The sequence below is a fragment of the Mediterraneibacter sp. HA8405 genome, from assembly GCF_056148955.1.
Genome location: NZ_CM148758.1, coordinates 403,701 through 461,371, shown reverse-complemented (window position 1 = coordinate 461,371; position 57,671 = coordinate 403,701). Strand labels below are relative to the sequence as shown.

Below are 57,671 nucleotides of genomic sequence, written 5' to 3'. Positions count from 1 at the left end.
AGCCGCGCAAACTGTTCATCTTCCAGATAGGCGGGCGGGATTTCATAATCCGCTGGCGGGTTTTCATAGTATTTTGAAATATAGCCGGATTGCGGGAAAAGGTCGGGTCTGTTCCCAAGCGACGACATATACATAGCGTACATGGATAGCTGTTCCTCGCCCATAATGTAAACGGGAACATGGGAGAGGTTGAAGTTTTCCAAATCCACATTGAGAATGTAATAGTTATAGGCTACTTCAACGTCGTATTCGTTGCCCTCGCTGTCCGTCCGCGTTTCGGTGCGGTAGCGTACCTCGACTTCCTCCGTAACCGTCAAGATATACTGTTTATCAAAGAGCATTTCAAGGGTGCTTTGCGCTTCATCGAGAGTAAACACGCCCTCATGCCAAGCGGAGAGGATAGAGATTAGCACATACGGGTCATGCTCGATCTCGTCAGCCGTTACCCGGTATTCGTCATAGCCGGGGTATTCGCTTTCGATGTTATCCAGCATATCCTGTAACTCGGCTTCCATAGCGACATACGCGCTTTCTGCGCCTGTAATATCCGCGTCCTCGGAGAGATAGGACGACGCAATCAAGCCGCTTCCGCTGTTGCCGCCGAACAGGGAACAAGAGGACAAACCGCCGAAAAACAGAAGCACGATAAAGGCAATCCCGCCCACGATCAAACAGCCTTTCCAATGCCGGACGACAAAGAACGTCGCCCGTTTGGTTTCCTGCGCCGTTTTCTTTGCTGCCTTTGCGGTGGCTTCGGCGGTCTTTTTCACCTTGCCGCCCGTTTTCAACGCCTTTGCATACTGCTTTTTAATGCGCTGCTTTTGCCAAAAACGGGAAATCGGGTTAGAGTGCGCAAGGGCGGGGTTATCATGCAGCGCCTTTTGATAGAGAAAATCGGCGTTTGCCTTTGCTGCCTTTTTCTCGGCTGCTGCCGCCGCCCGGTAAGGTTTCAGCTTATGGCTGCGTATGCCGCGTTTTACTGCCCGCGTCGTCATGCCGCCCGCTTTCTCGCCCACAAGTTCTATCCTGTGTCCGCTTTCCACACCGACGTTTTCTTTCTCCACCTCATAGATTTTTCCATGTACGGCGGCGTCCAATTCCTGCGCCGGACGGGATAACGGGTTATGACGCAACTTGCCGTTTGGGGGCTTATCCGTTTTTTCAAAAGCAAGGCGCGTCTTTGCTTTGCCTTTGGCTTCGTCAAAAACGCGCTCTTTCTTGATTTTGGTCTGTTTGGGGATAGCTGCCCGCGCTTTGTCTAAACGGTCAGCCGCCGTATCGGATTTTTTGATTGCCTTTTGCAGGTCCGGCGTTGCCCGTTCCGCTTCGGAAAACTGCAAGCGGGAAGAATGGGTTTTAGGCTGCGCCGCGTCAAGGGCTTTTTTCTCCGCGCCTTTTGCTGCGTGTCGCTCAATCTCTGCGCCGATATGCTGCACAACCTTTTCCGCTGCCGCGCCTGCGGGGGCTGAATAGTTTTCCTCCTGCGGCCTTTCGCTGATACTGGACGTTTCGCCCGTCGTGAGGTTTTCCGCAACCGCACCGTCGCGGGTCATTTTCTGCGTTACCTTGTCCGGGGCTTTCCATTCCTTGCTCATGGGCTTTCACCTCCAATCCGCTGTTTCGCAAGGTTACAGTATTCGGGGTTGATCTCAATACCAATATAGCGGCGGTCAAGGCTTTTTGCCGCCGCTGCGGTGGTTCCGCTGCCTAAAAACGGGTCAAGGACAATCCCGCCGACGGGACAGCCCGCCAAAATGCACGTTTCCGCAAGTTTCGGCGGGAAAGCTGCGAAATGCCCGCCGCGATAGGAAGCTGTGTTGATCTGCCAAACGTTGCGGCGGCTGCGGACGGGGCATATCAACTCATCGGCGTATGCGCCCTTTTCGCGGGGGCGGTTGATTTTCTGCGGTTGGTTTTGCCCCGGAACAGTAACGTTATACTTGTTTCCTTTGCTAACTCCGCTTTTCAGCCGACCCGCCGTTGTGAGGGCTATCGGCTCGGCTACCGCTTGCCAATCGTAAAAATACTTCTTTGACTTGGTAAGCAGAAACACATATTCATAGCAGCGGGTCGGCCTGTCCCGCGTGCTTTCCGGCATGGGGTTCCCCTTATGCCAAATGATAGAACTGCGCAAATACCAACCGTCGCCCCGCAAGGCAAGGGCTACAAGCCACGGAATACCGATTAGGTCTTTCGGCTTGCAGCCGGGGGCGCGGTGGTTTACCGCCACTTGCTGCCCGTTCCTGCCTTTGGGGTATTTCGGGTCTTGGTGGTCGGCTTTGCTGCCTGTGCCGCAATAAGTGTCCGCGATATTCAGCCAACAAGTACCCTCCGGCGTAAGCACCCGCTTTACCTCATGGAAAACCGCCGTAATGCGGGAAACATATTCCTCCGGCGTTGCTTCCCGCCCGATCTGCCCGTCTGTGCCGTAATCGCGCAAAGCATAGTAGGGCGGGGACGTTACGCAACAATCCATACAGTTATCCGGCAAGGTTTGAAGTACCTGCAAGCTGTCGCCGCAATAGATTTTGTCCGTTTCTATCCTCATGCCGACATCTCGCCGGGTTTGGTCGTCATGACGCGATAGAGTTCTGTATTTTGCGGGAAACGGTCAATAAAGGGCAAAATCACGTTGCCGTAGAAAATAAGCCCCTCGCCCGCTTCGGAATGGGTTACATAGGTCATTTGCTGCTGCGAAATGTTAAGCTGCTTTGCAAGGATTTCCCTGTCGCCCTGGGCTTGGTTGAGCATATACACAAAGTCCGAGTTTTCAAAGATGTTCTCCACCTCGCGGGACGACAACAAATCTTTCACGTTTTGGGTGATACCTGTCGGAATACCGCCCCACTTTCTAAAACGCTTCCAAATCTCAACGCTGTACGCTGCGGTCTGTTCCTCTTTGAGCAGCAAATGAAACTCGTCGATGTAATACCGCGTCGCCTTGCCCTCGCTGCGGTTTACCGTTACTCTGTTCCATACTTGGTCTTGGACGATAAGCATACCGACTTTTTTAAGCTGCGTACCGAGTTCCTTAATATCAAAGCAGACAAGGCGGTTATGAATGTCAACGTTTGTCCTGTGGTTAAAAATGTTCAAGCTGCCGTTTACATAGAGTTCCAATGCCGCCGCGATACGCTGCGCTTCCTTTTCCGGCTGCTTCTTGATTTCGTCGTAGAGGTCGCCCAAAATCGGCATATTTTTAGGCTTCGGGTCGGCAAGGTAGTTGCGGTACACGCTGATAACAGCGCGGTCAATCAAGGTCTTTTCAACAGCTTCCAGCCCGTTTTTACCTCCCATAATCAACTCACAAAAGGAAAGGATAAAATCGCTCTTTAAGGCTATGGGCGTGTCGCCCTCGCTGTAATTGAGGTTAATATCCATAGGGTTAATGTACTGCGTGCTGTTCTGCGAAACCTTGATAACCTGTCCTTTCAAACGTCCGACAAGGGGATAATATTCGGCTTCGGGGTCGCAAATGATAATGTCGTCGGACGTGATAAGAAAAGCGTTTGTGATTTCGCGTTTTGCAGAAAAACTTTTGCCGCTGCCCGGTGTGCCGAGTATCAAGCCGTTGGGGTTTTTCAGCTTCTTTCGGTCGCACAAAATCATGTTGTTGGAAAGGGCGTTTAAGCCGTAATACAATGCTTCGCCGCTTTGGAACAGCTCTTGCACCGTAAAGGGAACGAAAACGGCGGTGCTGCTGGTCGTCAAGCCGCGCTGGATATGGATAAGGTTTTCCCCCAACGGGATAGAGGACATAAGCCCCTGTTCCTGCCGGTAGTCAAGGCGGGTCAAAATGCAGTTGTATTTCTGTGCGATTGCCGCCGCCCCAAATACTTCGTTATCCAATTTCTGCTTGGTATCTGCAAGGTTTAAGACAAGCAGCGTGAGCAGAAACATTCTTTCGTTGCGGCTCTGCAAATCGCGGAGTAGGTTTTTCGCTTCGCCGCCGTAGGTGGCAAGGTCGGACGGAATTATATCCATATCGTAGCCGCTGCGGATTGCCTTTTTCTGTTCCTCGATTTTCATACGGTCAAGGTCGGTGATTTTCCGCTTGATCGTCTTGATCGCTTCGTTGTGGTCGATACTCTGAATGTGCAGATTGACGACAATCCCGTTTTCCGCTTCCATGAAGTCGGCAAGCATACGGTCTGAAAGTTCCGGCGCGGCAATCTGCAAAAAGGAAACCGCGCCAAACTTCCCGCCCATTTGAAACATTCGCCCGTCGCCAAAACGGAAAGAGGACGGGGCAATAAAGTCTTTGACGGAAAGGCCGCTTACGGGTAGCCATTCCCACGCAAAGTTGAAGCGTTCCCCGTCCGGGTGGAAAAGCCCATGCAGCACTTCAAGCCGCTGCTTCCCGTCCAATACCCGCGCCGCCGCGCCGATCACCTTAAAATGGTTGAGGGTGTCCGTTTCGATACGGGCAAGCCGCGCCCGCGCCGATTTAATATCTTTTGCTTCAATGGTAAAGGTGAGAAACTTTGTCTTGATAAGCCCGTTGTTGCCGCGTTCAAGCTGTGTTTGCAGCATTTCGGTGTATTCGGCTCTGATACTGTCAAAGTCGTCATTCTGTGGGGCAATCGTGATACTGCTCTTGAAATCCTCCTTGTTCGCATGGCGGCTGATTAAGGAAAGCTGCACACTGATAGAAGCGTCAAAAGAGTTATACATATCGCAAAGGGCTTCAAAAATGGCGGTCTTGTCGTCCGGCTGCGCAAGCTGATAGTTAATATCTTCAAACTCAATGCACTTGGAATACCGCCCGTTTGCAAGGCGGCAAATCCCGTCCTTATACATTCGTTCAAACGGTATGCTGTCCTGCGCCGTATGGGGCTTCCCGTCGCCCTTTGACTGCCGGATAAGCGCGTCGATCTGTTTCTTTTCCTGCCGCGTAAGTTTACGCTTTTTGTTTTGGGTCTTTCCCTTTTCCTTTGACAATCGCCCGTACCTCCTTATCTAATCGCTCCTGCCGCGCAAGGGCGGTATAAAAATTGTTGGTCTGATAAGGTCGCTCTTTGGGGCGAAGAAACTTCACTTCCACAAATTGCCGTATAATCACTTCCAGCGGTTGCCCGTTCTTCTCGTACATAGCGAGTAGGAACATGGGCAGCATGGCAAGCACCATGCACAAAGCCGCCGTTGTCGTTCCCGCGCTGTCCTTTGTCAAAAAGAATAGCGGTAGCCCGATAGCCACCGCCGCGCCGAAACAGAGTAATTGTCTTTTGGTAAGGTTGAACATTACCTTGCTCTTGATTTTGGTTAAATCCTTTGGGACGGTTACATACGCCATTTCAAACCTCCTTTCCGGCAAACCGTATGTCGCTTTTGATTTCATTTCCCCATACGTCCCAACCAGGGGTATGCTGCCTTGCAAACAGTTCAATACGCGGTAGGTCGCCCATAAGGGCAAGTATCTTTTCCCGCGTTATATCCGGCTTTTTGCTGTGCTGCTCAACAGGGGAAATAATAAATTGATGTACCTTGTTTGATTGTCGCTTCGGGTGTCCTTTGGTAGCAAGCAAGCAGATTTCCGCATTTCCTCGCGTCCAAAAGCCCAAGCCATAAAACCAAGTGGGCGATTTCCGATTTTGCTTTAACCATACAAAGGCAACGGATTTATAGGTAAATCCCCAAGCCTTGATTAACTGCAACGCTTCTTTAAGCTGCGGGAACGTCGCCCATAGGAATAAAATACAGTCCTTATCCGCAATTTCTTTGACGGGTAAAGCGCAAAGTTCCTCAATACTCATAGTGGGATAGTGCTTTTCCGCTGCGCCCTGTACCTTGCTTCTCGCGTATCTCCAAGGGGGATCGGCGTAAATGATTTTGTATTTCTTCATCTGCACCCCCTTAATGCGCGCTGAATACGGATTTTGCAAGGCTTCCCGTTTTGAAAAGCGTAAAACACAAGAGGACGGTATAGCCCATGCAAGACCAGATCGCGCCGGATATGTCATCGGTTGCTGCGATTGTCTGTATCAAAACCGCATAAATACCGACGCACACAAGAATTAGAAAAGCCTGAAAACCGAGGGCAAGCAAGGATTTTAAGTAGTTCTGTCCCATGCCGCCCCATTCACGATTTACCATTGTCGCAACGGGGATAGGGGCGATACTCGTTACAAGGTATATTTCAATCATGCGCCCGTACACCACCAGCATGATACAGATAGACAACGCTTTCATGGTAAGCCCCACAAAGAGTGATTGAAACCATAGCCCCAAAAGCCCGCCGACGCTCATAGCGTCCAGCTTTGCTTCTATATCGGTGATAACGGTTGCAATATCTATGCTTGTGTCGGATATGATAACGCCCGCGCTGTCGTTGACGACGCTCTGTGTAATGTCAAATACGCCCATGACGATGTTCCAAGTATTTGTTACCAGCAGCACCGCAACAAAGGTTTTGAAAATCCACTTGAAGAAAATCCAAGTGTCGAGATCGTGCAGATTGTTTTTCTCAATTACAAGCTGGATTAGTTCGTAGCACATGACAAAGGTAATGATAACGCCCGCAATCGGCACAATGACGTTTTCCGATAGGCTGCGTATCATATTGAATATGCCCGCGTTCCACCCGGCGGGGGTTGTGCCGACTTGCGTTGCGATTTCTCCAACCTCTGTATTTACGCTGTCGAACAGCCCGGAGAGATTAGAGAGTATTCCGTCTGTCAAAATGCCGCGAAACCAATCTTCAATCATCTGCCATATCAAAAGCTAATCCCTCCTTTCCCGCGCCCTCCCGCGTGAAGCGGGAGAGCGCGGCGGGTAGTGTTAGTTTGTGGCATTATCCAAACAGGCCGGAGAGCAGCGGGACAAGGGTAAGGCCGATAAGGGCAACGCCGCCGCCCGCCATCAACTGTTTCATGCCCTGCGACTTCGCGCCGGGGTTATCGTTGCCGTACCCCTCCATGAGGTTAATGCCGCCCCAAATGCCAAGTCCTGCGCCAAGCGCGATTACCAAAGTCTGCAATACGTCAACTGCGCTGTTGAAAAAATCCATATAAACCTCGCTTTCTGCCGCTAAAACGGCTCAAAAAATGTTGTTGGAAATAAAAATGCCGCCGTTTTTATTCGGCGGCTGCGTCCTCGTCGGACAAATCTATTTCGTATATGTCAAAGGGTTCGTCGGGCTTTACGATTGCCGGACGGGTGGACATATACCGTTCAACGTCAAAAGCGTTTTTCTTGTCGAAGTCGGAAAGGTATTTGTAGTTCGGGTGCTGCGTTATATCGTACTTATCGCTGAAAAAGGGGCGCACGCCGCGCAACTGCAAAATACATTTTCCTCCGTCCATAACTGCGATTTCGTCCTGTGTCATCAACTCCTTTCCCAATTTCTGATAATTGAGGCCATGAGAAACCTGCGTGCCGCGATTTTCGGAAGTGTTGAAACTGTCGATTGTTTCACGTCCCAAGTTCTCCGAAATATCCTTTGCATTTTTCCCGCGCCCTCCCAAAAACAAGGTGCTGTCGGCATTGTCAAGTATGATTTCTGCCGCGTCCTTGTAAATGGCTTTTAGCTGGCTCTGCGATTGCAGAATGATAGAAGCCGAGATTTCCCGGCTGCGGATTGTGGCAATCAATTTTTCAAACTGCGGGATTTGTCCAATGTTTGCAAACTCGTCTAACAGGCAGCGAACATGAACCGGCAGCTTGCCGCCGTATTCGTCGTCGGCCTTGTCGCACAAGAGATTAAATAACTGCGATTGCAGCATAGCGATAACAAAATTAAACGTGCTGTCCGTATCGCTCATAATCAAAAACAAAGCTGTTTTTCTGTCGCCTAACGTGTCAAGTTCTAATTCGTCGTAGGACATAAGATCGCGCAATTCCTTTATATCAAAAGGAGCGAGCCTCGCACCGCAAGAAATGAGGATTGATTTTGCGGTTTTGCCCGCCGCCAATTTATATTTTCGGTACTGCTTCACCGCGAAATGGTCGGGGTCGCGTTCTTCCAAGTCGGCAAACAGCAAATCGACGGGGCTTTGATATTCCTCGTCGTCCTCGCGGGCTTCGCTGGCGTTGATAAGTTCCAACAGGGTAATAAAGTTCATTTCCTCGGCGGGGGCTTCGTACCAGATGTAGCCCACCAACGCGCAATACAAAAGCCGTTCTGCCTTTACCCAAAAATCCTCCGCGCTTTTTTCTCCCTCACCTTTGGTATTCGCTATCAACGTATTTACCAGCTTCAAAATATCTTTCTCGCTGCGGATATACACAAAGGGGTTGTAGTGCATAGATTTTTTGAAGTTAATCGTATTCAGTACCTTAATGCGGTAGCCCGCCCGTTGCAGCAGCTTCCCGCACTCAATCAAAACCGTACCTTTCGGGTCTGTCAAGACGTAAGAGGAATGAAGCTGCATTAAATTCGGCTTGACGAAAAACCTTGTTTTTCCGCTGCCGCTGCCGCCGATCACGACGACGTTCTTATTTCTTGCGTACTTCGGCTGCTTCGGGCGGCTGTTCATGGTAAGGCGTTCCGTCTGTGTCAAAATGATGTTGTTTTGAAACTCCGGGTCTATGTAGGGCTTAATATCTTCGGCGTTTCCCCATGAAGCGTTTTGTCAAGTGCTATTTTGAGTTATTGACGCACAATCAAAGTGAAAGCGCGAAAGTGCAAAGCGCAAAGGGTCTGCACTTTGCGTTTTCAGCTTGCGGGTTCGGGCGGCTGCTTCTTCTTGATGAAGTTGTACCATTGACCGCCGACGCGCCTTGCATCCAAAACACCGCCCATGTTGCGCTTGGCGTTCTGCACCGTCCTTTCAGATATTCCGGCTTCGGCTGCGGCCTTTACAATTTCCTCGCTGGCAAGCTCTTTCCCGTCTGCAAGCAGGTCAAGTATCAGCCGTTCCGCCTGTTCGGTCTTGGTGGCCGTGTTGCCGCCCGCGCCGGATAGCAGCTCGTCGGCGGTAATGTCATACTCGCCTATCCACGAAAAGCCCGTTTCCGGGTCAAGGCAAAAGGCAACGGGCTTGCCCTCCGGCGCAAGGGAAGATTTGTCATGGACGATAACGCGCACATTTGGCTCCCGCTTCACGCGCCCAATCAGCAGGACGCTCCTTGCTGCGGCGCGGAAGTCAATAGAACCTAAGCCCCGGTATGCGCTCTGTCCTCCGGCGGCTTTATTCAAGTGTCCGATAAGGATAACGGCGCACCCGGTACGCTCGGCAACATCGGCAAGGCGGCGGAACATGGGGCGCACCTCGTTTGCCCTGTTCATGTCGGTCTTTTCGCCCATGTACGCCTGTATGGGGTCAAGGATAATCAGCCGCGCCCCGGTCTGCCGGATAGCTCTCTCTATGCGCTCGTCGGAAAGGGAAAGCCCCTGCTTGCTCTCATCAATGACAAGAACACGGTCAAGGTCTGCTTCGGCTTCCATAAGGCGGGGCTTGATGGTGTCGCCCAAACCGTCCTCGGCGGTCTGGTAAATCACATTGAATGGCTCATGCGCTGCCATGTGGGGGAACGGCTTGCGGTTGGTACAAGCGGCGGCAAGGCGTAGGGCAAAGGTGGTCTTGCCCTCGCCGGGGTTGCCTTGCACAATGGTTACTTTCCCAAACGGGATATACGGCTCCCATAGCCATTCAACGGTCTGCGTGTCAACCTCGCTCATGCGGATAATCTCGACGGTTTCTTCCTGCGGCGGCTCTTTCAAGCCGTAAACAGCTTCCCGGATATACTTCCCGTCTGTGATTTCTGCCCGGTGCTGCAATACCTCGTTCCAATCCTTGAAAAGAGGGATAAGCCGGTGGACGGTATAGCCCTCCGGCATGAGCTTTACAAGGCGGCTGCAAGCGTCGTTCCCGGCTTCATCGCTGTCAAGGCAGAGGTAAACGGTCTTGATGTTCGGACGGTCAGAGAGAAAGCGGAGCAGGGCTTTTTCTCCCACGCCGCCCAATGACAGGTAGCTTTGCTTCTGCCATTCCTTTTTGAACAGGCAGAGGAAAGAGATCAGGTCAATGGGTGCTTCAAAGACAAACAATCTTTCGCCCTCGCCCCGGTAACAGAAGTTAAAGGCTTTGTCGCTGCCTTTCACATCAAGCCGGAAGTTTCCCGCCGTTCCTTTGCTGTGGGCGTAGCGCGGTATTCCGTCCTCGTCCCGCCCCACAAATACGGCGTTGTGGTGGGCTGCGTCCTCGTAAATATCGCCGCGGGCAAAGAAAAAGCCCGTCACATCTTCATCAATGCGGCGGGCTGTTGTGAGGTAGTTCCTCGCTGTTCGGTTGTCGCTGTTTGGGGGTGGTAGCCGGAAGTCGGATAGGGACGCGGGGCAAGGTCTGTCCGGCGGCGGTGCGGCTCCCTTTTCTCCTGTGAGAAGTTCTACGGCTTCGGTGAAGCTCTTGCCGAAAAACTCCATAACAAAATCAACGGGGCCGCCGCCCTTGCTCTGGCTGTGCCTGTACCACTTGTTTCCCCGGACGGTCAAGCTGTCGTGCCGTTTCCAGCGGTATTCATTCCCGGCGCGGGTAAGCTGCTCGCCCTGTGATTGCAGGAAAGAAACAAGGTCGGCTTGGTTCGCCCGGTCTATCTGTTCTTGGGTGTAATACAAAAAGCTCAACTCCTTTCATCGTTCTAAGTCGTGCCGCTTGGCGCGGGTCTGCTCCGGCTGGTCGGCTTTCAGCGCAATGTCAACACACTTGCGGATATTGTGCAGCTCGGCAACCTCGGCGCGGGTTTCTTTCAGCTTGGTATATTCCGCTGTTCTCTGCCCGCTGAGAGTGGCGTACTCTTTTTCCCATTCAGAGATAGGCAAGGTCTTTGTCCCTTTCGGCAGATTTGCATGGAGATAGCGGCTCGCTGCGTTCCATAGCGTAAGCTCGGCGCGGTGGGCTTCCTCGTACTTGTCGCGCTTGCTCGTCCAGCCATTTTTCAGCTTTTTCAGCTCGTCGTGAATGGGCTTGTACTCGGTGTAGTTCTTCCCGTATTCAATCAGCTTTTGCAATTCTTTCATGCGCTTCTCGGCGGTTTTCATGCCCTCCCGGATAGCGTCGGCTTGGTCGCTGACAGAGGAAAGGGCAGCGTCCAGCTCGTCAAGGGTGGAAATGCCATGCTCGGAAAGATAGTTGACCGCCTTTGCAACGGTTTTCAGTTCGTCGGCGGTGTGCTGCCTTTGCCAACTCTGCGAATACTTCCGGCTCTTTTCTCTCTGAACGCTTAAATACTTCATGATATTGTCAAGATTAGTTGACACATTTATTTCAAGGATATCACTGACTATGCTACCAGTTCCAAATCCTCATAATACTGTCTGCGTTTTATCATGGGAGGAAGCCCGCCATTGGCAGAGCAGATCCTCCGGTTATTCCAGTAGCTGAGGAAGTATCTCCAAATGAGCGCCTTTAATTCCTCTACCGTCATCTGCCTTGTGTCATAGCGGTCATAAAGGAGCTCTGTCTTCATTCTGGCCCACATACTCTCACAGCGTGCATTATCATGGCAGCGTCCTCCTGCACTGTTCATGCTTTGGTGGATGTGGTGCTCCCGGATGGTCTGGCGGTAAGACTCACTGGTATACTGTGTCCCACGGTCACTGTGGATGATCGCTCCTTCCAATGCGGGATATGCAGTCAGGGCATTTTCCAGTGTTTGGATACACAGATCTGCTTTCATGTTTGTCCCCATTGACAGACCGAGGACGCTAAGATCAAAGCAGTCGAAAATCGCAGATACATACAGTTTCCCATTGCGTGCCGGGATCTCCGTGACATCTGTAATACATTTTTCTAATGGGGCATCTGAATGGAAATCCCGCTTCAACAGATCATCCGATTTCATGGCTTCCCGGTCTGCCTTTGTAAGTCCATTCGGCTTTCTCTTTGGCCGATGGCTCAGGCCGATCTGATCCATAACCCGGTATACGGTCCGTTCACTGGGTATATGTACGCCCTCCGGCTGCTTCAGCAACAGCGCCTGATACATCCGGATCCGTCCATAAGTATCGTTACATTCATCCTCACTGATGATTTCTTTCATGGCATCCGCCAGATCCTGGTACTTCCATGGACGGTCTTTGTTTGCGAGATATTTATAGAAGCCCTGCCGGCTGATACCAAGCATCCGGCAATAAAATGAAATTTTTCCGGTAATCCTGCCGTCCTCTGTTTTCAAAGCGAGAAAGATCATTCTCTGGTTTTTGCTGACTTCCGACGGCTGGCGGCGAAAAAAGCGCTGGCTTCCTCCAGAAATTCATTTTCTTCCTTCAGGCGGCGGATTTCTTTATCCTGCTCCTTCACCCGCTTACGCAGCATGGTAATTTCTTCTGACAGGCTCATTGCACTGGCAGGGGTATGGGAACCTTCCCCAACATCCAGCTTACCAGCTCTTACAGCTTTCAGCCATGTATGGATGGTTCCTTCAGGGATTCCTAATTCTTTAGCAGCCTTAGCGCCGCCGATTTCTTTGGCAAGTTTCACTGCCTGTACTTTGTATTCATGGTCATATTTACGTGCCACTTTGAATACCTCCTTATTCTCTTGGTTTTATTATGAAATCCTTGAGAATAAGCTGTCAACTTTTTTTATACCACACCATCATCAGCAGATTTGCAAGGCCGGGGGATTGCGGGGGCTGCTCCGGGGCGGTTTCCCGCGCCTTGAACAGTTCGCCAATCCATTCTTTGAGCTTTCCAATCTGCGCCCGGATTTCCCGGATAAGGCGGTTTGCTTTTTGGATATTCCGGTTCAGCTCGCCTTTCTCGGTGGCTATGCCTTTCTTCTCCATTTGACAGGCCGCCACGCCCATGTGGACGGTGGGCAGCTCGTCAATGCCGCGCTCGGCGTTGCTGCGGTGGTCGATGCGCTCCGGGCTTCCGGCGCGTTCAAGGTAGGCGTTTGAAATATCCGCCCATGCCTTGCGCCATAAAAGCGCGTTGCCCTTGTCGTTCCAGCCGGTCAGGTCAACTTTGCGGGCCTTGTATTTGCCGCTTGGCAAGCGAATACGCTCGCCGTTTTCATCAAGGTCATATTCCTTTTTGGACTTCGCCGCCCATGCGCCGCGCTCGTCAAGGGGGCGCATGGTAAGCATGATGTGACAATGGGGATTGCCCTTGCCGGTGTCGTGAATGGCGTAATCAACGCACATTCCTCTGGAAACAAATTGAGAGGAACAGTATTCCCGGACAAGCCGGATCTGTTCCTCTCTGGATAACTCTATGGGAAGCGCCGCGTCAATCTCTCTGGCAAGCTGGGCGTTCCCGGCTTTCTCGTAAAGCTCCACGCTGTTCCACAAGGTTGAACGGTCAGAGAAAGAGGGCGGGGCATTGGGCGGCAGTAGGATTTCCGTATGGACAACACCGCCTTTGCGGGTGTAGTCGTGGGTCATTCCGTCCCACTCATTTGTCAACTTTTCGCCGCTTCGGTAGGCGGCTGCGGCAACGGCTGATTTGCCCTTGCCCCGGCTGACAATGCTGATATTACAATGGTAGATGGCTATGGGTATCACCTCCCGGATAGGATAATAAAACCCGCAAAAATGGTACAGACGCCAACGGCGGGTGTACTGTTTTTGTGGGTGTGCAGGGATAGCCGCGTAAGCGGCGCAAGGGGTGCAGCCCCTTGTTGCGGCAAAGCCGCCAATGTCGGTCAGAGAGGGAAGCAAGCGGCTTTCTCTCTGTGCCGACAAGCCCTCGGCAGAGCGCACGCACCCGTAAGGGTGTATAAGTGCGCCCTTTGTGCCAAAGGGATTATTCGCTTTTCCCGCCCTTGGTGCGTTTTTTCAGATAAGCCCGCGCTTCCTCGCTCGTCAAGGCAAGCCGGAGAAAGGCGGCGGCTTCCTCGTCGGTCATGGTCTTGGCTTCCGGCACAATGCTCTCAAAGACCGCACCCCGGACGATCAGCCGATGGCTGCGCGTCCTGCGTTCCTCTTGGGATAACTTTTGCCGCAACACCTTTTCCCGGTTTTCAAGCTGCCGGATTTTCTTCTTCCCGTCCTCAATCTCGGCTTGCAATTCCTCGCGGTTTTTTTCTCTCGGTTTCGTCATGGGTGGTCACTCCTTTCTACCTGTCGGCATAGAAAAAGGACAGTCGATTTCCTCGGCTGTCCTTTTGATTAGGGTGTTTGGTTTACTCCGTTCTGCTCAATAAATGGGAATATTAAATATCAATACGCCCTTTAATACATTCCTATTAAAACATCAGCTTCGATTGTCAAATGTGTGAGAGTACGCCAATCAACGCAATCTTTTTCAACGCAAAAGAGAAGCGGCGTCATTTCAATAAACGACATTCTTTGTTCTGATGACAACTGTACGGTGGCTGAAACCGTTTCTCTTGAAATGGTTTTAAGATATTTCTCAAAATATTCAACGACAGACTCATTTGAATAATCTGGATTTTTCAAGTGTGCTTGCACTTTAGTCCTGATTTCCCTCAAATGATTTTTCGTAGGAATTACTTTCACAACATATCCGTTAGGAGATAGCAATCGCTGAAATTCTTTGTAGTGTGCAGGCGAAAATATGTCTAAAATACAATCCATACTTCCGTCTTTCAAAGGGATTTTTGATAAGTCAGTAACAAACCACTTCACTGCTTTGCGCTTGTCTTTTTTTGATGCAATCTGTATTGCCTCCCTTGACAAGTCAAAGGCAAAGATGTTTCGTTCTGTTCTTTGCTGTATCTGCCTTGCATAGAAACCCTCGCCGCAACCAACATCTAAAATGTTTCTTATAGATGGCGTATCAGAAATAAACTGTATGATTTTCTCCAACACAACATCATACATGCCATACTCCAAAATTTGGTGCCGGTTGTCAAAAGACCGCTTGCTGTAGTTGGTTTTGGGCGATGATTTTAACAACAAATTTACATACCCATATCTTGAAATATCAAAGCAATGTCCATGTCTACAAATTAGGCTATTGCCTTGTATATCCATTGATTTTGTGCAAATTGGGCATTGAAAATAAACCTTGCTGTCTGCAAAGCGTGATAAATTATTATTCATTTGTTTTTCCTCCGTAATTACATCTCTGCTTCAATAAGCGAGTTATGCAATACGGATAACCGCAACATAACTCGCGGTTTTATCTTAATCTCATAAATGTAACCATTGTGTTGTCCTCCAATCAATTCCGCAGTATTACTCTGCTTTTAGAAAAAGTATAGCACAAAACTATGAACATTTCCACTCTATTTCAGCCTGTCGGCGGCGTTGCTCTCTCTGGCGTACCGCCGCGCCGCTTCCCGCCGTTCCTCGCTGTATGGGGCGGTCAGACGGAAAGAGAAGCGGCCTTTCTCAATGTCAAACTCCATGCAGCCCGTTTCCGGGTCTGCGTCGGTCTGGCGGCACACATCGGGGTGCTGCTCGGCATAGGCGGCAAGCCGCTTCTTCAAGTCGGTATTGTGGGTACGGATATGGATCAACGGGTCTTTCTCATCAAACCAGATGTCTGTGGTCTTTTTTTGCTTGGGAAGCCCTGTTCGCATAAACTCTCCTTTCTGCGCCCCTGTTACGCAATAGGGGCATTTTTCGGGTGTTTTCTCCGGCTCTTGACTTGGAGAAAACGGCGTTTTTGACGATAAAAACCGCCCGGACGGGGAATGTATCGTCGGGGCGGCTGTTATCGCAAAATTTCCGATTTTTCCGGCTCTTGACCGTCCTGCAAGCTGTCGGCAAGTATCACTTTGAGCAGCTTGTCGCGGAATGTTTCTGTGCCGCTGTGATTGAAAAACAATTCCGCAACGATGGTCTGTCCGTTCTTCTGTGTCGTGATGATACTGTCGGGGGTCTGTTCTGCCATAGGCGGCTCCTTTCTCCGGGCGCGAAAAAGGGATTTCCCGTAGCCCGGAAAATCCCTCTTAGTTGTCGGTATTCTGTTTTACTGTGCGGGTGCTGCGGCGGCGGCCTGCGCCTTTCTCCTTGCCCGGTATTCCCGCGCTTTCATGCGGTCATATTCCCGTTGCTTTTCAAGGTTTCGCGCCCGGTACTCCCTTGAATACTGCCGGTGGTAGGCGCGGCTCTTTTCCTTTTGGGCTTCTTCGATTTCCTCCCGCATTTGCCGGACTTCCTGCTCCGTAGGCTCTGCAAGCTGCGTCACTTCGTTCTCAAATCTGCCGATATAGTTAAAATATATCCCGATGTGCTGAACAGCCTGTTTTGCCCTTTTCTTGTCGCGCTCATGCACTTCAATCCGGCTGATAAACTCGTTGAGAATGGCGGGGGTCAGGTCAGTAAAGGCGGCATAGCGTTCCGTCAGCTTCAAAAACTTCTGCGCCCGCCCTCCCGCGTTCTCATAAGCGGATAGCTGCTCTTGGAGTGTGGCAAGCTCCGTTTTCAGTGTGTAGTATTCTTCCGAATATTTTTGCGACATTTGCTCATAGCGGTCTTGCGGGATAGTGCCGAGGGCGTTGTCCTCATAGAGCTTATTCAGCACCTTGTCAATCTGTTCAAGGCGTGTCGTGATTTGCGGGATACGTTTCTGCTGCTTCTTGGTCTGGTCGGTCTGCTGCATGGCAAGGTTCTTTTTCACTAAGGCTTCAAACTCCGCCCGGTTGCTGATAGAGTAGTCCTCGATTTTCTTCAGCACTTCCGCGACGGTCTGCATGAGCAAGTCCGCGTCGATGATGTGTGGGGAATGGCACTTGGGGTTTTTGGCTTTCCCCTTGTGATACTCGCTGCAATAGGCAACATGCCGCTTGCCGCCGTTCCTGTAATCTATGCGGATGTGCATTTTTGCGCCGCAATCCTTACAGAAAAGCAAGCCCGACAAAGGGTGGATTTCCCCGTCCCCGTTGGGGCGTCTGACGGGCGCGTTTTCCAAAATCCGCTGTGCGGTTTCAAAGTCGGCGCGGTCAATAATCGGCTCATGCACATTTTCGGTTATCTGCCATTGGCTCCGGTCTACATAGTGGTTCCGCTTGTCCCGGAAATGCTTTGTAGTCTTGAAGTTGACTACATCGCCGCAATACTCCTGCCGCGTGAGGATATGGGTCAAGGTGACTTTGTTCCACTTGTAGCGGTTATCCTCATTGAGCGCCTTGTTTTTACACGTTCCCCGTCCCCGGTCTTTCATGTAGAAAGTAGGGGTAGGGATTTGCTCCTGCGTCAGATATACGGCGATTTGGTTGCGGTTCTTCCCGCCGATAAACAGACGGAAAATAAGGCGCACAACCTCGGCGGCTTCCTCGTCGATTATCCAAAAATCCTTGTTGTCCGGGTCTTTCATATAGCCGTAGGGGGCTTCGGTGGCAATCGGCTTTCCGCTCATGCCCTTCGTTTTAATGCCGGTCTTTACTTTCTTGCTGATGTCCTTTGCGTACCACTCCGACATGATGTTGATAAAGGGCGCAAACTCCAATGTGTCGGGCTTCTCGCTGTCTATCCCGTTGTTGACCGCGATAAAGCGCACATTGTTCCGTCTGAATATCTCCATAGCGTTGCCAACTTGGAGATAGTCGCGCCCCCAGCGCGTCAGGTCTTTCATAATGCAGACACCGATTTTTCCGTTTTCTACATCGTCCATCATGCGGGAATAGGCAGAACGGTCAAAAAATCTGCCGCTTTCGTCATCGTCAATGTAGTGCCGGATATTGGTTAAGTGCTGTCCTCTGGCATAGTTCTCCAAAAAGATTTTTTGGTTCTGTATGCTGTTGCTCTCACCGCCGTCCCTGTCCTCGTCGCCCACGGAAAGGCGGGAGTAAAGGGCGGTAATTTTGCTATAATCAGTCATGTGCATAACCTCCTGTGCGTCCATGTAGGTGTCCTTTACACTTAAAATTATGCACTCCATCGGGCAGAGCCGTACTCCGCGCCCTTGCGGTATTTCTTCGCGTTTTTCCCTTTGACATAGACAATCAAGCGGATAATCACCGCGCCGACAATGCCGACAAGCAAATCCAGCGGGTAAATGCTCGGCAAGGCACTTTCAAAGGCTGCGGAAAATCCCTGCGTGATATTCAGTATCTTTGCGGAAATATCCGCGCCGGGGGCAAGCCGCACCGCCTGTCCGACTTTATCAAAGAGTGATATTGTCAAGATTAGTTGACACATTTATTTCAAGGATATCACTGACTATGCTACCAGTTCCAAATCCTCATAATACTGTCTGCGTTTTATCATGGGAGGAAGCCCGCCATTGGCAGAGCAGATCCTCCGGTTATTCCAGTAGCTGAGGAAGTATCTCCAAATGAGCGCCTTTAATTCCTCTACCGTCATCTGCCTTGTGTCATAGCGGTCATAAAGGAGCTCTGTCTTCATTCTGGCCCACATACTCTCACAGCGTGCATTATCATGGCAGCGTCCTCCTGCACTGTTCATGCTTTGGTGGATGTGGTGCTCCCGGATGGTCTGGCGGTAAGACTCACTGGTATACTGTGTCCCACGGTCACTGTGGATGATCGCTCCTTCCAATGCGGGATATGCAGTCAGGGCATTTTCCAGTGTTTGGATACACAGATCTGCTTTCATGTTTGTCCCCATTGACAGACCGAGGACGCTAAGATCAAAGCAGTCGAAAATCGCAGATACATACAGTTTCCCATTGCGTGCCGGGATCTCCGTGACATCTGTAATACATTTTTCTAATGGGGCATCTGAATGGAAATCCCGCTTCAACAGATCATCCGATTTCATGGCTTCCCGGTCTGCCTTTGTAAGTCCATTCGGCTTTCTCTTTGGCCGATGGCTCAGGCCGATCTGATCCATAACCCGGTATACGGTCCGTTCACTGGGTATATGTACGCCCTCCGGCTGCTTCAGCAACAGCGCCTGATACATCCGGATCCGTCCATAAGTATCGTTACATTCATCCTCACTGATGATTTCTTTCATGGCATCCGCCAGATCCTGGTACTTCCATGGACGGTCTTTGTTTGCGAGATATTTATAGAAGCCCTGCCGGCTGATACCAAGCATCCGGCAATAAAATGAAATTTTTCCGGTAATCCTGCCGTCCTCTGTTTTCAAAGCGAGAAAGATCATTCTCTGGTTTTTGCTGACTTCCGACGGCTGGCGGCGAAAAAAGCGCTGGCTTCCTCCAGAAATTCATTTTCTTCCTTCAGGCGGCGGATTTCTTTATCCTGCTCCTTCACCCGCTTACGCAGCATGGTAATTTCTTCTGACAGGCTCATTGCACTGGCAGGGGTATGGGAACCTTCCCCAACATCCAGCTTACCAGCTCTTACAGCTTTCAGCCATGTATGGATGGTTCCTTCAGGGATTCCTAATTCTTTAGCAGCCTTAGCGCCGCCGATTTCTTTGGCAAGTTTCACTGCCTGTACTTTGTATTCATGGTCATATTTACGTGCCACTTTGAATACCTCCTTATTCTCTTGGTTTTATTATGAAATCCTTGAGAATAAGCTGTCAACTTTTTTTATACCACACCAGAAATAGACAAAGAACACATAGGGGATATTCGGAAGTATTAGCTTTTTGTAGTTAATCTGCTTCATATCTCGCGCCCCCTGTCCATTTTCTTTACCTTGTCGCGGGCGGCGTTAAGCTGCTTTGCCTTGTCCTTTGCAGCGGCAAGGGCTTTGCGGATAGAGGGCTTTTTCTCCCTGTTCAGCTTCTTTGCGGAAAACTCTTGAAACGCTGCGGTCATAACGTCTGCGTCCCGGCCTTTGAAAAACACAAGGTAGCGGGTCTGCTCGCCCTTAACCTTTTTCAGCGAAAAATCTATGTTGTATTTCTTCGCCGTACTCTCAAAGGCTTTAATATTGCTGTCGGTGATCTCGATGTTGGAAACACCCGCGTTCTGCTTCATAAGCTGCCGCATGGTCTGTTTCCCATGCGCGGGCTTGCTTTTCTGCTCCAAAAACTTTTGGATTGCTTTCTGCAACGCCTGTTCGGTAAGCCGCGCCGCGCCTTTTCCCACTTTGACGTATAGGGCAATCGTTTTTTGGGTTACTTCCTCCTGCAAGGTATCAACTCCTTTCCCGGTAAAATGCGGCTATGCTCATTCGCCGCCGTATAAGTCGTGATTGACAAGGGCGGTATAGTAGCTGTCAATGGTACTCGGCGCGTTGAACAGCACCGCTTTTAGATACTGCTTGATGTTGCGCACTTTGGTTGTGTTCTCCCTCATGCAATCCAAAACAAACTCAATATGGCTGCTGTTCAGCTTCAAAAATTTGGATTTCACCAGTTCGGCGGGGTAGTCGTCCCCGGCAATACGGATTGTCTTTCGCGCTGTGCAGACGGTTTCCAGCATGAGGTCAACAATCTCATTTAGGCGGTCTTTGTCCATTTTGGGGTCTTGAATGAGAATGTCATACTCGATATTGTCCTTGATAATCTCCCTGTAAATCTCTACTGCGCTATTGCTTTTCGCTTCCGTTCTTTTCCTTTCCGGCGGCGAAGCCGCTTCGCCCTGCTCAAAGGGCAAGGGATTTAGGGAATGGAATGGAAAGGAATGGGTACTTGATAAATCAGTAATTGATTTTTCTTTACTTGATATATCTTTATTTAATTGCGTTGGATTTTCCAACGTAGGTTTTTCCTGCGTAGGTTTTTCCAACGTTGGATTTTCCAATGTTGGATTTTCCAACGCAGGTAAATCCAATATAGGCGGCTGTCCGACGCTGGTAGCTGCTTCCGGCTCTCGCGGCTGCGGCTGCTCGTATATGACGTAATCCGCGCCCCGCAAGCGTCCCTTTTCGTCGCGTTCCCGGCTGCGCACGATATATCCGGCTTTTTCGAGTTCCTTTACCGCTTCGCGGATTGCGTCGATCTTCTCCCGGTTGATATGGGATAAGCCCGCAAGGGTATAATCCCAATCCTCCGGCAAGGACAGCATTTGCGAAAGCAAGCCTTTTGCTTTTAAGGACAATTCCTTGTTTCGCAAGTGGTGGTTGCTCATAACGGTATATCCCGTATTTCGCTCCACTCTGAAAACTGCCATTTTTCCTCACTTCCTCTCTTGGTCTGCGTGGACAATTAGAAAGCCGTTTTCGGCTGTTTTGGTATTGCAATATGCCCTTTGCCGTTTTCGCGTCTGCAAAGCCGCATGACACAAGGGCTTTTGCCCGTCTATTTGTCCATGCTGGCGGGCGTTTTCCGCGTCCTTTTGCCGGGGCAATAGGGACACTCTTTGAAAACGCAAAACTCATATTTCCACCCGGGGCGGTAGAAACGGCAAGTGCCGCAATCTTCATCATCTCCGGCACAACCGGATTGATAGCGGTCAAATCCCGGCTTCTGCTGCATGAGCAGTTCAAATGCCCGCTGCTTGCCTTTTATGAAATACATTCCGGCTGTACCTCCTTTCCTGCGGGCATAAAAAAACGGCGTTACTTTCTCCCCAAAAGGGGTTAAGGTAACGCCGCTTGTGTGCGTATTCAGTTTTTAACACATTCCCTGTCTATCCGCTGTCCGCAAAACCATTGATTTTATTAGCTTTTTGCCGCTATCGCTATCACACCTCATTATTCTTCAGTCCAGGGGAACCAACGGGGGTTACTATATCGGCAGCCGGGAGTTTGAGCTGCCTGAGCTGAAACTTCTTGTAGATGCGGTTCAGGCGTCAAAGTTTATCAGCAGGAAGAAATCAGAGGAGCTGATCGGCAAGCTGGAAAGTCTGTGCAGTGAAAGTGATGCAAAACAGCTGCAGCGCAACGTATTTATATATAACCGCGTCAAGACGGGAAATGAGACTGTATATTATAATGTGGATCAGATACACACAGCCATTCTCAATGACAGACAGATCGCATTTCATTACGGAGAATGGACTGTTCAGAAGACTCTGAAATTAAAGAAGAACGGGGAATTATATAAAGCAAGCCCCTGGGCGCTGACATGGGATAATCAGAATTATTACCTGATTGCTTATGATGAGTCAGCGGATTTTATCAAACATTACCGGGTGGATAAAATGCAGGATCTGGATGTTCTGGAAGAGAAAAGGCTGGGCGGACAGAGGTTTCAGAACTTTGATCTGGCGGCATTCGCGAAAAAGACATTTTCCATGTTCGGAGGCAGAGAAGAAAAGGTTTCCCTTATCTGCAGCAATGATATGGCAGGGGTCATTATAGACCGGTTCGGCAGCGATATTATGCTGATTCCTTCAGACGGAGAGCATTTTAAGGTAAATGTGCCGGTAGCGGTGAGTCCGCAGTTTTTCGGCTGGACGGCAGGACTCGGAAAGAAAATCCGGATAGCCGGTCCTGAAGCCGTGAAAAAGCAGTATATCGGATACCTGAAAGAACTGCTGGCGTCCTACCCGGAAGAAAATATTTAAAATGATAAATAAAAAAGCGCAATAAAAATCCACTGTCTCGTCTTTCTTACGAACAGTGGATTTTCAGCTCATTACATCCATTGGCCTTACCTCCTTATTTATTTTTCTTATCTATCTGAAACTATTTATAAAAAATAGTGTTTTCTGATGTGATTCATTTACTTTCCCATTGGACTGTACCTCTTTTCTTTTGATGTAATTATAATAACTTACAAAAGCAGAAATGTCAATAGAAAATCAGAAAAAATATATGTAAAATATTAAATTACAGAATATTCTGAAAATATATAGGGCTGTAAATCAGGAAATTCATATTTAGAAGAAAGAGCGGCCGGACAACATATAAAAAAAACGCTAAAGTCTTGGCGGAGAAAGAAATATGATATTGACAACTTACTCCGGCGATGTTATTTTTTTGTTAAAACCATGTAAAATAAATGACAGGAGGAAGACAAAGAATATTGAGTGCAGATGCGGCATACTGCCGCAGGCAGAAATTTTTGTTTTTCCCTGTCTTTTTTTGCGTAAAGATAAGCTGTAATTTTACATGGCAACAAAAAAAGAATATATGCAAAGGAAGAGAAAGAGAGGCAGCTTTATGGATGTTTCATTTTCGGGATTTTTTCAGGAGGTATTATCAAATCCTGTTTTGACAATCACGGTATTGCTTACCCTGGGCGTTATTTTTGTAAACGGATGGACAGATGCGCCGAATGCGATTGCCACATGTATTGCGACACGGTGTATGAAGGTGCGCTCCGCGATCTGGATGAGCGCGGTATTTAATTTTCTGGGCGTGCTGGTTATGACCCATATCAACAGCTCCGTGGCATCTACCATCAGTAATATGGTGGATTTTGGAGGAGAGACAGATATGGCTCTGGTAGCCTTGTGTGCGGCGCTGTTTTCTATTGTGGTGTACAGTGTGGCGGCGTCTGTATTCGGTATTCCCACCAGTGAGAGCCACAGCCTGATTGCCGGCCTGTCGGGAGCGGCAATTGCCGTGCAGGGAGGTGTCGGCGGCATTAATTTCGATGAATGGGTCAAGGTTCTTTATGGACTGGTATTAAGTCTTGCTCTGGGATTTTTTACAGGATGGATTATCTGCAAGATCCTTTCTGTCATCTGCGCGGCAATGGATAAGCGTAAAACAGATGGATTTTTTAAAGGAGCTCAGATTTTCGGTGCTGCATTTATGAGTTTTATGCACGGCGCTCAGGACGGACAGAAGTTTATCGGAGTCCTGTTTCTGGGAATTGCCTTCTGCAACGGCCAGAGCAGTGTAAATGGCATGACGATCCCGGTATGGCTGATGCTGCTTTGCAGTGTGGTTATGGGCGTGGGAACAAGTGTAGGCGGAGAAAAGATTATTAAATCTGTAGGCATGGATATGGTCAAGCTGGAGAAGTTTCAGGGTTTTTCAGCGGATCTGGCAGGTGCGTTCTGTCTGCTGCTTTCCAGTACATTCGGTATTCCGGTGTCCACTACCCATACAAAGACAAGCGCGATCATGGGCGTGGGAGCAGTAAAGCGGATCTCGGCAATTAACTTTGGCATTGTAAAGGACATGATGCTGACCTGGATATTTACATTTCCAGGCTGCGGCCTGATCAGTTTTGTAATAGCAAAGTTGTTCCTGGCGATATTTTAAAAATATATTAATTGTACTATAAAATAAAAAAGGAGTCCTTTTGCAGGACGTACAGGAGGAATAAAAAATGGGAAAGAAACAGGATGCATATTATTTTAATACTTTTACGGCGTGTGCGGAGGATGCCTGCAGAGCGGCCCAGCTGTTGAAAAGCGTACTTGAAAATTTCAAGCCGGAAGAACTTGAAACGCAGCTTGAGAAACTTCATGAGATCGAGCACAGTGCAGATGAAAAAAAGCATGACATTATGGATCATCTGGCAAAGGAGTTTATTCCGCCGATTGAAAGAGAAGATATTGTATCTCTGAGCCAGAATATTGACAATGTTACAGACAAAGTAGAGGATATTCTGCTTCGCGTTTACATGAATAATGTCAGCCGGATCGGAGAGGACGCGCTGGCTATGATGGATGTAGTCGTACAGTGCTGTGAGGCGGTGCGGGAACTGCTGCAGGAGTTCGCGGATTTCAGACGATCAAAAAATCTGAAAAAAGTAATAATCCGTATTAATGATCTGGAGGAAGCTGAGGACAAGCTCTTTATGACGAGCATGAGGAAGCTTTATATAGAATCAAAAGATCCCATTCATATCATTGCCTGGAGAGAGATCTATATTTATCTCGAACGGTGCGCGGACGCCTGCGAACATGTGGCAGATGTGGTAGAAAGTATTATAATGAAGAATTCATAAAAGCATAACAGCACGCAGAGTATGCAGCTGTGGCCTGAGGAATTTTTTTCTCAGATCACAGCTGTATTCTTTTTATACAAAAGATATAACCATGCAGGAAATTCCGGTTGCAAAATGTCGGGAAATGGAACAGAATAGATGATATAGAGAAAACACAGAATATTCAGGTAAATCAGAAAGATCGGAAAGGAAGAAAAATGGAGAGTCAGTCTTCAGAGATTATTATTATCGGGGCGGCTATTATAGATATTCTTGTCTGCCCGGCAGATGAAGAAGTATTCCGGTCAGGCTCTTCTTCTGCGGAAGAGATCCGTATGTCTACGGGGGCGGATGCTCTTAATGAGGCAACGGTTCTGGCCAGGCTGGGGAAACGGGTGCGCCTTGAGACGGTTATAGGCAGCGACCGGGCGGGAGCTTTTATCCGGGATCACTGTCAGAATTCAGGAATTGAACTTCCGGAAGACTGTGAGAGAGAGGGACTCCCGACGGGGATTAATGTGGTTCTTATAGATAAAACGGGAGAAAGACATTTTCTTACCAATCCGAAAGGATCCCTGCGCAGCCTGACTCTGGCGGATATCCATATGCCGTTCTGTGAAGACGCCGGCATTGTGTGTTTCGCGAGTATTTTTGTTTTTCCACGAATCGGCGCGGAGGAACTTGAGATTATCTTCCGGCAGGCGAAAAAGCAGGGAAAAATCGTATGTGCAGACATGACGAAACGGAAAAAGAATGAAACAGTGAAAGATATTGCCGCTGCGCTGCAATATGTAGACTATCTGTTGCCGAATGCAGAAGAGGCCATGCTTCTGACCGGAGAAGAGACGGTAGAAGAAGCGGCGGATTCCCTGGCAGAAGCCGGAGCAGGCAATGTAGTAATCAAATGCGGTCAGAAGGGATGCTATTTGAAAAGTGCACAGAAGTCAGAATGGGTTCCTGCTGTAAGCGGGGTAAGATGCGTGGATACTACGGGAGCGGGAGACAGCTTCGCGGCAGGCTTTGTGTATGCTCTATCAGAAGGAAAAAGTCTGAGAGAGTGCGCGGAATATGCCAATCAGTGCGGCGCAAAGGCTGTAGGTTCGGTGGGGGCTGTTGAATGGACGGAACAGATATAAAAAATGGGAAGGAGCAGAAAATATGGCTGCTCCTTTTTATAGTTATAAATTGTTAATGCTTTCTGAATTTTTCTAAAACAAGATGAAGGATACGGACCGTTTCATCAGATGAGTAAAACATATTATCATATATATTATGACAGAAGTCAAAAAAAGTAAAAAGCAGACCAGGTTCTGATATATCCAGGTAAACCAGATTTGTTCCGGAATCGACAGGGAACATGAGGTATCCATTTTTCTGACTTACGAAAAGGAATAACTGGTTTTCTACATTCCCTATATTATGCTTAAGCATTCTGTATTTTTTTAGTCGGCAGCCATGTAAAAGCTGTCGCAGTAAGTAGATTCTGTCCGACATATCCAGAGGCATATAAGCATCAGCCGGATATTCTCCGATCTTTCCGGTTTCCATAAAATGAAGAATCCCATTTATTGAAAAAATATAAGTTATATTATTTGATTTTTGTTCAGCTGTCAGTTTTTGTGTATAATTTTTGAATTTTTCTATAAAAAGTGCCCGGTTCGGAATGTCGTGAATAATATACTTTTCCATAATGCGGTTTGTAATAAAAGGTGTCAGACAGGGCGTCATTTGAAAAGAATATGCCGTATTCTCTCCTGCCATGATGGCAGTAATATATTCCAGTTGGGCAAAAATATTATCGATTCGTTTCAAAAGAGGAGTTAACCGATTAATGTATTTATCAAAAATACTTTTAAATAAATTAATAGAAGCAGGATCAGATGTCAAATAGCCTTTCTGGATATCAGCGGATAAAAGACATGCATATTTTTCGGAAATTACAATATAGGGAAACATTCCGATACTGTCTGTTTTGGAGGTAATATTATCATAGTAATAACAACAGTTGTACATTGGGATGGTTCCATACAGCGGTAGAACCTGCCTGAGGCAGTTCAGGTTATAATTTCTATGGGAATGAGTTGTCATCGAATTATTATTTAAGCAGATAATATGATCAATCCGGGTATTAGCCGCACTGCTGCTTTCCGCTGCGAGAAACGCCATTATATATTCGAAATCCGGCTGAAACAAAAGGCGAAGGTGTCCGGTATCCTTAGTTAATTCCAAAAGAATAATATGGGACAGCGCATGATTTATTTCATTCCGCGAGTTCAGTACAATAGTGCCGCTGCTATTCAGTACGGATACGGATGTGGTATCCTGTTCTGAAAAAGAGGACTGCGTCGGGTTGAATTCCGAAAAAAATTTCAGTACATCTTTGCGGCGGTAATAATTATCATGACCGAGCAGAGAAATCTGGTAAGCTTCCTGAAGCTCTGCTTCTTCAGCCGGAAGGAGATGCAGAAATTTGCATATTTTATTAACCATTTCAGAAGAATTAGGTTTCCGTTTCCCATTGATTATTTTGTACATATTAGAGCGGTCCAGACCACAATATTGCGCTAGAGCATAGGTTTTTATATCTTTGCTGTGGATATAATAGGCCAGCAGTTCCGAAAATTCAGACATGAAAATCCCCCTCTAAAAATAAACTGTGAATAGAAGTATAGATAAAATGAAATAAACATTCTATAAAATCTGGAAAATTTTTTTGACCACAAATTGTGACACATATTGAGAGAGGTCAGGTTCCTTCCTAAAATACAGGCAACGACAAATTTTTTACTTTAGGAGGGACTATAGTTATGGGCAAAAAGCTTATGAGAAAAATGCTCGCTCTTCTTGCAGCTGTATGTATGCTTGCGTCAATGTCGCTGACTGCATTTGCTGTAGAAGGAGATACGGAGAGTACAGCGGCGGGCGTTACAGGTACTACAGAGGATCCGACAGACGGTATTCTTCAGGTTTGGCTTGCATATGAAGCCGACAATGGAAACAGAACTCTGCTTTCAGGCGGAACGTGTTTTCTGATTAACGAAGAGTATGTACTGTCAAACTATCATATCTTTGATCTTGATTCAGATGCCGGAAACGGAAAGACTCTGCGCGACGTGGCGGAACAGCTGCTGGGCATCGAAAATCTGGCGGACAATGACAAGCATCTGAAGATTTTTGTATATGCAAACAGAGATATGACAACAGAAGCGACAATCCATGAAAGCGTACAGAGCGCAACGATGGACTTTGTTGCACTGAAGCTTGCTTCAAAAATTTATGACAGAACACCTCTGGTACTTGGAGACAGTGACATTGCGTACCAGCAGGATGTGGTATACGCACTGGGCTTCCCGACAGATTCGATCGAGAATAAAGAGTTCAATACCAAGGCGGATGTTTCTGTTGTGGATGGAACAATCTCAAAAGTTACGACAAGAGAGAAAGCAGATGTGTTTGAACATACAGCGCCGTTGAATCACGGAAATTCCGGCGGTCCGCTGCTTAACCCGATTAACGAAGTAATTGGTATTAATACATTCAGTTACGGAAATGATGACGGACAGAAATATTATTCTGTACAGATTAATGCGATCAAGAGCGGTCTTGATACATTTGGCATTGCTTATGCGGACGGCACACATGACCGTGCGGTTATTGAAAGCGGAGACAGAGGTGTTTCCGGCGGATTGACTGAGACAGTAACAGTGGAAGATCTTCAGTCTTTGATATCATCTGCAAAAGGAATAACGGCAGATGGTTATACAACAGAGAGCTATAATACTCTGCAGGACGCGATTGTATCAGCAGAGACAGTTGCGGCAGGCAGCCCGACAGAGGAACAGATTCAGACAGCAATGGACGAGCTGTCAGCAGCAAGAAACGGTCTGGAATCTGAGGATATAGCTACTGTCGGCGATGTGGAAGAAGATACAAACTGGTTCCTTATCGGCGGTATTATTGCTATCGCAGTTATCGTTATTGTTGTTGTAATTATCATAATTGTTGTTGCATCCAGGAGCGGAAAGAAAAAAGCACAGGGGACAGTTCCGGGAGGCGACGGTGCAGTACCTCCGTATGTTGCTTCGGATGGTCCGGTTGGTCCGGCTCCGGGAGGAACACCTGGCGGATATTCAGGCGGTGCAGGATATTCGGCCGGCGGCGGTTATGCAGGAGGTATGGGATATGCTCCGGCGGCTGATGGAGCAGGCGAGACCACACTTCTCGACTCAGGAGCAGGCGAGACCACACTGTTAGGCGGCACAGGCAGCGCGGCATATCTGATCCGTAAGAAGAACGGGGAGAAGATCGCGATCACATCCCAGAACTTCGCAATCGGAAAAGAGAGAAGAAGAGTAAACTACTGTATCTCAGACAATACTTCAGTCAGCAGATACCATGCAGTTATTACGAAGAAAGGTTCGGACTATTATATCACGGACCAGAAATCAAGCAACTTCACATTTGTAAACGGCGTACAGCTCAGCCCCTACAATGAGACTCTGCTGACAGACCGTTCTACAATTAAGCTTTCAGATGAAGAGTTTGAATTTCATTTATCATAAATAGCTGCGCAGGAGACTGAGATGAGATTTGTAAGTATTGTACATAGTGACATAGGTATAAAAAAGAATACAAATCAGGATTCAGTCCTTATCAAAGAAGCGGTTACAGATTACGGCGAGGTGTTCCTCGCCGTGGTCTGTGACGGTATGGGAGGTCTTGCGAAAGGCGAGGTCGCCAGTGCTGCTTTGGTCAGGGCTTTTTCCGATTGGTTTGAAAACCGTTTCCCACTGTTTCTTTATAAGAGCAGAGCGGAGAATGGAATCAACCGTCTGGAGCTGGAAAATGATCTGAACCGGATGGTTGTTGAGGTAAATGCAAAGATTGCCGAGCATGGAAAACAGTTTCATGTAGCTATGGGGACAACAGTGGCAATGATTTTGTTTGTCGAGGGCAGATATTACATTATGAATATCGGAGATTCCAGGGTATACAGGCTGGAAAAAAATAAAATGATACAGCTGACAAAGGATCAGACCTTTGTCCAGAAAGAGATTGATCAGGGAAGGATGACCCCGGAACAGGCGAGAAATCATCCCCAGCGTAACGTACTCCTTCAGTGTGTAGGAGCCAGCGAAGTAATCATTCCCGAATTTGAATACGGAGAATATAAGGAAAATGAATTGTACATGGTGTGTTCAGACGGGTTCCGCCATCAGATTACAGAGGAAGAGTTCTGTAAAATCATCGATGTGGAAAAAATGAATACAGAAAAAGATATGCAGGATGCTGCAGTGTACTGTACGGAATTGAATAAATCACGGCAGGAGAAGGACAATATATCCGTCGTTCTCATCAAGACGTGTTAGAGGATAGAGTATGCTTGAAATAGGATCAATAGTAGACGGGAAATATAAAATATTGAATAAAGTCGGCCAGGGCGGCATGAGTGTTGTATACCTGGCCATGAATGAGAGAGCCAATAAACAGTGGGCGATCAAAGAAGTCCGGAAAGACGGCACCAAAGATTATGAGTTCGTAAAGCAGGGATTGATCGCAGAGACCGACATTCTGAAAAGACTGAATCATCCGCATCTTCCCAGTATTATCGATGTCATTGATTGTGAAGACACATTCCTCATTGTCATGGACTATATTGAGGGAAGGACGCTGGATTACTGGCTGAAAAAAGAAGGAGCCCAGCCTCAGGAAAGAGTAGTGGCGTGGGCAAAGCAGATCTGTGATGTGATGGGCTATCTTCATTCCAGAAAACCTCCCATTATATACAGAGATCTGAAACCTTCCAATGTTATGCTCAAACCGGACGGGCAGATAATGATCATTGACTTCGGAACGGCGCGAGAGTTTAAGGAATACAACTCTGAAGATACCAGATGTCTGGGAACACAGGGTTATGCAGCTCCGGAGCAGTACGGCGGTCATGGACAGACAGACGCCAGAACAGATATCTACAATCTGGGCGCGACGATGTATCATCTTCTGACAGGACACAATCCGAGTCTTCCGCCTTATGAGATGTATCCGATCCGGAAATGGAATCCGGCGCTGTCTTCGGGTCTGGAGGAGATTGTCCTTAAATGTACGCAGTACGATCCGAATAAACGTTATCAGTCCTGCGCGGAGCTGATGTATGCCTTAGAACATTATACAGAGCTGGATGCAGAGTATAAGAAAAAACAGAACCGGAAATGGAAGACATTTATTGCGTCCTGTTCTCTGACAGTAGTTTCGCTGGCAGCATGCGTGGGATTCCGGTTTGCTGAGAGTTCAGCCACAAGACACAGCTACGATTCGTATCTGAGGGTGGCGGCCACGGCGGCAAGTCAGGATGAAAAGGTGGAGTATTACCGCAGGGCGATTAATCTGGATCCTTCACGGGGAGACGCCTGGCTGAATCTTATTGATCAGTTTGTATATGGCGAAGATAATGGTGTGACAGACTCTTTTACCCAGGAAGAAGATATAACGATGAAAGAAATTCTTGGATATAAGGGCAGCGGCAATAAGAGCAATGAAGATTATCTGGAAGGAAATGAAGAAGCTTATGATGAATTCGCTTTCCAGATGGGACTGGCGTATTTTTACTATTACAACGGCGACGGAAATAAACAGCTGTCCCGGGCATGGTTTGAAATAGCGGGAGATGAAAACAGTACACTGCCTGAATCCAAGAAAACCCGCGCAGAATGTTTTGCGAAGATCGCCGGATATTATGCAAATCTGGATTCCAAGGATAAGGCCGGAGACAGGCAGATTACATACAAAGATTACTGGGACGATCTGGTAACTCTTACTGACGGAGACCTTACAGCCGTTGACAATGAGAGGACGGCGCTTGTTATGTACAATGAACTGGTTTACCAGATATACACAAATACAGTGAATTTCCGACAGGCGGGCGTGTCTGAGACAGAACTCAGAGATCAGCTGGATAAAGTGCGGGAAAGGCTGGAGGAAGGGTTTTTCTCGTCTGATGTGAGAGAGGATAAAACAAAGCTGCTCTCAGATATTGAGTCAGCGGAACGGCAGGTCACGACAGTATTTTCCGGTGAGACTACTTTAGAGACGGGAGGGGACGTAAATGCAGGAAACTGAACAGTTGATTTCGCTGTATCATACAGCCTTTATCGTCTTCCTTATCCTGACAATTGTATTTGCTCTTATAAGCGTTCTGATATTCTTTCAATTCAGGATCAAGGATGTATTTGATTTCAAAACAGGACGGGGCCAGAAACGTACCATCCGCCAGATGGAGGAGGAAAATGCGAAAACCGGGAAGCTTCGTCAGGAATACGCATCAGCGAATACCAGTTCTGATCTGTACCGGACTCCAAGCGGGGAGATACCTCCGGTCATCTATCCCAAGACGGAGCAGATGAACACCGGAACAGAACCTACAGAACAGACATATATGCCTTCGCGGCCAGCCCATATGCCCGATTCCAGAACTTCTCTGGACGGCAGAGACCAGACGGAAGCATTGGATAATCTTGCGGAGGGAAGCGAGGAAACAACACTTCTCCGAGAAAATGAAGGAAGCGAAGAGACAACTCTTCTTGGCGGAAACAGCGAACCCGCCTATTCTTCGGAAAGCGAGACAGTGGTTCTCAATCAGGATATGCTGGCGGCGGCAATGGCTAAATCGGTGGGAAGATTTGAGATTGTGAAAGAAAGTATGTGGATCCATACGGATGAGAGGATCTAGCCTTTAACAGAGAAGAATCCGGTTTAGAAATCCGTCTTTTGAAAAACGAAAAGAGAAAAGAGGAAAATTTATATATGAAATTTACAAGAATTATTTTTGCCGGTATACTGGCAGCTTTTGCAGTATCGGCCGCATCTGCCCTGCTTATCCCATTTGCTCTGGACAGTGAGGGAAACCTGAACGGGGCAGGATATGCGGCAGGCGTGATGTTCTGGGCAGGACTGATTATCGGGTGCGCCGGATATACAGGGATTCGGATCAGAGAAGATCAGAAAATCCGGGAAAAGCTCTGTAAAAGAAAATTGCCATCGGCACTGTGCTTTTTCAGCAATATTCCCGCAGCAGTTATGGATTGTCTGCTGATTGCGGGAATTATCGGTACAATATGCTGTACTGTAAATGAATCTGCAAATCAGATGGCGGCAGCAGTATTTCTGCTGTTTGCGCTGGCGGGGATCTACGCACATTTCCTGTTGAACGGGAAATTGTATCAACATATATGGAACAATAAATCAAATAAGAAAAAAACAGCTTAAAAGAAAGGAATGAGAAACATGAAGAGTAAAAGAAAAAGCTGTAAAGAAAGGATATGTGCTCTGCTGATTGCGCTGGCAATGGTGCTGACCGGGGTTATGCCGTCAGGAGCTCTGACAGCGAACGCGGCGCCGGGCGCTCTGACAGATGTGGAATTTACAGTTAGAGACGCTTCATCCAGGGATGAGTTAAGCAATCTGACAATTACAGTAAAAGACAAGGATAATCAGGAGGTGGGAAAACTTACCCTTCCGAATGAGGAGAATAAAAATACAATTTCACTGACAGAAGGTGAAACATACGCATATGAGATAGTGAAAAACGGCTACAATACCGTAGAGGATGAGTTTACAGTCAAATCATCTGACGAAGAAAATCAGATCCGCGTATGGATGACGATGTCGGCGATTGAAATTGAACTTTCGGGAAACCTTACATATGTGGGAGATACTGCAAAGGTATCTGTAAAAAATCCGGTTGCGGGAGCGCAGTACAGCTGGCGTTCTTCTAATCCGAATGTCGTGTCAGTAGATGCAAATGGAAATGTAGAAGCAGTCGGAAAAGGATCGGCTCAGATTACAGCGTCCTATAATGGAAAAACATCGAACAGAATTGAAGTATCCCCTGAAAAGAGAGACCTGAATATTGCACTCGAGGTTCAGATCAACCGGGACAAAAAGAATAATCCTGAGTCCGCGACCTTCAAAGTTACAGGACTTCCGACGGATGTAAATGACGGAAAAGTTACTTTCAGAGTAAATGGTAACGATGTAAATACTGCAGACGTGAAGTCTGATACAGTTGAGTGGACATATGCGGAATCGGAAAAGCTGATCGGCAAGGTGGTATTCGGAGCAGTTTACGCAGAAAATAAGAAATATAACGAAAGTACTGCGCCAAACGTGGAATTTGCCGGACTTGACTGGGATTATGACCTGATATTTGAAGATAGTACAAACAGTCAGGAGAATCCGAAATTAGTAACAAAGGATATTGAAAGCAAAGACAAAGAAGTTACTTTTAATATTAAAATTGACAGAGATTCATTGAAGAACAGAACTCTTTCTTATAAATCATCCAATGAGGACATTCTTCAGGTAGACAACGAAGGGAAAGTTACCGTAGTCGGAAACGGCGAGGCTTATATTACAGTAACAGCAGGAAGGCACGGCAATTATCTTGAGACAGAGAAAAATTATTATGTATATTCTCAGAAACCGGTTGATGTTTCAAAACTTAATTTGAGTGCAACACCGGTTACAGACAGGATTTATGACGGTACTACGAAAGTACAGATAACAGCAGTTCTGTCACAGGCTGATCTGGAAAGTCTGGGGATCTTTACAGGAGATCTGGATACGGCAAAGGGCCTGATATTTAAACTGACAGGCGATATTGCGTCGGCAGACGTACAGACGGTTCCGTATTCAGCGGTAACAGTAAAATCTGTGGATGATATTCTGGCGACAACAGCGGATGGCGATGAAGTTTCCGTAAAAGACCGGATCGAAGCGATTAATTATGAAGGAGCAGAATTTGCGGCGAGCGTAACAGTCGTGCAAAGAACGGTGTTCCTCGGCGCCAGAGATTATAAAGTAATTTACAGAAAAGAAAATGTCATTGACAAACTTTCTCAGAGCAAGAATATGGTATATGCCGTTGAAGCCGATGAGGATACAGGTATTGTAAACGGGGATTCGGTTGATATGACGGCATTCCGCGCAACATGCATATATGGCAGAGACTATGAGTATGTAGAGGAGGTTTACGATTCCGCAATTATTCCGAACATGGAAACTGTGGAAGATACGACAAATTATCATTTTGAAATCTCCCAGGAGCATGCAGGTACGCTTACAGTGCTCAGAGAAGAAATGACACTGGAAGAAATGCTTGACAGTATAACCTTCAGTGCAGAAGGCGGCACAGTATATTCTGATGAAGACGGAAATATGTGGGTCAGCGGCGGAACTTTGAAGGCGTCCTTTACCGACTCGGGAGTTGGAGAATACTATAATAAAATTATTCTTACAGTCAGAGAGGGATGGCGTGACAGAGAGTACAATCTCTGTGAGGAAGGGTATGAACTTCCGGAGGAAAATACAGAGATTGAAGCAGAACTGCGGCTGCAGAAAAATACCTTCCCGCCCAGTAAAACTCCGGACAGAGATTTTACTTTTACAGTAGATACGACAGAACCGGACTTCACATTTGGTGAATGGGCAGGTAAGACGCAGGTGTCCGATACATGGCTCGGGGCGATTACGTTTAATAATTATCAGAAAACAGAATACTCTATTGAGGGTGTTAAGTGGGATGATGATAAATCGGACAGATGGCAGGAAAGCATAACACAGAGTGGTGTAAAAGAATGGGAATACTACATATATAAAGTAGATACTGATGATCAGCTGACAGAAGAGAATCTGAAACAGGTTGCACAAACAGCAGTATGGACAGAAGGTTCCGGAGATTCTATTCCTGTTATTACTGGAGAAAACGGGGAACTTAAAACTGTACAGGGAAATTATATTGTTCTCGTAAAAATTAAAGATAATGTAGATAATACGGCAATATATTCATCCAATGGTGTTGTTCTTGATGTAACGGATCCATCCATTGCAATTACACAAGCAGATGGAACAGCGATTAATGAAAATACTTATTATAATGATGCAATTGATTATAAAGTAACGCTGACAGACGGAACGATTTCTTCCGGTCTGGATCGCGCGGTTGTGAAACTTTTTGACGGAGAAGAGGAGATCCGCGGTGAGAGACAGACGGTTGAGATTGATGACAGAAATGTGAATTCTATGTCTGAAGAAGGATATACACTTTCTGAAATCAAAGAGCGTTCCCAGTATACAATTACCGGAACAATCGACCGGCACAGCAATAATCTCAGACTTGAAGTTACAGTATATGACCAGGCAGGGAACAGTTTTACAGACGAGCAAAGTCTGAAGATTGATTTAAAAGCTCCGAAGATTAAAGTTTCCTACAACAATGATACGGATGTTAAAAATGAAAGATACTTTAATACCGACAGGGTTATGACTGTTAAATATGAAGAGAAAAACTTTGATAAAAGCGGCATAACGTTCGACGTCAAGGCAGGAGCAGACATAGACAGCATGATCCTTTCCGAGAATGTGTCGCTGAGTGAACTGTCTTCTACATTTGGAATTAAAGTAGGAGAAATTGAAGACAGCCAGTCAGAAAGAGATATCAGATCGTATGACGATGATCGTGTAAATACTCTGACTCTGACGTTTTCCAAGGATAAGGAGTATTATATTGCACCTCATTATAGTGATCTTGCCGGAAATACAGAAGACGGAGATGTGACATACAACATTGATAAAGATGTAAGCGAAGATGTGGCTGAGATTATAAAAAATGAATTTGTCATTGACAAGACTGATCCGGTCATTAATGTAACTTACATGAAAGAAGGCGGCAGCGTATTTGTCCCGAAGACAGAACTTTTTGAAGATGGAGACAGGGCATACAGCACAAAAGCTGTCACGGCAACGGTAACGATTGATGAAAAGAACTTCTATCTGGAGGAAAAAGGAGAAAAAGCTTTTGCAGCGGATCAGTTCAGTTTTGAAGGAACAAACGGGGTGGATTCTTCGGATCAGAACATCAAAGATGTAAAAGCAGAGGATTATCTGAAAGTTGCTGAAAAAACTGAGGATACAAACTGGAGTACGGTGGGATATGTAAGAACAAACGGTAATTTTATATTCAGTACAGACGCGAATTATACGTTTACATTTACCTATACGGATCTTGCCGGAAATACAGTTACCTATAACAGCGCTTACTTTACTGTGGACAAACCGGAGACAGACGCTCCGAAAGGAACCATAAGTCTTGATAAAGAAGGAAGCATCTGGGATAAGGTATGGAAAGCAATTACATTTAATATCTTCCGCAATGATTCCTATCAGGTTGATATTGACGGAACAGATGATATTTCCGGAGTAAAAAGCATCGAGTATTTCAAGACGCCGGATCCCATTTCTGAAGATACGAATATGGAAGGTCTGAACTGGAGAACGCTGGATGTGACAGGAGAAAAACCTGCCCGCGGCGGAAGCTTTACAGTTTCTCCGAATGAGCAGTTTGTTGTATATGAGAAGATTACAGACTATGCGGGCAATGTGACATACATTTATCCGACAAATGGAGCTGTAGCAGATGATACCCGTCCGGAGATCAATGTTACATGCACGAATCAGAATGCGGCACGTAACGGGATCTTCAATGAGGATGTACACTTTAGCGTAAGTGTAAAAGATCGTGTTGCAGGAGATACATACTCAGGAATTAAGAGGGTATGGTATACTGTGACAGCCGGTGGAAATGTTGCGAATGCAATTACGGAAGAGGATCCGGCAGGCAGACTGTTTACAGCAAAAAATGAAGCAGATCTGATACAGAATAATAAAGTGCGCAATGCTACATTTACAATCCCTGCGGCATCGTTTAACAGTAATGATGTAAAGGTACAGGTACATGCGGAGGATCTTTCCGGAAACATCTCTCACAGTGAAGTGATTCCGATTAAAATTGATATCACCGCTCCGACAATCAATGTTACCTACGACCTGAACAATCCGTCCAATGGCCGTTACTATAACGCAACCCGTACAGCAACGGTTACAGTGACAGAGCGTAACTTTGATCCATCGGCAGTTCGCTTCAATATTACGAATACAGACGGAACACAACCTTCCATCAGCGGATGGAGCCACAGCGCAGGAGCAGGCGTATCTGACAGCGCAACACATACCTGTACCGTAACATTTGCGGCGGACGGAGACTATACCTTTACGCTGAACACAACGGATCTGGCAGGAAATACCTCAAGTTATGGACGTGTAGATGAGTTTACAATCGACCAGACAGACCCGACCATCCAGGTATCATATGATAACAATAACGATGCGGAGCCGGGATACTTTAATGCATCACGTACCGCGACAGTAACGATTAACGAGCATAACTTTAACGCGGCAGATGTAAATGCCATGATCACAGCCTCACTTCAGGGAAGCGGAGCTTCCGCGCCGGGTCTGAGCGGATGGACAACAAGAGGCGACAGTCATACCGCAACAGTAACATTCTCGTCGGATGCGGACTACACATTTGATATCGACTACACTGACCTGGCAGGAAATGCCGCGGCGGATTATACGCAGGACAGCTTCACAGTCGACCAGACAGCGCCTGAGATTGAGTTCTTTGATATTACAGACAAGTCAGCCAATAAAGGCGAGGTTGCTCCCGGTGTCAGATACAGTGATATCAACTATACGGAAAGCGGAGTTGAGATTACATTGACAGGCGCGAATAACGGAGATGAGTCAGTAGACGGTATACGTTCCAGTATCCCGAACGGTCAGAGCATCAAGCTGGAGGACTTTGCCCATGAGAAAGAAGTGGATGATCTGTATACCATGACCGCGGTAGTTACCGACAGAGCGGGCAATGATACAGAACAGTCCGTAATGTTCTCGGTTAACAGATTCGGTTCCGTTTATGTAATGTCAACTGATACGCAGGAACTGCTTGACAAAGTCTATACAAATGAGGAACAGGATCTTGTAGTAACAGAGATCAATGTGGATTCACTTGTATTTAACGGTATTTCCAGCGGACGCGACGGAAATCTTACTACTCTGACAGAAGGAGAGGATTATACGGTAAGAGAAAGCGGAGCGGAAGATTCCTGGAAGCAGTATACTTACACAATTGATAAAGAGAACTTTGAAACAGAAGGAAATTACACCGTAACGATTGAGTCGGAAGACCAGGCTGAGAACCTGAGCAGTACTCAGGTTAAAAAGGTTCAGAGCCCGACGGATGAAACACAGCTGTATGAGCTGGAGTTTGCTGTTGATAAGACGGCTCCTACCGTGGTTCTTACCGGTATTGAGGACGGCGGTCAGTACCGCTCAAATGTAAGAGATGTTACGGTAAATACTTCAGATAATATCGCGATGGGTGATGTTAAAGTATATCTTGGAAATTCTGATGAGGCGACTACCTTCAGCGCTGAAGATATCCAGGCGGCGGACGGCGAGCTTACGTATACAATACCGAGTTCCAACACCAGACAGGATATCAGAGCGGTTGCTACAGACGCGGCAGGCAATACATCAGAGACGGAAATTAACAGAGTACTGGTGACATCCAACCTGTTCGTACAGTTCTACAGCAATACACCGCTGCTTGCGGGCTCCATTGCAGGCGTAGTGGTAATTGCGGCGGCTCTGTGGTACTTCCTGATCTTCAAGAGAAAGAAAGACGAGGAAAAACAGGCAAACAGGAGATAAGCAGTTAAGGAGCAGGCTGTCTGAATAGGAATATTTAGACAGTCTGCTTTTGCTATATGAACTTATAAAAAGAAACCGGAGGAAATGATATGCTGCGAAGCGGAGAAATAATCGGGGGAATGTATCAGATTATCCGGGAGATCGGAAAAGGCGGCACAGGAGTAATTTATCTCGGGTATCACCTGAGGCTCCGGAAACAGATTGTAATAAAAAAAATCAAGGACAACTGTGCCGGAAGAATCAACGTAAGGGCCGAGGCGGATATTCTGAAACGGCTGCACCATACTTATCTGCCGCAGGTTTATGATTTCCTTGCGGTAGGCACCGGAGTATATACAGTGATGGACTATATACCCGGCTATGATCTGCAGCATTATCTGGATAATGGCAGCCGTTTCCCTGAGAAAACTCTTCTTTTATGGCTGCATCAGCTCTGTCAGGTTCTGAGCTATCTGCACAGTCAGTCTCCTCCTATCCTGCACAGCGACATCAAGCCGGCGAATATTATGATTACGCCACAGGGGAATGTCTGTCTGATTGATTTTAATATTTCGCTGGATGGTGAGGAGACAACTCAGCTGCAGGGCCTCAGTCAGTATTACGCGGCGCCGGAACAGTATGAAAATGCCATGAGCATAATTCACGGCAGAGGCAGCAGGAGAGCGCTTGACGGGAGAATGGATATCTACAGTCTGTCGGCTGTATTTTATAAAATGATGACCGGATTGTATCCCAGCCCGGACAGAGGCGCCCCTTATCCGATTATGAACCTGGAGGTTCCCTATAGTGAGGGATTGAAAAGCATTATAAATAAAGGGATGGAGAAGGAGCCGGGTCAGAGGTTTCAGACAGCAGGACAGATGGAAAAAGCCCTGTCCCGGATAGAGAAGATGGATCCTCGGTATCGTCTGCTGGGGCGTCTGCAGGCGCTTCTGTGGGTTTTATATGGCCTGACAGCGGCAGGGAGTATTCTGCTTATATATGCCGGCTTCGGAATCTGGCAGAACGACCACTGGCAGAAAGCCTACAGTAGTTTTTATGAAGCGGTACAGAGCCAGGACGAGACGGAAATTGTAACCAGAGGAACCGAAATGCTTAATGATTTCATGATGCAGGGATATCTTGATTCTCATCCCGGAGAAAAGGCTGAAGTGCTCCATGCGCTTGGAGACAGTTATTACAGACAGGAACAGTATGAGGCGGCAGCGGAGTATTATGAGGATGCCCTGGATGAAGATGAAGATAACGCGCTGTATCTCCGGGATTATCTGGCAGGCATGGCAAGAGCCGGACAGTATGTGGATACATTGGCTGCCGCCTCAGAATATCCGGAGGCGGCACTGGGAGAAAGTGAGACCATGTTTGTAGAAGCTCAGATTGCCTGTGCCGGAGAAGACTGGGAACAGGCCCTGGATAAACTGGAGCAGGCTCTGGCACAGAATCCGGATGAGGAGCTGAGTGCAAGGATATACAGTCTGGAGGCAGATGTTTATACCAGCCTGGGAGATCCTGCTGCTGCTGCGGACGCCGCCGTACAGGCAGCGTCCGCGGATCCGGGAAGCGCAATGCTCAGGAAAGCGGGACAGACCTGTTTTGACGCGGGCAATGCTCAGTCCCAGGATCTGCTGAAGCGGAATTATTATGAGAGAGCTCTGGGGTATTACGAGACATTATGCGCGGCGCAATCACCGTCCTATGAAGATCAGCTGAACCATGCGCTGGTACTCCGGGCGCTGGGACGTTACCAGGACAGCCTGTATCAGCTGGAACAGATGAAGGCGCAGTATCCGGACGATTATGTGGTGCTGATGTGGATGTGCTTTAATTATCTGGATCAGTCTGCTTTGGAAGGCACATACGGTGAAGTTTCAGCAGACCTGAGTTTCTGCTATAACTCATGCCGTACCGCATATATGAATCAGGACACGGAAGACGAAAATATGGAGACGCTGATTGAAATTATGGATGAACTGGAGTGAGTGAAAGATGGCAGGGATTGTAATGATTGTTCTGGGAATTCTGCTGATTGCAGGAGCGACAGCCGGCATTCTGACAGGAAATCACATAATAAACGGAAAAAAGAAAAGGATACGGGAGGAAGTCTATCAGATTTATGACTAAAGAGGAGGGAAAAAGATGAAAAAAACAAAACCATGGAAAAAGATTACATTGATTTCTGCAGGTGCAGTACTGTTGCTGGCGGTGGTTATTGCCGGAATTCTGCTGATCAGCAGAGGATTAAAGCAGGAGACTTATAAGGAGTGTATAAAAACCGCGGAAAAATATGTGGCGGAAGAAAATTATGAAGACGCGATTGTAGAATACCAGAATGCGATAGAGGCCGTACCGGATGAGGACGACGCGTATCTCGGACTGGCGAAGGTATACCTTGTGCAGGGCAGAACATCACAGGCCAGGGTGACTCTGGAAATCGGTTATGAAAGAACCCAGTCAAAATCCATTATGGATATGATTAATGGAATAAATGATGGTTCTCTTCTGACGAATTCGCCACTGGAAGACAGTGAAAAGGAAACCCTGCAGCGAACCGGCCCGCTGTCATGGAATACGGCTTTTATTCAGAGACTGGAGAATTATACTTTTGAGGATTTCAGGGATGAGTACGGTGGTTTCCCGGATATTGTGTCAACTGCGCCGGGTGAAGTGAAAGTTGTACATAAGGATCTTGCTGCGACACTTTATTATGCAGATACGGCTGAGGATGACTCGATTGTTGATGACGAGAAAGATGAACCGGCGCAGGACAGTATGCCTGAGAAGGTGGAGCTGGATTCTGTCGGCCTGCTATTCAGCAATTTTGGCACTCCCGTCAGCCTTGCAGAATTACAGAGTCTGTCCAGCCTTCAGGTAGAACCGGTTAATTCAGGAGAACGGACTTATGTAGAGCTGACTACAGGATCAGTAATCATACATATCGAGACAGATGCGTCCGGAAATATTGTTTCGGAAAATCCGTGGAATGAGATCATTCTTCCGGATGCGAATAAAGACAGAAGCAGTAAAGGACAGCTTAACGGCGTAATAATTGACGCAGTGACCGGCGAGGGTGTTCCGGACGCAGAACTTACATTTGTTCTGGAGGAAGACAGTAGCGTGACAGAAACGCTTGTTACGGATTGGGACGGTTCATTTTCAGCTGAGCTGGAAGAAGGAATATACAATGTGACCATAACAGCAGAAGGATATCTGGAAGAGACGATTCAGTTCGAGATGGAAGAAGGACGAAATTACAGTGGCGAGCAGTTTACGATTTCTCCGGAACTGATGGCAGGTACAGCCCGTATTGTCCTGGAGTGGGGCGCGGAACCGCAGGATCTGGATTTCTATATGATGGGCGAAACAGATAATGGAGATGACGCGTTTGTAAGCTTCAGACACAGAACGGCTGATGCCGGAGGAAATACCATTGCCGAACTGGATGTAGATGACAGAGACGGATATGGACCGGAGACAATTACTGTTTATGATCTGAATGGTGTATATAGCTTCACTGTAGTGGACTATCGGGTTACATCTACTTTACAGCAGTACGGAGCAACTGTAAAAATTTATCTTCCGGATCAGAGCAGTCCGGAAATTATTGAACTGGATCCGGGAGCAGGCGTGGACAATTTCTGGGAGGTATTTGAACTGGATCATGGAGAGGTTATTGTACAGAACCGGGCCGGAGATGACAGCCGTCTGACGCCGGGAGCAAAATAATGGCATGACAGAAAATAACTTATAGAAAAGACGGATGTAAAAAATTTATGTTAATCGGAATTATAGTTGTAATATGCATAGCGGCGGCCTGCGTCGCCGCCTATGTAATACGTGCGGTAAAAAAGACAGAGCATCAGAAGTGTTATGACGCTGCATACAAAGTTGTGAAAGAAGAGTGTCTGAACAATGCGATACGAAGTCATAGTGAAAGGCAGAAAAACAGAAGGAAGCAGATGCTTTATCTGAAATGGAAAGACGGGGAAAAACAGGGATTTGTGTTCGATCCGGAGCAGCCGGTCCGGATCGGACGGGATCCTCAGAACAATGAGATCTGTATACGGGAAGGCGAAGTGTCTTCCCGTCACTGTGTACTGTATCTGTATCAGGGAAATATTTTTCTGAAAGACCTGAATTCCAGCAATGGGACCTGGATCCGTCAGGGCCTGTCCAGACGGCGTGTGCAGGGTGTGCGCCCGGTATATTCCGGTGACAAGATTATTGTCGGAAATATGACAATACAGGTAACTATATTTATATTTGACATGGGGTATATGTAAGGAGGGCGGCAGACCGATGATACTTATGGTGTATAACACGCAGATCTGCAAGGAATTTCTGCTTCCGAATGTCCACGACGCAGATTATACGATACATTTGCGCCGGGATATCTATCAGTTAAAACAGGATGTAGAGCTGAAACTGGAGAATTCGTCCGGCGGCTGGGAGCTCCTGAAAGGCGAGGACTATCAGATCGAGGCGGACGGGGCCTGCAGGGCGAGGCATCTTCTGCGTCATCAGAATATTGTTATTATCAGTACGCAGGCAGGAGACCGGTTTCAGATTATTGCGGTGGACTGTACGCTGAATTTTATGGTGATGGAAAAATATGATATCAGTTCCATGAAGGAAGTTTCTGTAGGTAAGAGCGAGGGAAGTCTGATCCGCTATCAGTTTATGGAACTGGTGTCCGGATCACACGCAGTATTTCAAAGGGAAAGAGACGGCTGGTATCTGAAGGATACCAGCCGGAACGGCGTGTTCTGCGGCAATCTCCGATTGCGGGGAAGCAGAAAACTTTCTTTTGGAGATACAATTGATATTTTCGGCCTTCATCTTCTGTTTCTGGGAAATATTCTGGCAGCTGGCGCTTATTATGGCGACCTGGAAGTGCGGGAAGATATTTTAAGGCCCCTTGAAATTGCCGGGATCAAAGAGGAATCCCGGGAGAACAGAAGAAAGGGCCAGGAGATATATTTTCACCGCGCGCCTCGCAATATGCCTGTGATTTACCGGGAAGCGGTAGAGATCGAAGCACCGCCGAACCCAAAGGTGGTAAAAGAAAAACCTCTGTATATGACTATCGGACCGGCATTTACAATGGCGATTCCCATGATGCTGGGCTGCGGGTTTGCCATATTCGGATCCCAGCTGTCCGGGTACACGTCCGGAGCGTTTATGTATACCGGATTGATTACAGCGGTTACTTCCGCCCTGATCGGTGTTATATGGGCGGTTTTGAATCTGAATTACAGTAAAAAAGAAAATGCCAGAGAAGAAACTCTTCGTTTCAATGCATACAGTAATTATCTGATTCAGATCGCTGACTCTCTCAGAGAGAATTACAGGCACAATGCAGCAGCTATGCTGCAGATGTATCCGTCGGCGGCTCAGTGTGCGGCCTACAACGAAAACAGCAGTGAACTCTGGAACAGAAACTATACTCATGAAGACTTTCTGTATCAGAGAATCGGTCTGGGCGATCAGCCCTTCCAGACAGATATTCAGATCCCGAAAGAAAAGTTTACGCTGATCAACGACACGCTTCTGGATAAACCGAAGATGATTCAGGAGGAATTCAGAACACTGCATCAGGTGCCGGTTGGAATTTCCCTGATGGAGAAGCGACTGATCGGACTGGTAGGCGGTGAAGGGAAAAAAGGCGCCGTGGAGCTGATGCACACGCTGGTGGCGGGAATTGCCGCGGGACACTGTTATACAGATGTAAAGATGGTATTTATCTACCGGGAAGAAAATCCGGAACAGATGGATAACTGGGAGTGTATGAAGTGGTTCCCCCATGTCTGGTCAGAAGATAAGAGCACACGGTATATGGCATCTGATGAACTGGAGACAAGTGATATTTTCTTTGAATTATCCAATATTATCCGGGAAAGAAGTCAGGACGACAAAAAGAACTTTGTAAAGCCGCACTATGTGATCTTTATTTCAGATCCTTCGATTCTGGAAGGGGAGATTCTGGCAAAATATATTTATGAAGCAAAGCCGGAATATGGTATTACCACGTTTCTGATGGCGGAGGTTCTGGAACAGCTTCCAAATGAATGTGAAGAGATTATTGAAAATGATACATACTTCAGAGGATATTATAACCTGCTGGACACCGGGGATAAGAAGCAGGCGTTTGTGCCGGATCATATCTCCGCCGCGCAGCTGTCGATATTCGGACAGACGCTGGCCAATATACGTGTGAATGAAATTGAGAGTACCAGTGAGATCCCGTCGTCTCTGGATTTCTTCAGCATGTATGGTGTTCATACGCTTGAGGAACTGAATGTACTGGATCGCTGGCGGAAAAACAGAACCTATAACAGTATGAAGGCGCTGATCGGGAAAAAGGCAGGAAATGCGGACTGTTATCTGGATATCCATGAGAAATTCCACGGACCTCACGGACTGGTTGCGGGAACAACAGGTTCCGGAAAGAGTGAGACCCTGCAGACGTATATTCTGTCTCTGGCAGTGAACTTCAGTCCGGAAGATGTAAGCTTCTTTATTATCGACTTTAAAGGCGGGGGAATGGCAAATCTGTTTTCCGGGCTTCCGCATCTGAGCGGCCAGATCTCCAATCTGTCCGGAAATCAGGTGCGCAGGGCCATGATTTCCATTAAGAGCGAGAATACACGCAGACAGAGAATCTTTTCCGAGTACGGGGTAAACAATATCAACCTGTATACCCGGCTGTATAAAAACCATGAGGCAAAGATTCCCATTCCTCACCTGTTTATTATCATAGATGAGTTCGCAGAGCTGAAGCGGGAGGAACCCGACTTTATGAAAGAACTGATCAGTGTGGCGCAGGTAGGACGAAGTCTGGGCGTCCATCTGATCCTTGCTACGCAGAAGCCCAGCGGAACGGTGGATGACAATATCTGGAGCAATTCCAAATTCCGGCTCTGTCTCAGAGTGCAGGATCGTCAGGACAGCAACGATATGCTGCATAAGCCTGACGCCGCGTTTATTACCCAGGCAGGACGCTGTTATCTGCAGGTTGGAAATGACGAGATTTATGAACTGTTTCAGTCCGGTTACAGCGGGGCGATCTATGAAAAGTATACAGGTAAACCGACTCAGGCTGCGGCTCTTCTGACCCGTACCGGAAAGGCGGAACTGGTTGGCGGACGGTCTGATAAGAAAGAAAGCCGGACTTCCGGGAAGAATGGAAAAGAGAAAACACAGCTGGATGCAGTGATCGAGTATCTGAACGGATTGGTGAAGAAAACCGGATACCATGAGACAGCGAAACTGTGGCTTCCGGTTCTGAAAACGGAGATTTATCTGGATGAGCTGGATGGATTTTCCCATGATATATACACAGAAGCAGGGTGGCCGGCACAGCAGGGCAAATGGCATCTGTGCACAATGATCGGTCTCTATGACGATCCAAGGCAGCAGGCCCAGCGTCCTCTTGTGATCGACCTGTCCTCTGACGGTCACCATGCGGTATGCGGTTCTGTAATCAGTGGAAAAAGTACGTTTCTTCAGAGCCTTGTGTATTCATTTCTTATGAAATATACGCCGGATATGCTTCAGATGTATCTGATTGACTTCAGCAGTCATATGCTCTCTCCCTTTGAGGAAGCTCCTCATGTGGGCGGTGTGATCTATGACAATCAGGAAGAGAAGCTGGCAAAATTTATACATATGCTTCAGACCATGATGGATGAGAGGAAGGATCTGTTTAAGGGAGGAAACTACAGTCAGTATGTGCAGGCCAACGGCGTAAAGCTTCCGGCAGTTCTGCTGGTAATTGATAATATGGCTTCTTTCCGGGAAAAGACAAAGTTTGTCTACGACGATATTATTCTGCGCCTGGCGAGAGAAGGGGTGGGATACGGAATTTATATGATCGTATCGGCAGCGGGATTCGGTATGTCAGAAATTCCTTCCCGGATTGGTGATAATATCCGTACAGTGATTTCACTGGAACAGGCAGATAAATTCAAATATATGGAAGTTATGCGTGTGACTCATCTCGGGATCCTTCCGGAGACGGATGTCAGGGGAAGAGGGCTGGCAGATGTTGACGGCCAGATTCTGGAGTTTCAGGCAGCGCTCAGCGTAAGAGCGGAGGATGATTTTGAACGGGGACAGAAGATAGAGAAAATCTGTGCCCGGATGGCAGAGGTATGGGAGGGAGCATGTGCTCCGCCGATTCCGGAGATTCCGGAGAAGCCGACTCTTGGAATTCTGTGTGAAGATGAGCGGTACAGACAGATCAGCGCGGGCAGAGATCTGCTCCCGATGGGATATTATATGAAAGACGCTGAGATATACAGTCTGAATCTTGCCCGGACATACTGTTATTTTATCTCCGGAAAGGCAAGAACCGGAAAGACAAATGCGCTGAAAATGCTGCTGTACGGGGCAAATCTGAAAGGTGGAGAGATCTGCATTATCGAGCGCGGAACTTCTGAACTGATGAAGCCGGCGAAAGAATACGGGGCACGGTATGTAAACGATGCGGCAGGACTCTTCCGGTATCTGTCTGATCTGCTTCCTGTATTTGCAGAAAGAAATAAAAAGAAAAGGAGCCTTCTGGAGTCCGGCGCGGACGAGACAGAGATCTTTGCTCAGATGAGCAGGGAAACACCGGTATTTATCTTCCTTGCCGATATCGGAGATTTCCTGAAAATGGTGTACAGTCCGGATGAAGGAGTGGGCAGCATGTCCGGATTTGTGGAGAATATTCTGGAGAAAGGAAGTCTGCACAATATCTATTTTATAGGAAGTCTGCGGGTGGAAGATGAGAGCGTACTGACTGCGTATAAGGCCTATCATTTCTTTACCGGATACAAAAAAGGTATGCATCTGGGCGGCAGCCTGTCTGCACAGAAAATCTTTAATTTCCAGAATATCTCATTTGCCCAGCAGTCCCGGGTTACAAAAAAAGGAATGGGATATGTTCCGGACGATGAGGAGGAGTGCAATGGAATAGAAGTAGTCGTTCCATTGGCAAAGAAATAGCATGATTGTAATGGTGATTTCGGATGAATCAGAAAAAGAACGTCAGTATATTGTGCGTTATTCCAGAGATATGGCGGGGAAATATACCAGCGAAAGCTGGCAGATGCTCCAGTGTGCCACACCGGAAGAACTGGGAGAACTTGTACAGAAGAAAATACCGGCAGATATGATCTGTGTGGATATTACGATGCGGGGCGCTCTTGATATGGTTAAAGAACTGAGAAAGACCGCTCCGGCCGCATATATCATTCTGATCGCAAGCACGGGCATCTCTCCCCTGATCTATATGAGACCGACTATCGGGGCAGAATCCCTTCTTCTGAAGCCCCTGAGTGAGACACAGATTCAGGAAGTTCTGTCGGAGGCGATCAGTACTTACGCCAGAAGATTTTACCAGCCGGATGACTCGAAAGTCTTTGTTGTTGAAAACAGCGGCGAGCGCAGTCTGATCGATTATGAACGGATTTATTTCTTTGAGGCGCGCGATAAGAGAGTTTATCTGAACACAGATGCGGAGGAATATGGATTTTACGATACTCTGGACAGTCTTGAGTCGCGGCTGAAGGAAGAATTTCTCCGGTGTCACAGAAGCTTTCTGGTAAATAAGAACAAGATTGCGGGCGTCTACCTGTCACAGAACAGGATTGCGCTAAAAGACGGGTTTGAAGTACCGCTCTCCAGGTCTTATAAACCGGCTGTAAAAGAGTATCTGAAGAAAGGCGGAAACGATGACGACAGAAGTAATTGAAAAGGGCATTCTTCTTACATTTGATGAAATAAGGATTCTGCTTTACGGCATGGGCGTATCAGAGATTGACGGCGTCTATATGCCGGAAAAAGCATTTACAGAGGAAGAGATCCTGTCGGCGCTGCAGCATCTGTCAGCGTCGGGGCTGATCGAAGCAGGAGATGAAAAATTTCTGATCCGGGAAGATATCAGAAGTCTTCTGGAGATCGTATCGTCTCCTGAGTGGACGGATATCTGGAAGCCGCTGGGAGAGGAGGGACCGGCGTATTTCCTTTACTTTTCAGAAAGCAGAATTGTTGTCAGTGAGCGGTTCTGGAGAAAGAAAGATACATTAAGACTTACAGTGTTTGAACGCGAAGAGTTCGACAGGTGGAGGGAGGAATATATCAATGATTATCGTGGAGATTGAAGTTCCGGTTATGGGAAAGCGGTATGATTTTCAGCTGGATGAAGATGTTTCGCTCCATGAAGTAAAAAAAGAGATTGTGGAGATGATCTGCCGTAAAGAACAGTGCCCTCTGAAAGGGGATCTGAACCGGCTGCAGATCTGGAGTCCGGACGGGCATGAGGTCCGACAGGAATATTCCGCAAGGGAAAACGCTCTGCGAACAGGAAGTCGGATCATGCTGGTGTGACAAACCTGTATATCCTGCAGAGCGGGAATAAAAGAAATATATATGGCGCACGGAGCGTTCAAAAGGGATTTCAGGATAAAAACTGGTCGTCTGTCCGGCATATGTGTCGTCTGTCCGGAAAAGAACATTTCAGAATCTGGTCTGATATGATAGGTTCACAAGATAAATATGACATATGAGTACAGATAAAGGAGGAAAAAAAGATGTCAGATTTTACTGTATCAATTAATGATTTAAAGGTGAAGGTAGATACCCTCAGACAGCTGAACGCACAGTTTAAAAGCCAGGTGGGAGAGTTGGAGGCAACGGAGGCAAACTTAAACGGTATGTGGGAAGGTGAGGCAAAGGATACATTCCATAATGCGTTTACCAGCGACAAAACCCAGATGAACAATTTCTATAATGCAGTTGAAGTATATGCACAGAGACTGGAGTCAATTGCCGCCAGATACGCACAGGCAGAGGCCAATAACGTGGAGATCGCGTCCGAGAGAACATACTGATACAGACAATATAGTGTAAGCAGATAAAGAAAAAGAACAGATAAATCGTGAAGGGAGAATTATCATGGAAGGAATTATTAAAGTATCACCGCAGTTATTAAGCAGTACAGCAACAGAATTCGGAAATCAGGGAACACAGATCAGCAATATCACATCAGAGATGCTTAATCTGATTACAGGAATGGCTTCCGCATGGGAAGGCGAGGCGGCAACCGCGTATATTACAAAATTCAGAGGACTTGAGGATGATATACAGAGAATGGTTCGTATGGTACAGGAGCACAGCTCTGATCTTCAGGAAATGTCTCAGATTTACGCGCAGGCAGATGCAGCAAATGCAGAAGAAGCAAACAGTCTTTCCTCAGATGTGATTATTTAGTGATCAGGCGGAACAGCAGAGACTCTTAGAGAGAACGGAGAGGAGCCATATTATGGCAGATTATATTGAAGTTGATACAGCGGCTCTTGAGAGAGACCGGCAGACGATACAATCTGAATTAGACAGGGTCCGCAGTGAGATTGGCCGTCTCAGAGACGAGATGGCCAGCCTCTCATCCATGTGGGAGGGGCCGGCGCACGATACATTTATGGCACAGTTTAATGCGGATTATGAATTTGTACAGCAGTTTGGAAATGAAATCGGAACATACATAGAAACAATGGAATATGCTCAGAGCGAATATCAGAAGTGTGAAGCTTTGGTTGAGCAGGCAGTTGCTTCTATTCGAGTATAAGCCCGGAAAGGTCAGGACGGATTATGGATGATATCAGGATTAAAGCATCGCCGCAGGCACTGCATGCAGGGGCCGCAGAGGTGCAGAAAACGGTTACAAATATTAAAAACTCTTTTTCCAATATTGAGATGGCCGTGAACCGTTCGTCAGGATACTGGCAGGGGGACGCAGCAGAAGCGCACAGGGCAGCCTACCAGGAGATGAAAGGCACAACAGAGGAGATCCTTTCAAAACTTCTGGAACATGCGGCTGACCTGAAAGCTATGGCCCAGACATATCTTGAGGCAGAAGATACCGCAGCCGGGCAGTCGGCGGATCTTCCTTCAGATGTGATCCTGTAAAAAGGAGATGGATCTATGGACTATATAGAGTGGAATTATATACAGGCAAAAAAGCAGGCGGACCGGCTGGAAGAGCAGGCCGGCAGACTGTCAAAGCTGGCATCGGAGCAGATGGAAAATACGCTCCGTGAACTTGCTTACAACTGGAAAGGCAGCAGCGCGTCCGCCTATATCAGAAAAGGTGAAAAAGTTGAGTCCGGAATCGGCGCGCTGGCCAGAGAGCTTAAGCGGACTGCAGAAGTGATCCGGTCTTCGGCAGAGAGGACATATCAGGCAGAGATGAGAGCCAGGGAGCTGGCAAAAAGCAGATCGTACAGCTGATCCGGGCGGGAACTGATATAACAGATTAAAGGAGACAACGCGAAATGGCAGGAGTGTATAAAGTATCGGAAAAAGAATTGAGCTTTCTGATGTTGTTTGCAGAAAAACAGGGAATGCAGGGGCTGGGAGAACTGCCGCCCATAGATACGCAGAAGGATGCTCGGGAGTGTGTGGAGATACTGTGCGGAAAGGGGTATCTGCATACAAACCAGAAAAAAGAATATGAGATGGATTCAACACTGGAGCTTCTGCTTACAGCGGCAGAACGGCCCTATGGTTATTGTGTGATGGAGGATCTGCGACAGAACAAAGCAGCACAGAAAACAGCAGTTTATTTTTTAAATGATGTGATTGCAATTATTGAGCAGAAAGAGAACGATTATGAGCTGTTCTGGATTCCGTATCTGCCTCTGGCAATCGGTGAAGTTGCCAATCTTCATACGCCTTTTTTAAATAAGGCTACAGAGATGATCAGAAAAGCGCCTGTCTCGGAAGTGTCCGAATGCATAGACAGATACCTGAAGGCGGGATACACGTGGCAGTGGGAGATCTGGGGAAAACAGCTGGATGAGGAAGAAAAGGCAATCAGTATGTTTGTACTTTCCAATGGCAAAGAGCAGATCATGGTGAAAGAAGAGGAAAATGATATTTCTGTTTTTAAGCCGGATAAAGCAGATTATGTGAATACAATAACCCGCTGGCTGGCATTTGTTCACGGCAAAGCAATGAAGAAGATGATAGAGGAGGCGTAAGAGATGTCTGAGTTCAGTATTAAATTTTCAAGTGTAGAAAATACAATTGAAGTATTGTCTCATTATGCGGTACAATTGAATGAAATCAAACAGGAAGTCGCCTCCGTAAAATGTAATCTGGCCGGAATGGGCAGCGCCTCTTATCGTGTATACAGTGTGCTTTCCAATATTGACAGAGGTGTTCTTGAAGAGGCTCTGTCAATGCGCAGTATGACCGGAGCGCTGGAAAAGATCAGTGATTATTACCGCAGTACGGAAGGCACTATCGTATCGGCCGGCAGAAAGAGTATGGCAGATACGGAGACAGCCGATGCGTCTTCCACACTGGATTCCATAGTTAAAGATGCTCAAAAAGTCGTAGAATCCATGATAAGAACATTTCGCGATCTTCTGGTAACCCTAGGTATCGTCAAAGCAGAGAAGCAGACCAGAACACCGGGCGAGGAGGTCACAGAGGCCCAGCAAAGAGAAATGGACCGGTACATGCAGAATGAGATCGAGGAGATTCTGAAAAAAGACAGATATTCGGAGGAAGTATGGAATGCAGCCGATCTGGAAGAACGAAAGGATATTCTGAATGAATATCTGCAGGAAGTGGCGGCAGTTATGGGGCTGCAGATAGGTCCGATTAATTTTGAGCCGACGGAAGGTACGGATGACGGATATCTTATGGGATCATATTCAGATACATTAAACAGAGTAACGATTAATACATGGGTAATGGAAGATAATGTTCCTAATTCGTATGCTTTATTGTCAACGATTGTACATGAAATGCGGCACGCATATCAGTTTGCAGCATGCGAAAATCCGGATCAGTTTGTAGTTACAGAGGAAACCATTGAGTCATGGCAGAATAGTTTTGATAACTATAAAGATGTAGAAGACCTTATGGATGAGGGAATGGAATGGGAAGAAGCTTTTGAAGCATACAGAGAGCAAAGTGTGGAGGAAGATGCAAGACGCTTTGCCGGAGAGAATTAACTGGATTGTCGAAGGACAGAAGCTTTGTCAGAGGAGGAGATAGTGTGAATCATACATACATGACAGATCGGATTATGGAACTGTTGAACTGTGGTAAAGCAACCGCAGAGAGCATAGAGAGACTGTGGCAGCTGGTAGGAGTTCAGGGAGTGACAGGGATAGAAAAAGTACCGGATCAGGGATATCATATTCTGAAACTGACTGCAGAACGGGAAGAAACCTATTATGTCTTTGTAGGAAGAAATCTTTCCGTTAAGCAGATTCGCAGCGGAACGAAAGACGGGGCATGTATTTACAGGGCGATGGAGTAAAATGGGAAATCGGATAAATTTTAGCCAGATACAGGAAATAGAAGAGCAGCTGCAAAAGCAGATATCACAGCTTCGGATTCTTGTAGAAGAAACCAGACAGGCAGAGGCGAAAATAAAGGAGATGTCATATATGGACAGATCCCGGCAGGCTCTGATCGGCACACGGGAGGCGCTGGAAGAGAATATCCGGGTTCTGACGGCGATGGCGTCTGTGGTCAGAGAAGCGCTCCTGCATTACTGTCAGACAGAAGAGAAAATTACGGATCGATATAACCTGGATACTGTTGAATATCCGGAGACACAGTTCGGCGTGAGCTATATAACCGGATTGAATGATTATCAGTTGCTGATGCCGTTCTGAAGGGAGTAGAAAAGAGTGGGAGAGATCAGATTTGATTTTGACGCCGCCGGACAGGCTTCGCGTCAGACAGAGGATATCGCAGGAAGATTAAGCAAGGATATTCTGCCGGGATTTCAGGATATTCTTCAGCAGATTGACCGTTCCTGGCAGTCAGAGGCCGGAGGCAGATTCCTCGACACTGCCTGCAGAGAACAGGAGAAGCTGGAGGAAACCAGGCGGATGGCGGAATATGCCGCGGCATCTCTTAGGGAAGCGGTGCTTACAGCAGAAAAAACAGAAGAACAGACAAAGGAGATTGCGGAATCCCGCACATATTAGGAAGATGGATATAATGTTGGCAGCGATGGCAGGTGTACTTGTCATCGCATTAATTGTTTTGATTGCAGTATTGTGCAATGTTGTTTCCGGAAAGAAGAGAAAGCGGGAGCAGCGTCCGGCCCGGAAGAAAAGAGTATATGTGAAAAGCGGAGTAAATGTAAAGAAACAGATGCTGGGCGAGGAAAAAGGCGAATATTTTACAGGAAAACTGGAAGATGAGGGTACACGTCTCGTTAATGGTTCCGCCAGAATCTGGAGGATTGTATTTGACAATCTGAAAACCGGAGAAAGAATGTACAGAGAATTTTCCGGACAGATGAGGATCGGGAGAGGCGACTCTGATCAAAGTTCCAGAGGATACCTGATCCTTGCCGGAGATAACAAAATATCCCGGAATCACTGTATTATTTACGAAGGGAGAAATATGCTGTGTATTCAGGATCTGAATTCCAGCAATCATACCTATCTCAATGGAAAACAGCTTTCCCAGGCGGCATATCTGAGAAACGGGGATGTTATACGGATTGGAAATACCAGATTGAAAGTTCAGTATGGCATGCTGAGTAATGTCTGATAAATAAAAACATAAGGAAGCGAGCTGCCCGCTCTCTGCCGGAACAGTTTAATCCGGCAGAGGGCGGGCAGCGTTATGTCTGCCTGTAATTTCCGCATTGCCTCCCTATATAAAACAAGGTATAATAATTATAATATTCTACTCTGGATAAGGTGTTGCCTGATAATGAAGAAACAGAAGCGAAAACACAACAGAGGGGGAAAGAGATCTATACGTGTGATTCTGGCCGGCGCGGCGCTCTTGCTTGCAAATGCAGGTTTTATGCTGCTTGCCTCAAGGGTGCCGTCTTTTGCGCAGTGGTATTCGGTAAATGTTTATTCGCTGCTTGTCTCTGCAATAGGCAGACTTTCGGGAATGGTTTCTTTTTCTGTGTCAGAAATATGCATTTATATTTTGCTGGCAGTATTTGCAGGCTCAGCGGTATATACTGTGATAAAGTGTATCCGCCGAAAAAAGGCGAAGGATCGGCTGTTTCGCTGGTTTTCAGGGGTTGTGCTGGGAGCGGGAATTCTGCTGTTTCTTTATACGGCGGGCTGTGGAATTAACTATTACAGAACGCCCTTTTCAGAAGAGGAGGGGATTTCTGTATACAGCTATTCCGGGGATGAGCTTGCGCAGGTATGCATGTGGCTTACAGAGGAAGTAAATGCCCGGAGCAGCCAGGTCTCCCGTGATGAAAATGGTGTGATGGAGCTGGACGCGCCGGAGGGCGAAGGCGCTGTGGAGGCTATGGAAAAGCTGGCGGAGACATATCCTTCGCTGAAGGGGTATTATCCCCGGCCAAAACGTCTGCTGGTCCCGGAAGTGCTTTCCGTTCAGGGGCTTACCGGAATTTATCTGCCTTTTACGATAGAGGCAAATTATAACGGCGATATAACAGCATATAATATTCCGTTTACAGTCTGTCATGAATTGTCTCATCTTCGGGGATTTATGGAGGAAAAAGAAGCCAATTTTATTGCGTTTCTTGCCTGCATAAATTCGGAACGTATGGATTTTCAGTACAGCGGATACCTGTCCGGCTGGGTATACTGTATGAACGCGCTGTACCGGACAGACGGAGAAAAATGGATGGAAGTGCGGGAACAGCTGGACGACGCGGCACTGAGGGATCTGAACGCCAATAATGTATTCTGGGACAGTTATGAAGGTCCGGTCAGAGAGACGGCTGAGCAGATTAATGACACTTATCTGCGGGTGAACGGACAGGCAGACGGAGTGAAAAGCTATGACCGGATGGTGGATCTGGTTGTAACATATTTTAAGGAAATATAGGATGGCGGAAAAGGTGTGTGATAAGAGAGCGGGAAAAGTATGAAAACAGCATGTCGGTGTTAAAATCTGTCCGGCAGCTGTCTGGGGGAACATTCAGAACAGATAATGGAGGGAAAAGTTATGAAAAGACGATGGAACAGACTTGCAGCGGCAGGAATGGCAGTGGTTATGGCAGCGGCGCTGACGGGCGGATGCGGGAAGCGGGCGACGCCGGAGAACCTTCTGGAAGATATGCAGAAAAATATGGATCGGATCGAATCCTTTGAAGGCAATCTTGCTATGGCGGTTGAGATGTCAGACGGAACCGACTCGCTTGCCTTTCATATGGACATGGATATGGGAGCGACGGAAGATCCCGGGGCAGTTTACGGAAAAGGCAATGTTGCCATGAATATGTCCGGAACAAACATCGGAACAGAGATGGAGCTGTATCAGGTTACGGAAGATGGCGAATCGGTTACCTATGTTCTCGTGGATAATATGTGGAGCAGAACTGCGTCCGAAGATGACGGTATGAATCTGGGCGCGGATATAACCGGGGATATCGGGGATTACGCGGAACTGTTTGAGATGGCGCGAAGTACTGTGGATGTAAATGGAAAAGAGTGTTTTGAGATGACCGGGGATATTGGCGGGGAAGCGATTGCCGGCATTCTTGGAGATGGACTGGAATCCATGACCGGTCTGAGTCTGGATGAGGAGACTCTCGCTGATGTGAAAATTCCCTGTACGATTGATATATATAGAGAAAGTATCCTTCCGGCAAGATTTTTTATTGATATGTCCGATATAATAGACACAATTGTGGATGTGTCGTCTGCAGGTGTTTCAGTCAGTGAGTGCAGTATTGAAGTGACTTATCTGGATTTTGACAGTCTGGATACGATAGAAGTTCCACGGGAAGCTGTTGAGGCGACAGAAGATGCCGGTCCGGACAGCTATGATGATTATGAAGAGAATATTTTCGGTGATCTTGATGCGGGCGCAGATCCGATAGAGCCGGCTGACAGTCTGGGCCGGGTCTGGGAGACCTATACGGTTCAGATTAATGACAAAGTTCTGTCCCTTCCGTGTTCAATTGAGGAAATGCGGGCCGCAGGGCTGGAGATGGATACAGAATATACTCCGGATAATTATGTGGTCAATGCAGGAGACTATGAGTTGGCATGGTTTGAGGATGCAGACGGAAATTCTGTTATGGCGGATATGGTTAACATGACTTCAGATCCGATGGAGATCAGAAACTGTCAGGTGGGCGGCATCTCTGTATATGACTATGATGTTGAAAGCGGCGCCCTTGTGGTAATTCTTCCGGGCGGAGTACAGATCGGTACACATATTGACGATGTGCTGTCGGCATATGGCGACGCAGATGACTCTTATGACGGAGATTATTCCAACAGTTATTACTGGAACGGACAGGGGGACAATTATTACGACGGCTGTTCTGTTGATACGGATCCGGAAACAGACCGGGTTATATCTATGAGTATTTCTCACTATGAATAGGCAGAGCATATGGACAGCTGAAAAACAGGAGGAAATTAACAAATGAAACTTATGATCGCGTCAGATATTCACGGTTCTGCACCGTGCTGCACAAAGATGCTGGAGGCATTTTCCAGGGAAGAGGCGGACAGGCTTCTGCTGCTGGGGGATATTTTATACCATGGCCCCCGCAATGACCTGCCGGAGGGGTATGCGCCGAA

General features: G+C 47.3%; 55 protein-coding genes and 2 pseudogenes (2 of these 57 cut by a window edge). 32 read left to right on the top strand and 25 right to left on the bottom strand.

The annotated features are described in order from the left end of the window. The 24 genes and pseudogenes from AC0QUU_RS02130 to AC0QUU_RS02015 form a co-directional block, all read right to left on the bottom strand. A protein-coding gene (locus AC0QUU_RS02130) for a C40 family peptidase (protein ID WP_044942463.1) crosses the window boundary here: on the bottom strand, positions 1 to 1,595 show its 5' portion. Its footprint begins 373 nt before the window's first position; the window shows 1,595 of its 1,968 coding nt (coding positions 1-1,595); its start codon is at positions 1,593 to 1,595; its stop codon lies beyond the left edge, outside the window. Continuing rightward, entirely contained in the window at positions 1,592 to 2,548 is a 957-nt protein-coding gene (locus AC0QUU_RS02125; protein ID WP_044942460.1) for a DNA-methyltransferase, read from the bottom strand. Before AC0QUU_RS02125 ends, AC0QUU_RS02130 begins: the two co-directional genes overlap by 4 nt. Then, complete coding sequence (locus tag AC0QUU_RS02120; protein WP_474544394.1) at positions 2,545 to 4,941, bottom strand: VirB4-like conjugal transfer ATPase, CD1110 family; 2,397 nt, start codon at positions 4,939 to 4,941, stop codon at positions 2,545 to 2,547. Before AC0QUU_RS02120 ends, AC0QUU_RS02125 begins: the two co-directional genes overlap by 4 nt. Then, positions 4,901 to 5,293 carry a PrgI family protein gene (locus tag AC0QUU_RS02115; RefSeq protein ID WP_002604479.1) on the bottom strand — a complete coding sequence of 131 codons (393 nt, stop codon included), beginning with the start codon at positions 5,291 to 5,293 and terminating at the stop codon, positions 4,901 to 4,903. Before AC0QUU_RS02115 ends, AC0QUU_RS02120 begins: the two co-directional genes overlap by 41 nt. Before the next feature lies 1 nt (position 5,294). Beyond that, positions 5,295 to 5,843, bottom strand: a complete 549-nt coding sequence (locus tag AC0QUU_RS02110; protein ID WP_002604480.1) for an MT-A70 family methyltransferase — start codon at positions 5,841 to 5,843, stop codon at positions 5,295 to 5,297. A gap of 10 nt (positions 5,844 to 5,853) precedes the next feature. Next, entirely contained in the window at positions 5,854 to 6,705 is an 852-nt protein-coding gene (locus AC0QUU_RS02105; RefSeq protein WP_003502113.1) for a VirB6/TrbL-like conjugal transfer protein, CD1112 family, read from the bottom strand. Positions 6,706 to 6,790: 85 nt separating this feature from the next. Then, a complete protein-coding gene (locus AC0QUU_RS02100) occupies positions 6,791 to 7,006 on the bottom strand; it encodes a Maff2 family mobile element protein (protein WP_002604482.1) in 216 nt (71 codons plus the stop codon). 67 nt (positions 7,007 to 7,073) lie between these two features. Further along, a pseudogene (locus AC0QUU_RS02095) lies at positions 7,074 to 8,567 on the bottom strand (VirD4-like conjugal transfer protein, CD1115 family); the annotation flags it as partial. A gap of 86 nt (positions 8,568 to 8,653) precedes the next feature. Next, positions 8,654 to 10,555, bottom strand: a complete 1,902-nt coding sequence (locus AC0QUU_RS02090) for an AAA family ATPase (RefSeq protein WP_035393622.1) — start codon at positions 10,553 to 10,555, stop codon at positions 8,654 to 8,656. 15 nt (positions 10,556 to 10,570) lie between these two features. After that, positions 10,571 to 11,173, bottom strand: coding sequence for a hypothetical protein (locus tag AC0QUU_RS02085; RefSeq protein WP_474544393.1), 603 nt, complete (start codon positions 11,171 to 11,173; stop codon positions 10,571 to 10,573). A gap of 47 nt (positions 11,174 to 11,220) precedes the next feature. After that, positions 11,221 to 12,129, bottom strand: a complete 909-nt coding sequence (locus AC0QUU_RS02080) for an IS3 family transposase (protein ID WP_474544391.1) — start codon at positions 12,127 to 12,129, stop codon at positions 11,221 to 11,223. Continuing rightward, positions 12,126 to 12,458 (bottom strand): transposase, encoded by a 333-nt coding sequence (locus tag AC0QUU_RS02075; protein ID WP_072524275.1) that lies wholly within the window; start codon positions 12,456 to 12,458, stop codon positions 12,126 to 12,128. Before AC0QUU_RS02075 ends, AC0QUU_RS02080 begins: the two co-directional genes overlap by 4 nt. Positions 12,459 to 12,513: 55 nt before the next feature. Continuing rightward, positions 12,514 to 13,626, bottom strand: coding sequence for a MobQ family relaxase (gene mobQ, locus AC0QUU_RS02070; RefSeq protein ID WP_474544392.1), 1,113 nt, complete (start codon positions 13,624 to 13,626; stop codon positions 12,514 to 12,516). A 61-nt stretch (positions 13,627 to 13,687) separates the two neighbouring features. After that, positions 13,688 to 13,984 carry a DUF3847 domain-containing protein gene (locus AC0QUU_RS02065; RefSeq protein WP_016147288.1) on the bottom strand — a complete coding sequence of 99 codons (297 nt, stop codon included), beginning with the start codon at positions 13,982 to 13,984 and terminating at the stop codon, positions 13,688 to 13,690. A gap of 131 nt (positions 13,985 to 14,115) precedes the next feature. Continuing rightward, complete coding sequence (locus tag AC0QUU_RS02060; protein ID WP_002584969.1) at positions 14,116 to 14,949, bottom strand: methyltransferase domain-containing protein; 834 nt, start codon at positions 14,947 to 14,949, stop codon at positions 14,116 to 14,118. 185 nt (positions 14,950 to 15,134) lie between these two features. Beyond that, positions 15,135 to 15,431 carry a P-loop NTPase family protein gene (locus AC0QUU_RS02055; protein ID WP_005930687.1) on the bottom strand — a complete coding sequence of 99 codons (297 nt, stop codon included), beginning with the start codon at positions 15,429 to 15,431 and terminating at the stop codon, positions 15,135 to 15,137. Between the two features lie 134 nt (positions 15,432 to 15,565). Beyond that, entirely contained in the window at positions 15,566 to 15,745 is a 180-nt protein-coding gene (locus AC0QUU_RS02050) for a transposon-encoded TnpW family protein (RefSeq protein ID WP_005930684.1), read from the bottom strand. 78 nt (positions 15,746 to 15,823) lie between these two features. Beyond that, the gene (locus AC0QUU_RS02045) at positions 15,824 to 17,674 is read right to left on the bottom strand and encodes a recombinase family protein (protein WP_206197938.1); all 1,851 of its coding nucleotides are present in this window, start codon (positions 17,672 to 17,674) and stop codon (positions 15,824 to 15,826) included. Between the two features lie 56 nt (positions 17,675 to 17,730). Next, a pseudogene (locus tag AC0QUU_RS02040) lies at positions 17,731 to 17,994 on the bottom strand (VirD4-like conjugal transfer protein, CD1115 family); the annotation flags it as partial. Between the two features lie 21 nt (positions 17,995 to 18,015). Next, positions 18,016 to 18,924, bottom strand: coding sequence for an IS3 family transposase (locus AC0QUU_RS02035; protein WP_474544391.1), 909 nt, complete (start codon positions 18,922 to 18,924; stop codon positions 18,016 to 18,018). Next, positions 18,921 to 19,253 carry a transposase gene (locus AC0QUU_RS02030; RefSeq protein ID WP_072524275.1) on the bottom strand — a complete coding sequence of 111 codons (333 nt, stop codon included), beginning with the start codon at positions 19,251 to 19,253 and terminating at the stop codon, positions 18,921 to 18,923. The genes AC0QUU_RS02035 and AC0QUU_RS02030 overlap by 4 nt, the downstream gene beginning before the upstream one ends. Before the next feature lie 140 nt (positions 19,254 to 19,393). Continuing rightward, a complete protein-coding gene (locus AC0QUU_RS02025; RefSeq protein WP_002604484.1) occupies positions 19,394 to 19,867 on the bottom strand; it encodes a PcfB family protein in 474 nt (157 codons plus the stop codon). Between the two features lie 36 nt (positions 19,868 to 19,903). Then, positions 19,904 to 20,848 (bottom strand): DUF6017 domain-containing protein, encoded by a 945-nt coding sequence (locus AC0QUU_RS02020; RefSeq protein ID WP_058118388.1) that lies wholly within the window; start codon positions 20,846 to 20,848, stop codon positions 19,904 to 19,906. 128 nt (positions 20,849 to 20,976) lie between these two features. After that, entirely contained in the window at positions 20,977 to 21,195 is a 219-nt protein-coding gene (locus tag AC0QUU_RS02015) for a hypothetical protein (protein ID WP_058118389.1), read from the bottom strand. Between the two features lie 151 nt (positions 21,196 to 21,346). Here AC0QUU_RS02015 and AC0QUU_RS02010 point away from each other — a divergent pair, with 151 nt between their 5' ends. The 4 genes from AC0QUU_RS02010 to AC0QUU_RS01995 all read left to right on the top strand — a co-directional run bounded on the left by AC0QUU_RS02010 (position 21,347) and on the right by AC0QUU_RS01995 (position 25,643). Beyond that, complete coding sequence (locus tag AC0QUU_RS02010; RefSeq protein ID WP_474544390.1) at positions 21,347 to 22,186, top strand: helix-turn-helix transcriptional regulator; 840 nt, start codon at positions 21,347 to 21,349, stop codon at positions 22,184 to 22,186. A 598-nt stretch (positions 22,187 to 22,784) separates the two neighbouring features. Then, complete coding sequence (locus AC0QUU_RS02005) at positions 22,785 to 23,837, top strand: inorganic phosphate transporter (protein ID WP_474545504.1); 1,053 nt, start codon at positions 22,785 to 22,787, stop codon at positions 23,835 to 23,837. A 67-nt stretch (positions 23,838 to 23,904) separates the two neighbouring features. Further along, the gene (locus tag AC0QUU_RS02000; RefSeq protein ID WP_474544389.1) at positions 23,905 to 24,528 is read left to right on the top strand and encodes a DUF47 domain-containing protein; all 624 of its coding nucleotides are present in this window, start codon (positions 23,905 to 23,907) and stop codon (positions 24,526 to 24,528) included. A gap of 197 nt (positions 24,529 to 24,725) precedes the next feature. Continuing rightward, entirely contained in the window at positions 24,726 to 25,643 is a 918-nt protein-coding gene (locus AC0QUU_RS01995; RefSeq protein WP_474544388.1) for a carbohydrate kinase family protein, read from the top strand. 52 nt (positions 25,644 to 25,695) lie between these two features. Here AC0QUU_RS01995 and AC0QUU_RS01990 read toward each other — a convergent pair whose 3' ends face one another. Further along, complete coding sequence (locus tag AC0QUU_RS01990) at positions 25,696 to 27,138, bottom strand: helix-turn-helix domain-containing protein (RefSeq protein WP_474544387.1); 1,443 nt, start codon at positions 27,136 to 27,138, stop codon at positions 25,696 to 25,698. Between the two features lie 176 nt (positions 27,139 to 27,314). Here AC0QUU_RS01990 and AC0QUU_RS01985 point away from each other — a divergent pair, with 176 nt between their 5' ends. The 28 genes from AC0QUU_RS01985 to yfcE form a co-directional block, all read left to right on the top strand. Next, positions 27,315 to 29,069, top strand: coding sequence for a trypsin-like peptidase domain-containing protein (locus AC0QUU_RS01985; protein WP_474544386.1), 1,755 nt, complete (start codon positions 27,315 to 27,317; stop codon positions 29,067 to 29,069). A 21-nt stretch (positions 29,070 to 29,090) separates the two neighbouring features. After that, positions 29,091 to 29,876, top strand: coding sequence for a PP2C family protein-serine/threonine phosphatase (locus AC0QUU_RS01980; RefSeq protein ID WP_474544385.1), 786 nt, complete (start codon positions 29,091 to 29,093; stop codon positions 29,874 to 29,876). A gap of 10 nt (positions 29,877 to 29,886) precedes the next feature. Beyond that, entirely contained in the window at positions 29,887 to 31,623 is a 1,737-nt protein-coding gene (locus tag AC0QUU_RS01975; RefSeq protein WP_474544384.1) for a serine/threonine protein kinase, read from the top strand. After that, complete coding sequence (locus AC0QUU_RS01970; protein WP_474544383.1) at positions 31,610 to 32,233, top strand: hypothetical protein; 624 nt, start codon at positions 31,610 to 31,612, stop codon at positions 32,231 to 32,233. The genes AC0QUU_RS01975 and AC0QUU_RS01970 overlap by 14 nt, the downstream gene beginning before the upstream one ends. A gap of 74 nt (positions 32,234 to 32,307) precedes the next feature. Continuing rightward, positions 32,308 to 32,769 carry a hypothetical protein gene (locus tag AC0QUU_RS01965; RefSeq protein ID WP_474544382.1) on the top strand — a complete coding sequence of 154 codons (462 nt, stop codon included), beginning with the start codon at positions 32,308 to 32,310 and terminating at the stop codon, positions 32,767 to 32,769. A gap of 18 nt (positions 32,770 to 32,787) precedes the next feature. Further along, on the top strand, positions 32,788 to 39,117 hold the full coding sequence (locus AC0QUU_RS01960; protein ID WP_474544381.1) for an Ig-like domain-containing protein: 6,330 nt from the start codon (positions 32,788 to 32,790) through the stop codon (positions 39,115 to 39,117). A gap of 89 nt (positions 39,118 to 39,206) precedes the next feature. Beyond that, on the top strand, positions 39,207 to 41,096 hold the full coding sequence (locus AC0QUU_RS01955) for a protein kinase domain-containing protein (RefSeq protein ID WP_474544380.1): 1,890 nt from the start codon (positions 39,207 to 39,209) through the stop codon (positions 41,094 to 41,096). A 7-nt stretch (positions 41,097 to 41,103) separates the two neighbouring features. Beyond that, positions 41,104 to 41,238: a hypothetical protein gene (locus AC0QUU_RS01950; protein ID WP_474544379.1), complete on the top strand. Its 135-nt coding sequence runs from the start codon at positions 41,104 to 41,106 to the stop codon at positions 41,236 to 41,238. Between the two features lie 15 nt (positions 41,239 to 41,253). After that, complete coding sequence (locus AC0QUU_RS01945; protein WP_474544378.1) at positions 41,254 to 42,840, top strand: carboxypeptidase regulatory-like domain-containing protein; 1,587 nt, start codon at positions 41,254 to 41,256, stop codon at positions 42,838 to 42,840. Between the two features lie 47 nt (positions 42,841 to 42,887). After that, on the top strand, positions 42,888 to 43,397 hold the full coding sequence (locus tag AC0QUU_RS01940) for an FHA domain-containing protein (protein ID WP_474544377.1): 510 nt from the start codon (positions 42,888 to 42,890) through the stop codon (positions 43,395 to 43,397). 16 nt (positions 43,398 to 43,413) lie between these two features. Further along, a complete protein-coding gene (essC, locus tag AC0QUU_RS01935) occupies positions 43,414 to 48,105 on the top strand; it encodes a type VII secretion protein EssC (RefSeq protein ID WP_474544376.1) in 4,692 nt (1,563 codons plus the stop codon). 1 nt (position 48,106) lies between these two features. Further along, positions 48,107 to 48,853 carry a LytR/AlgR family response regulator transcription factor gene (locus AC0QUU_RS01930; protein WP_474544375.1) on the top strand — a complete coding sequence of 249 codons (747 nt, stop codon included), beginning with the start codon at positions 48,107 to 48,109 and terminating at the stop codon, positions 48,851 to 48,853. After that, positions 48,834 to 49,262, top strand: a complete 429-nt coding sequence (locus AC0QUU_RS01925; RefSeq protein ID WP_474544373.1) for a hypothetical protein — start codon at positions 48,834 to 48,836, stop codon at positions 49,260 to 49,262. The genes AC0QUU_RS01930 and AC0QUU_RS01925 overlap by 20 nt, the downstream gene beginning before the upstream one ends. Then, positions 49,243 to 49,488, top strand: coding sequence for a hypothetical protein (locus tag AC0QUU_RS01920; protein WP_474544372.1), 246 nt, complete (start codon positions 49,243 to 49,245; stop codon positions 49,486 to 49,488). The genes AC0QUU_RS01925 and AC0QUU_RS01920 overlap by 20 nt, the downstream gene beginning before the upstream one ends. Before the next feature lie 203 nt (positions 49,489 to 49,691). Further along, entirely contained in the window at positions 49,692 to 49,991 is a 300-nt protein-coding gene (locus tag AC0QUU_RS01915; protein WP_474544371.1) for a WXG100 family type VII secretion target, read from the top strand. A 64-nt stretch (positions 49,992 to 50,055) separates the two neighbouring features. Further along, a complete protein-coding gene (locus AC0QUU_RS01910; RefSeq protein ID WP_474544370.1) occupies positions 50,056 to 50,370 on the top strand; it encodes a WXG100 family type VII secretion target in 315 nt (104 codons plus the stop codon). A 52-nt stretch (positions 50,371 to 50,422) separates the two neighbouring features. Beyond that, on the top strand, positions 50,423 to 50,725 hold the full coding sequence (locus AC0QUU_RS01905; RefSeq protein ID WP_474544369.1) for a WXG100 family type VII secretion target: 303 nt from the start codon (positions 50,423 to 50,425) through the stop codon (positions 50,723 to 50,725). A 23-nt stretch (positions 50,726 to 50,748) separates the two neighbouring features. Further along, positions 50,749 to 51,066, top strand: a complete 318-nt coding sequence (locus AC0QUU_RS01900; protein WP_474544368.1) for a WXG100 family type VII secretion target — start codon at positions 50,749 to 50,751, stop codon at positions 51,064 to 51,066. A gap of 15 nt (positions 51,067 to 51,081) precedes the next feature. Next, on the top strand, positions 51,082 to 51,387 hold the full coding sequence (locus AC0QUU_RS01895; protein WP_474544366.1) for a WXG100 family type VII secretion target: 306 nt from the start codon (positions 51,082 to 51,084) through the stop codon (positions 51,385 to 51,387). A 44-nt stretch (positions 51,388 to 51,431) separates the two neighbouring features. Beyond that, on the top strand, positions 51,432 to 52,139 hold the full coding sequence (locus tag AC0QUU_RS01890) for a hypothetical protein (RefSeq protein ID WP_474544364.1): 708 nt from the start codon (positions 51,432 to 51,434) through the stop codon (positions 52,137 to 52,139). 3 nt (positions 52,140 to 52,142) lie between these two features. Continuing rightward, positions 52,143 to 53,123 carry a hypothetical protein gene (locus tag AC0QUU_RS01885; protein WP_474544362.1) on the top strand — a complete coding sequence of 327 codons (981 nt, stop codon included), beginning with the start codon at positions 52,143 to 52,145 and terminating at the stop codon, positions 53,121 to 53,123. Between the two features lie 44 nt (positions 53,124 to 53,167). Beyond that, positions 53,168 to 53,434, top strand: coding sequence for a hypothetical protein (locus AC0QUU_RS01880; RefSeq protein WP_474544361.1), 267 nt, complete (start codon positions 53,168 to 53,170; stop codon positions 53,432 to 53,434). A 1-nt stretch (position 53,435) separates the two neighbouring features. Continuing rightward, positions 53,436 to 53,795 carry a hypothetical protein gene (locus AC0QUU_RS01875; RefSeq protein ID WP_474544359.1) on the top strand — a complete coding sequence of 120 codons (360 nt, stop codon included), beginning with the start codon at positions 53,436 to 53,438 and terminating at the stop codon, positions 53,793 to 53,795. 15 nt (positions 53,796 to 53,810) lie between these two features. Next, on the top strand, positions 53,811 to 54,113 hold the full coding sequence (locus AC0QUU_RS01870; RefSeq protein WP_474544357.1) for a hypothetical protein: 303 nt from the start codon (positions 53,811 to 53,813) through the stop codon (positions 54,111 to 54,113). 4 nt (positions 54,114 to 54,117) lie between these two features. Then, positions 54,118 to 54,687 carry an FHA domain-containing protein gene (locus AC0QUU_RS01865; RefSeq protein WP_474544355.1) on the top strand — a complete coding sequence of 190 codons (570 nt, stop codon included), beginning with the start codon at positions 54,118 to 54,120 and terminating at the stop codon, positions 54,685 to 54,687. Between the two features lie 165 nt (positions 54,688 to 54,852). Then, the gene (locus tag AC0QUU_RS01860) at positions 54,853 to 55,962 is read left to right on the top strand and encodes a DUF3810 domain-containing protein (protein WP_474544353.1); all 1,110 of its coding nucleotides are present in this window, start codon (positions 54,853 to 54,855) and stop codon (positions 55,960 to 55,962) included. A 120-nt stretch (positions 55,963 to 56,082) separates the two neighbouring features. Continuing rightward, positions 56,083 to 57,471 (top strand): DUF6612 family protein, encoded by a 1,389-nt coding sequence (locus tag AC0QUU_RS01855; RefSeq protein ID WP_474544351.1) that lies wholly within the window; start codon positions 56,083 to 56,085, stop codon positions 57,469 to 57,471. Positions 57,472 to 57,513: 42 nt separating this feature from the next. Then, positions 57,514 to 57,671 carry the 5' portion of a phosphodiesterase gene (yfcE, locus tag AC0QUU_RS01850; protein WP_474544349.1) on the top strand. The gene runs 430 nt beyond the window's last position, so 158 of the gene's 588 nt are visible here — the first part of the coding sequence; it begins with the start codon at positions 57,514 to 57,516; its stop codon lies beyond the right edge, outside the window.

Bases quoted from the DNA above. Each gene is read 5' to 3' on its own strand.
- AC0QUU_RS02125 (WP_044942460.1), bottom strand. From the start codon at position 2,548: ATGAGGATAGAAACGGACAAAATCTATTGCGGCGACAGCTTGCAGGTA.
- AC0QUU_RS02115 (WP_002604479.1), bottom strand. From the start codon at position 5,293: ATGGCGTATGTAACCGTCCCAAAGGATTTAACCAAAATCAAGAGCAAG.
- AC0QUU_RS02110 (WP_002604480.1), bottom strand. From the start codon at position 5,843: ATGAAGAAATACAAAATCATTTACGCCGATCCCCCTTGGAGATACGCG.
- AC0QUU_RS02105 (WP_003502113.1), bottom strand. From the start codon at position 6,705: ATGATTGAAGATTGGTTTCGCGGCATTTTGACAGACGGAATACTCTCT.
- AC0QUU_RS02100 (WP_002604482.1), bottom strand. From the start codon at position 7,006: ATGGATTTTTTCAACAGCGCAGTTGACGTATTGCAGACTTTGGTAATC.
- AC0QUU_RS02085 (WP_474544393.1), bottom strand. From the start codon at position 11,173: ATGAAGTATTTAAGCGTTCAGAGAGAAAAGAGCCGGAAGTATTCGCAG.
- AC0QUU_RS02080 (WP_474544391.1), bottom strand. From the start codon at position 12,129: ATGATCTTTCTCGCTTTGAAAACAGAGGACGGCAGGATTACCGGAAAA.
- AC0QUU_RS02065 (WP_016147288.1), bottom strand. From the start codon at position 13,984: ATGACGAAACCGAGAGAAAAAAACCGCGAGGAATTGCAAGCCGAGATT.
- AC0QUU_RS02060 (WP_002584969.1), bottom strand. From the start codon at position 14,949: ATGAATAATAATTTATCACGCTTTGCAGACAGCAAGGTTTATTTTCAA.
- AC0QUU_RS02055 (WP_005930687.1), bottom strand. From the start codon at position 15,431: ATGCGAACAGGGCTTCCCAAGCAAAAAAAGACCACAGACATCTGGTTT.
- AC0QUU_RS02050 (WP_005930684.1), bottom strand. From the start codon at position 15,745: ATGGCAGAACAGACCCCCGACAGTATCATCACGACACAGAAGAACGGA.
- AC0QUU_RS02045 (WP_206197938.1), bottom strand. From the start codon at position 17,674: ATGACTGATTATAGCAAAATTACCGCCCTTTACTCCCGCCTTTCCGTG.
- AC0QUU_RS02035 (WP_474544391.1), bottom strand. From the start codon at position 18,924: ATGATCTTTCTCGCTTTGAAAACAGAGGACGGCAGGATTACCGGAAAA.
- AC0QUU_RS02020 (WP_058118388.1), bottom strand. From the start codon at position 20,848: ATGGCAGTTTTCAGAGTGGAGCGAAATACGGGATATACCGTTATGAGC.
- AC0QUU_RS02015 (WP_058118389.1), bottom strand. From the start codon at position 21,195: ATGTATTTCATAAAAGGCAAGCAGCGGGCATTTGAACTGCTCATGCAG.
- AC0QUU_RS02005 (WP_474545504.1), top strand. From the start codon at position 22,785: ATGGATGTTTCATTTTCGGGATTTTTTCAGGAGGTATTATCAAATCCT.
- AC0QUU_RS02000 (WP_474544389.1), top strand. From the start codon at position 23,905: ATGGGAAAGAAACAGGATGCATATTATTTTAATACTTTTACGGCGTGT.
- AC0QUU_RS01995 (WP_474544388.1), top strand. From the start codon at position 24,726: ATGGAGAGTCAGTCTTCAGAGATTATTATTATCGGGGCGGCTATTATA.
- AC0QUU_RS01990 (WP_474544387.1), bottom strand. From the start codon at position 27,138: ATGTCTGAATTTTCGGAACTGCTGGCCTATTATATCCACAGCAAAGAT.
- AC0QUU_RS01985 (WP_474544386.1), top strand. From the start codon at position 27,315: ATGGGCAAAAAGCTTATGAGAAAAATGCTCGCTCTTCTTGCAGCTGTA.
- AC0QUU_RS01980 (WP_474544385.1), top strand. From the start codon at position 29,091: ATGAGATTTGTAAGTATTGTACATAGTGACATAGGTATAAAAAAGAAT.
- AC0QUU_RS01975 (WP_474544384.1), top strand. From the start codon at position 29,887: ATGCTTGAAATAGGATCAATAGTAGACGGGAAATATAAAATATTGAAT.
- AC0QUU_RS01970 (WP_474544383.1), top strand. From the start codon at position 31,610: ATGCAGGAAACTGAACAGTTGATTTCGCTGTATCATACAGCCTTTATC.
- AC0QUU_RS01965 (WP_474544382.1), top strand. From the start codon at position 32,308: ATGAAATTTACAAGAATTATTTTTGCCGGTATACTGGCAGCTTTTGCA.
- AC0QUU_RS01960 (WP_474544381.1), top strand. From the start codon at position 32,788: ATGAAGAGTAAAAGAAAAAGCTGTAAAGAAAGGATATGTGCTCTGCTG.
- AC0QUU_RS01955 (WP_474544380.1), top strand. From the start codon at position 39,207: ATGCTGCGAAGCGGAGAAATAATCGGGGGAATGTATCAGATTATCCGG.
- AC0QUU_RS01950 (WP_474544379.1), top strand. From the start codon at position 41,104: ATGGCAGGGATTGTAATGATTGTTCTGGGAATTCTGCTGATTGCAGGA.
- AC0QUU_RS01945 (WP_474544378.1), top strand. From the start codon at position 41,254: ATGAAAAAAACAAAACCATGGAAAAAGATTACATTGATTTCTGCAGGT.
- AC0QUU_RS01940 (WP_474544377.1), top strand. From the start codon at position 42,888: ATGTTAATCGGAATTATAGTTGTAATATGCATAGCGGCGGCCTGCGTC.
- essC (WP_474544376.1), top strand. From the start codon at position 43,414: ATGATACTTATGGTGTATAACACGCAGATCTGCAAGGAATTTCTGCTT.
- AC0QUU_RS01930 (WP_474544375.1), top strand. From the start codon at position 48,107: ATGATTGTAATGGTGATTTCGGATGAATCAGAAAAAGAACGTCAGTAT.
- AC0QUU_RS01925 (WP_474544373.1), top strand. From the start codon at position 48,834: ATGACGACAGAAGTAATTGAAAAGGGCATTCTTCTTACATTTGATGAA.
- AC0QUU_RS01920 (WP_474544372.1), top strand. From the start codon at position 49,243: ATGATTATCGTGGAGATTGAAGTTCCGGTTATGGGAAAGCGGTATGAT.
- AC0QUU_RS01915 (WP_474544371.1), top strand. From the start codon at position 49,692: ATGTCAGATTTTACTGTATCAATTAATGATTTAAAGGTGAAGGTAGAT.
- AC0QUU_RS01910 (WP_474544370.1), top strand. From the start codon at position 50,056: ATGGAAGGAATTATTAAAGTATCACCGCAGTTATTAAGCAGTACAGCA.
- AC0QUU_RS01905 (WP_474544369.1), top strand. From the start codon at position 50,423: ATGGCAGATTATATTGAAGTTGATACAGCGGCTCTTGAGAGAGACCGG.
- AC0QUU_RS01900 (WP_474544368.1), top strand. From the start codon at position 50,749: ATGGATGATATCAGGATTAAAGCATCGCCGCAGGCACTGCATGCAGGG.
- AC0QUU_RS01895 (WP_474544366.1), top strand. From the start codon at position 51,082: ATGGACTATATAGAGTGGAATTATATACAGGCAAAAAAGCAGGCGGAC.
- AC0QUU_RS01890 (WP_474544364.1), top strand. From the start codon at position 51,432: ATGGCAGGAGTGTATAAAGTATCGGAAAAAGAATTGAGCTTTCTGATG.
- AC0QUU_RS01885 (WP_474544362.1), top strand. From the start codon at position 52,143: ATGTCTGAGTTCAGTATTAAATTTTCAAGTGTAGAAAATACAATTGAA.
- AC0QUU_RS01875 (WP_474544359.1), top strand. From the start codon at position 53,436: ATGGGAAATCGGATAAATTTTAGCCAGATACAGGAAATAGAAGAGCAG.
- AC0QUU_RS01865 (WP_474544355.1), top strand. From the start codon at position 54,118: ATGGATATAATGTTGGCAGCGATGGCAGGTGTACTTGTCATCGCATTA.
- AC0QUU_RS01860 (WP_474544353.1), top strand. From the start codon at position 54,853: ATGAAGAAACAGAAGCGAAAACACAACAGAGGGGGAAAGAGATCTATA.
- AC0QUU_RS01855 (WP_474544351.1), top strand. From the start codon at position 56,083: ATGAAAAGACGATGGAACAGACTTGCAGCGGCAGGAATGGCAGTGGTT.